The 57671-nt window shown below is 34.8% G+C and carries 58 protein-coding genes, 1 other RNA gene and 1 riboswitch (2 of these 60 cut by a window edge); of the genes, 31 read left to right on the forward strand and 28 right to left on the reverse strand.

The features are described from left to right. The 3 genes from zwf to ABD692_RS06805 form a co-directional block, all read left to right on the forward strand. Positions 1–244: the final stretch of a glucose-6-phosphate dehydrogenase gene (gene zwf, locus ABD692_RS06795; RefSeq protein WP_344765953.1), read on the forward strand. The gene continues 1271 nt to the left of window position 1, outside the view; 244 of the gene's 1515 nt are visible here — the last part of the coding sequence; its start codon lies beyond the left edge, outside the window; it ends in the stop codon at positions 242–244. Positions 245–350: 106 nt separating this feature from the next. Further along, positions 351–1076, forward strand: coding sequence for a 6-phosphogluconolactonase (gene pgl / locus ABD692_RS06800; protein ID WP_316760639.1), 726 nt, complete (start codon positions 351–353; stop codon positions 1074–1076). A 14-nt stretch (positions 1077–1090) separates the two neighbouring features. Continuing rightward, positions 1091–1447, forward strand: coding sequence for a DUF5655 domain-containing protein (locus tag ABD692_RS06805; protein WP_344765954.1), 357 nt, complete (start codon positions 1091–1093; stop codon positions 1445–1447). Between the two features lie 8 nt (positions 1448–1455). Here the strand turns inward: ABD692_RS06805 and ABD692_RS06810 are convergent, their stop codons facing one another. From ABD692_RS06810 to ABD692_RS06825, 4 genes are all read right to left on the reverse strand, one after another. Beyond that, positions 1456–2124: a hypothetical protein gene (locus ABD692_RS06810; protein WP_316760645.1), complete on the reverse strand. Its 669-nt coding sequence runs from the start codon at positions 2122–2124 to the stop codon at positions 1456–1458. 125 nt (positions 2125–2249) lie between these two features. Further along, the gene (locus ABD692_RS06815) at positions 2250–3131 is read right to left on the reverse strand and encodes a Ppx/GppA phosphatase family protein (RefSeq protein WP_344765955.1); all 882 of its coding nucleotides are present in this window, start codon (positions 3129–3131) and stop codon (positions 2250–2252) included. A gap of 1 nt (position 3132) precedes the next feature. Further along, entirely contained in the window at positions 3133–5190 is a 2058-nt protein-coding gene (gene ppk1, locus ABD692_RS06820; protein ID WP_316760649.1) for a polyphosphate kinase 1, read from the reverse strand. Positions 5191–5289: 99 nt separating this feature from the next. After that, positions 5290–5883, reverse strand: a complete 594-nt coding sequence (locus tag ABD692_RS06825) for a hypothetical protein (protein ID WP_344765956.1) — start codon at positions 5881–5883, stop codon at positions 5290–5292. Between the two features lie 75 nt (positions 5884–5958). Between ABD692_RS06825 and ABD692_RS06830 the strand changes: the two genes are divergently transcribed. Further along, positions 5959–6450: a YajQ family cyclic di-GMP-binding protein gene (locus ABD692_RS06830; protein WP_316760656.1), complete on the forward strand. Its 492-nt coding sequence runs from the start codon at positions 5959–5961 to the stop codon at positions 6448–6450. Positions 6451–6554: 104 nt separating this feature from the next. Here ABD692_RS06830 and ABD692_RS06835 read toward each other — a convergent pair whose 3' ends face one another. The 3 genes from ABD692_RS06835 to ABD692_RS06845 form a co-directional block, all read right to left on the reverse strand. Further along, positions 6555–8921, reverse strand: coding sequence for a TonB-dependent receptor (locus ABD692_RS06835; protein ID WP_344765957.1), 2367 nt, complete (start codon positions 8919–8921; stop codon positions 6555–6557). A 225-nt stretch (positions 8922–9146) separates the two neighbouring features. Next, positions 9147–9818: a ribulose-phosphate 3-epimerase gene (gene rpe, locus ABD692_RS06840; protein WP_344765958.1), complete on the reverse strand. Its 672-nt coding sequence runs from the start codon at positions 9816–9818 to the stop codon at positions 9147–9149. Between the two features lie 194 nt (positions 9819–10012). After that, a complete protein-coding gene (locus ABD692_RS06845) occupies positions 10013–10597 on the reverse strand; it encodes a hypothetical protein (RefSeq protein WP_344765959.1) in 585 nt (194 codons plus the stop codon). Positions 10598–10679: 82 nt separating this feature from the next. Here ABD692_RS06845 and ABD692_RS06850 point away from each other — a divergent pair, with 82 nt between their 5' ends. After that, complete coding sequence (locus ABD692_RS06850; RefSeq protein ID WP_344765960.1) at positions 10680–11342, forward strand: toxin-antitoxin system YwqK family antitoxin; 663 nt, start codon at positions 10680–10682, stop codon at positions 11340–11342. A 104-nt stretch (positions 11343–11446) separates the two neighbouring features. On the opposite strand, the gene pnp is transcribed toward ABD692_RS06850, so the two are convergent. Both pnp and rpsO read right to left on the reverse strand, forming a co-directional pair. Then, on the reverse strand, positions 11447–13582 hold the full coding sequence (gene pnp / locus ABD692_RS06855) for a polyribonucleotide nucleotidyltransferase (RefSeq protein ID WP_344765961.1): 2136 nt from the start codon (positions 13580–13582) through the stop codon (positions 11447–11449). Between the two features lie 175 nt (positions 13583–13757). Then, entirely contained in the window at positions 13758–14042 is a 285-nt protein-coding gene (gene rpsO / locus ABD692_RS06860) for a 30S ribosomal protein S15 (protein WP_025146265.1), read from the reverse strand. 389 nt (positions 14043–14431) lie between these two features. Here rpsO and ABD692_RS06865 point away from each other — a divergent pair, with 389 nt between their 5' ends. The 3 genes from ABD692_RS06865 (at position 14432) to ABD692_RS06875 (ending at position 17254) form a co-directional block, all read left to right on the forward strand. After that, entirely contained in the window at positions 14432–14851 is a 420-nt protein-coding gene (locus tag ABD692_RS06865; protein WP_344765962.1) for an acyl-CoA thioesterase, read from the forward strand. 512 nt (positions 14852–15363) lie between these two features. Continuing rightward, a complete protein-coding gene (locus ABD692_RS06870; protein ID WP_344765963.1) occupies positions 15364–16788 on the forward strand; it encodes an MATE family efflux transporter in 1425 nt (474 codons plus the stop codon). A gap of 151 nt (positions 16789–16939) precedes the next feature. After that, positions 16940–17254, forward strand: a complete 315-nt coding sequence (locus tag ABD692_RS06875; RefSeq protein WP_316760675.1) for an HPF/RaiA family ribosome-associated protein — start codon at positions 16940–16942, stop codon at positions 17252–17254. 92 nt (positions 17255–17346) lie between these two features. Here ABD692_RS06875 and ABD692_RS06880 read toward each other — a convergent pair whose 3' ends face one another. The 4 genes from ABD692_RS06880 to ABD692_RS06895 form a co-directional block, all read right to left on the reverse strand. Then, positions 17347–18087: a menaquinone biosynthetic enzyme MqnA/MqnD family protein gene (locus ABD692_RS06880; protein WP_344765964.1), complete on the reverse strand. Its 741-nt coding sequence runs from the start codon at positions 18085–18087 to the stop codon at positions 17347–17349. 68 nt (positions 18088–18155) lie between these two features. Next, positions 18156–18782, reverse strand: a complete 627-nt coding sequence (locus ABD692_RS06885; RefSeq protein WP_344765965.1) for a histidine phosphatase family protein — start codon at positions 18780–18782, stop codon at positions 18156–18158. A gap of 133 nt (positions 18783–18915) precedes the next feature. Next, positions 18916–20109, reverse strand: coding sequence for an aminofutalosine synthase MqnE (mqnE, locus tag ABD692_RS06890; protein WP_344765966.1), 1194 nt, complete (start codon positions 20107–20109; stop codon positions 18916–18918). A gap of 292 nt (positions 20110–20401) precedes the next feature. Continuing rightward, complete coding sequence (locus ABD692_RS06895) at positions 20402–20896, reverse strand: hypothetical protein (protein WP_316760681.1); 495 nt, start codon at positions 20894–20896, stop codon at positions 20402–20404. Between the two features lie 122 nt (positions 20897–21018). Here ABD692_RS06895 and ABD692_RS06900 point away from each other — a divergent pair, with 122 nt between their 5' ends. Then, positions 21019–22134: a trans-sulfuration enzyme family protein gene (locus ABD692_RS06900; RefSeq protein WP_344765967.1), complete on the forward strand. Its 1116-nt coding sequence runs from the start codon at positions 21019–21021 to the stop codon at positions 22132–22134. Positions 22135–22456: 322 nt separating this feature from the next. On the opposite strand, the gene ABD692_RS06905 is transcribed toward ABD692_RS06900, so the two are convergent. Further along, a complete protein-coding gene (locus ABD692_RS06905; RefSeq protein WP_344765968.1) occupies positions 22457–23464 on the reverse strand; it encodes a hypothetical protein in 1008 nt (335 codons plus the stop codon). Between the two features lie 215 nt (positions 23465–23679). Beyond that, a riboswitch (SAM riboswitch) is annotated at positions 23680–23790 on the forward strand. A gap of 286 nt (positions 23791–24076) precedes the next feature. Between ABD692_RS06905 and ABD692_RS06910 the strand changes: the two genes are divergently transcribed. The 3 genes from ABD692_RS06910 to ABD692_RS06920 all read left to right on the forward strand — a co-directional run bounded on the left by ABD692_RS06910 (position 24077) and on the right by ABD692_RS06920 (position 27945). Next, positions 24077–25408, forward strand: coding sequence for an O-acetylhomoserine aminocarboxypropyltransferase/cysteine synthase family protein (locus ABD692_RS06910; protein WP_316760688.1), 1332 nt, complete (start codon positions 24077–24079; stop codon positions 25406–25408). A 35-nt stretch (positions 25409–25443) separates the two neighbouring features. Beyond that, positions 25444–26502 (forward strand): homoserine O-acetyltransferase family protein, encoded by a 1059-nt coding sequence (locus ABD692_RS06915; protein ID WP_344765969.1) that lies wholly within the window; start codon positions 25444–25446, stop codon positions 26500–26502. Positions 26503–26700: 198 nt separating this feature from the next. Then, complete coding sequence (locus ABD692_RS06920) at positions 26701–27945, forward strand: homoserine dehydrogenase (RefSeq protein ID WP_316760694.1); 1245 nt, start codon at positions 26701–26703, stop codon at positions 27943–27945. Between the two features lie 122 nt (positions 27946–28067). Here ABD692_RS06920 and ABD692_RS06925 read toward each other — a convergent pair whose 3' ends face one another. Next, a complete protein-coding gene (locus tag ABD692_RS06925) occupies positions 28068–28838 on the reverse strand; it encodes a queuosine precursor transporter (protein ID WP_316760697.1) in 771 nt (256 codons plus the stop codon). A gap of 161 nt (positions 28839–28999) precedes the next feature. Here ABD692_RS06925 and ABD692_RS06930 point away from each other — a divergent pair, with 161 nt between their 5' ends. Continuing rightward, positions 29000–30226, forward strand: a complete 1227-nt coding sequence (locus tag ABD692_RS06930; RefSeq protein WP_316760700.1) for a multidrug effflux MFS transporter — start codon at positions 29000–29002, stop codon at positions 30224–30226. Between the two features lie 142 nt (positions 30227–30368). Here ABD692_RS06930 and ABD692_RS06935 read toward each other — a convergent pair whose 3' ends face one another. Together ABD692_RS06935 and ABD692_RS06940 are read right to left on the reverse strand one after the other, a co-directional pair. Beyond that, positions 30369–31685 (reverse strand): nicotinamide mononucleotide adenylyltransferase, encoded by a 1317-nt coding sequence (locus ABD692_RS06935; RefSeq protein WP_316760703.1) that lies wholly within the window; start codon positions 31683–31685, stop codon positions 30369–30371. 246 nt (positions 31686–31931) lie between these two features. Then, positions 31932–32366 (reverse strand): Hsp20/alpha crystallin family protein, encoded by a 435-nt coding sequence (locus ABD692_RS06940; RefSeq protein WP_344765970.1) that lies wholly within the window; start codon positions 32364–32366, stop codon positions 31932–31934. 68 nt (positions 32367–32434) lie between these two features. Between ABD692_RS06940 and ABD692_RS06945 the strand changes: the two genes are divergently transcribed. Next, positions 32435–32920: an acyl-CoA thioesterase gene (locus ABD692_RS06945; protein WP_344765971.1), complete on the forward strand. Its 486-nt coding sequence runs from the start codon at positions 32435–32437 to the stop codon at positions 32918–32920. A 339-nt stretch (positions 32921–33259) separates the two neighbouring features. On the opposite strand, the gene ABD692_RS06950 is transcribed toward ABD692_RS06945, so the two are convergent. Together ABD692_RS06950 and ABD692_RS06955 are read right to left on the reverse strand one after the other, a co-directional pair. Beyond that, the gene (locus tag ABD692_RS06950; protein WP_344765972.1) at positions 33260–34669 is read right to left on the reverse strand and encodes an FAD-binding oxidoreductase; all 1410 of its coding nucleotides are present in this window, start codon (positions 34667–34669) and stop codon (positions 33260–33262) included. Between the two features lies 1 nt (position 34670). After that, complete coding sequence (locus ABD692_RS06955; RefSeq protein ID WP_344765973.1) at positions 34671–35039, reverse strand: dihydroneopterin aldolase; 369 nt, start codon at positions 35037–35039, stop codon at positions 34671–34673. Between the two features lie 111 nt (positions 35040–35150). Here ABD692_RS06955 and ABD692_RS06960 point away from each other — a divergent pair, with 111 nt between their 5' ends. The 3 genes from ABD692_RS06960 to ABD692_RS06970 are packed head-to-tail and all read left to right on the forward strand — an operon-like array spanning position 35151 to position 37024. Continuing rightward, positions 35151–36341: an acyl-CoA dehydrogenase family protein gene (locus ABD692_RS06960; protein WP_344765974.1), complete on the forward strand. Its 1191-nt coding sequence runs from the start codon at positions 35151–35153 to the stop codon at positions 36339–36341. 41 nt (positions 36342–36382) lie between these two features. Beyond that, the gene (locus ABD692_RS06965) at positions 36383–36763 is read left to right on the forward strand and encodes an SRPBCC domain-containing protein (protein ID WP_316760719.1); all 381 of its coding nucleotides are present in this window, start codon (positions 36383–36385) and stop codon (positions 36761–36763) included. Positions 36764–36811: 48 nt separating this feature from the next. After that, entirely contained in the window at positions 36812–37024 is a 213-nt protein-coding gene (locus ABD692_RS06970; protein WP_316760722.1) for a hypothetical protein, read from the forward strand. Positions 37025–37091: 67 nt separating this feature from the next. On the opposite strand, the gene lysA is transcribed toward ABD692_RS06970, so the two are convergent. Then, positions 37092–38246: a diaminopimelate decarboxylase gene (gene lysA / locus ABD692_RS06975; protein WP_344765975.1), complete on the reverse strand. Its 1155-nt coding sequence runs from the start codon at positions 38244–38246 to the stop codon at positions 37092–37094. Between the two features lie 165 nt (positions 38247–38411). On the opposite strand from lysA, the gene ABD692_RS06980 reads away from it, so the two are divergent. After that, complete coding sequence (locus tag ABD692_RS06980; RefSeq protein ID WP_344765976.1) at positions 38412–38576, forward strand: hypothetical protein; 165 nt, start codon at positions 38412–38414, stop codon at positions 38574–38576. Here the strand turns inward: ABD692_RS06980 and ABD692_RS06985 are convergent. After that, positions 38565–39878 (reverse strand): aspartate kinase, encoded by a 1314-nt coding sequence (locus ABD692_RS06985; protein WP_344765977.1) that lies wholly within the window; start codon positions 39876–39878, stop codon positions 38565–38567. The two genes, ABD692_RS06980 and ABD692_RS06985, sit on opposite strands and share 12 nt — an antisense overlap. A gap of 264 nt (positions 39879–40142) precedes the next feature. Between ABD692_RS06985 and ABD692_RS06990 the strand changes: the two genes are divergently transcribed. From ABD692_RS06990 to ABD692_RS07040, 11 genes are all read left to right on the forward strand, one after another. After that, positions 40143–41879: a phospho-sugar mutase gene (locus ABD692_RS06990; RefSeq protein ID WP_344765978.1), complete on the forward strand. Its 1737-nt coding sequence runs from the start codon at positions 40143–40145 to the stop codon at positions 41877–41879. 211 nt (positions 41880–42090) lie between these two features. Continuing rightward, positions 42091–42462, forward strand: a complete 372-nt coding sequence (locus tag ABD692_RS06995) for a hypothetical protein (protein WP_344765979.1) — start codon at positions 42091–42093, stop codon at positions 42460–42462. A 200-nt stretch (positions 42463–42662) separates the two neighbouring features. After that, on the forward strand, positions 42663–43433 hold the full coding sequence (locus ABD692_RS07000) for an MbnP family protein (protein WP_344765980.1): 771 nt from the start codon (positions 42663–42665) through the stop codon (positions 43431–43433). 1 nt (position 43434) lies between these two features. Continuing rightward, positions 43435–44472, forward strand: coding sequence for a cytochrome-c peroxidase (locus ABD692_RS07005; RefSeq protein WP_344765981.1), 1038 nt, complete (start codon positions 43435–43437; stop codon positions 44470–44472). After that, positions 44435–45412 (forward strand): transporter family protein, encoded by a 978-nt coding sequence (locus ABD692_RS07010; protein WP_344765982.1) that lies wholly within the window; start codon positions 44435–44437, stop codon positions 45410–45412. Before ABD692_RS07005 ends, ABD692_RS07010 begins: the two co-directional genes overlap by 38 nt. Before the next feature lie 5 nt (positions 45413–45417). Next, positions 45418–45873 (forward strand): hypothetical protein, encoded by a 456-nt coding sequence (locus ABD692_RS07015; protein WP_344765983.1) that lies wholly within the window; start codon positions 45418–45420, stop codon positions 45871–45873. A 4-nt stretch (positions 45874–45877) separates the two neighbouring features. Continuing rightward, a complete protein-coding gene (locus ABD692_RS07020) occupies positions 45878–46141 on the forward strand; it encodes a YHS domain-containing protein (protein WP_344765984.1) in 264 nt (87 codons plus the stop codon). Positions 46142–46462: 321 nt separating this feature from the next. Next, positions 46463–47113, forward strand: coding sequence for an SCO family protein (locus tag ABD692_RS07025; RefSeq protein ID WP_344765985.1), 651 nt, complete (start codon positions 46463–46465; stop codon positions 47111–47113). A 93-nt stretch (positions 47114–47206) separates the two neighbouring features. Next, on the forward strand, positions 47207–47629 hold the full coding sequence (locus tag ABD692_RS07030) for a c-type cytochrome (RefSeq protein ID WP_344765986.1): 423 nt from the start codon (positions 47207–47209) through the stop codon (positions 47627–47629). A gap of 59 nt (positions 47630–47688) precedes the next feature. Then, positions 47689–48067: RNase P RNA component class A (gene rnpB, locus ABD692_RS07035), an RNA gene on the forward strand. Between the two features lie 361 nt (positions 48068–48428). Continuing rightward, positions 48429–49841, forward strand: a complete 1413-nt coding sequence (locus tag ABD692_RS07040) for a sigma-54-dependent transcriptional regulator (protein ID WP_316760759.1) — start codon at positions 48429–48431, stop codon at positions 49839–49841. Between the two features lie 153 nt (positions 49842–49994). Here the strand turns inward: ABD692_RS07040 and ABD692_RS07045 are convergent, their stop codons facing one another. The 7 genes from ABD692_RS07045 to gatB form a co-directional block, all read right to left on the reverse strand. Further along, positions 49995–51302 (reverse strand): chloride channel protein, encoded by a 1308-nt coding sequence (locus tag ABD692_RS07045; RefSeq protein WP_344765987.1) that lies wholly within the window; start codon positions 51300–51302, stop codon positions 49995–49997. Positions 51303–51325: 23 nt separating this feature from the next. Continuing rightward, entirely contained in the window at positions 51326–51784 is a 459-nt protein-coding gene (locus ABD692_RS07050) for a chloride channel protein (RefSeq protein ID WP_344765988.1), read from the reverse strand. 78 nt (positions 51785–51862) lie between these two features. Continuing rightward, positions 51863–52585, reverse strand: coding sequence for an RluA family pseudouridine synthase (locus ABD692_RS07055; protein WP_316760765.1), 723 nt, complete (start codon positions 52583–52585; stop codon positions 51863–51865). 195 nt (positions 52586–52780) lie between these two features. Beyond that, the gene (locus ABD692_RS07060; RefSeq protein ID WP_316760769.1) at positions 52781–53212 is read right to left on the reverse strand and encodes a phage tail protein; all 432 of its coding nucleotides are present in this window, start codon (positions 53210–53212) and stop codon (positions 52781–52783) included. 107 nt (positions 53213–53319) lie between these two features. After that, on the reverse strand, positions 53320–54009 hold the full coding sequence (locus ABD692_RS07065) for a response regulator transcription factor (protein ID WP_316760773.1): 690 nt from the start codon (positions 54007–54009) through the stop codon (positions 53320–53322). Between the two features lie 103 nt (positions 54010–54112). Next, positions 54113–55225 carry a redoxin domain-containing protein gene (locus tag ABD692_RS07070; protein ID WP_316760776.1) on the reverse strand — a complete coding sequence of 371 codons (1113 nt, stop codon included), beginning with the start codon at positions 55223–55225 and terminating at the stop codon, positions 54113–54115. Then, on the reverse strand, positions 55225–56682 hold the full coding sequence (gene gatB / locus ABD692_RS07075; RefSeq protein WP_344765989.1) for an Asp-tRNA(Asn)/Glu-tRNA(Gln) amidotransferase subunit GatB: 1458 nt from the start codon (positions 56680–56682) through the stop codon (positions 55225–55227). The genes ABD692_RS07070 and gatB overlap by 1 nt, the downstream gene beginning before the upstream one ends. A gap of 143 nt (positions 56683–56825) precedes the next feature. On the opposite strand from gatB, the gene ABD692_RS07080 reads away from it, so the two are divergent. Together ABD692_RS07080 and ABD692_RS07085 are read left to right on the forward strand one after the other, a co-directional pair. Next, positions 56826–57419: a hypothetical protein gene (locus ABD692_RS07080; RefSeq protein ID WP_344765990.1), complete on the forward strand. Its 594-nt coding sequence runs from the start codon at positions 56826–56828 to the stop codon at positions 57417–57419. A gap of 126 nt (positions 57420–57545) precedes the next feature. Beyond that, a protein-coding gene (locus ABD692_RS07085) for a hypothetical protein (RefSeq protein ID WP_316760785.1) crosses the window boundary here: on the forward strand, positions 57546–57671 show its start. It continues 357 nt past the right edge of the window; 126 of the gene's 483 nt are visible here — the first part of the coding sequence; it begins with the start codon at positions 57546–57548; its stop codon lies off the right edge, out of view.

The following is a 57671-nucleotide window of genomic DNA, read 5'->3' on the forward strand; positions in this document are numbered from 1 at the left end:
CCCTGAAGCTTACGAGACTTTATTGCTTGATGCTATGATGGGCGACCAAACTTTATTCATGCGTGGCGATCAGGTTGAAGCAGCTTGGGAATTGGTAATGCCAATTTTAAATACTTGGGAAAGCAAAAAATCAATTAATTTCCCTAATTACCCTGCTGATAGCTGGGGACCAGAAGAAGCCGAAGCACTTATCGCAAGAGATGGTTTCCATTGGTTTAATTTGCCGTTGAAGAATAAAGAATAATATTTAACACCCACCATTGCAAAGTAGGAAGCAATCTTTTAGCGTTAGTAAAATAGCGGCTGTCGTTAGATTGCTTCTTACCTTTCAGTGATGTTATCTTATAAACATGAATCTACTTATTTATAAAACGCTCGAAGAATTAAATCAGGATTTAGCCGATTACGTTATTAAAATTGCTGAAATGGCTATTGAGGATAATGATCGCTTCAACTTTGTTTTAACTGGCGGTAATTCGCCAAAAGAGCTGTACCGAATTTTATCGACAGATTGTAAAGACAGAATTGATTGGGAAAAAGTTTATTTCTTTTTTGGCGATGAACGTAATGTTCCTGCTGATGATGAAAATTATAATGGCTTAATGGCAAAGAAAAATTTCTTTGATAATTTAAACATTGAAACAGACCATATTTTCTATATCGATACAACATTAGCACCAGAAAAAGCCGCTATAGAATACAAAAAATCTATAGATAAACATTTTGATGGAAATGATATCGTTTTCGATTTAATCTTGTTAGGAATGGGCGATGACGCTCACACGGCTTCAATTTTCCCTCATACGACATTAGTTAAAAATCAAGAAGTTGATGTAGACTCTGTTTTTGTCGAAAAATTAAATACTTATCGCATTAGCTTAACAGCTCCGTTAATTAACAAAGCCGAAAATGTAGCATTTCTTGCTTTTGGCGAAAATAAGGCTGAAGCTTTAAAACATGTTATTGGCGATGAAGAAAAAAACTTTGATACTTATCCAGCGCAGTTAATTAATCCAACTGATGGAAAATTAACCTGGTTTGTAGATGAAGCAGCAGTAAAATTGCTTGAAGAATAAGTAATATGGCTGAAATGCAATTAGCAGGCTTTTTAAAAGGAAAAACGGAATATACGCTCGAGTTATTCCGTTTTTTTATTGAAGAATTTAGTAAGATTGGCTACATTGAATTACATCCTTTAAAATCGATGATTGCGATAGAAAGTAATCATAAAATAGCTTACATTACTCAATTGGGTAAAAACTTCATTCATGTGGTATTTCCCTTTAACCAAGCTTTTAATGATAATTTTTGCTTTATTAAAATTGCACAAGTTCCTGGCACAAATCAATATAACCATCATCTTCGCATATATTTTAAGAAAGATATAAATATCGAGGTTATGAGTTTTATGGAAATGGCTATGTTAAATAATAACATAACCATCTGAGAGCCATATTATTGATTCCCTAATCTTGTTGTAAAATCAGAAATTACATTTTGATACTTTCTCAAAACTCTATCCCAGTCATGAAATTGTTCATCGGCTTTCACACTAGTTAACGGCATTCCAGAATATTCGCTTACTAATTTAACTTTATAAGTTAGAGGGTCGCTTTTAGAAAGTTTAATAATTAATCTTGTACGAATCGTATTCTGAGCAAAGCTTTGAATCGACCACGCTGTACGAAGGTAAGAGGTTTCTTTGTCAGCAACTTCTATTGCATCAAAATAATCGGTTACAATTTGATTCGTACGTTTCCAAACATCAGTAATGTCTAATTTTTTATTTACCTCTATCGAAAAATCAATATTCGCTTGATCTGTTTTAATTGATGCTTCTTCAGCATCATCTTTTTTCATATCAAAGAATTGTTTTTTAGGAGGTTCAGTCATTCCCTTTTTATTGCAATAAGTTTGCTCGTATCTTAAAAAGCCTGCTTTCTGAATTTTAACATTTACACAAGAATTTTTAGGAACTTTAATTTTCAAACTACCTGTACCAAGGCTTTGACCATCAACAATAATTTTTGCATCAGACTCCGATGCGGAAACTTCTACAGTTTGGGCTTTCACTGAGAGCGCACACAGCACTCCTATTGAGAACATAATTAATTTAGCTTTCATAATTTTTAGTTAACGGGTTTATCGTTGGCTAAAATACTTTAATGAACAGGCCAAAAAAATACCTAGTGTTAGGTATTTTTTTGGCCTGTGTAGAAAGACTAAAAAATATTTTTTATTAATGAAATTTAACTTAATTTTTCCTCTATTAGCAATTTAATAATACCATCGGCCATGCCAACTTTTGGTACATAAATTTGTTTAATTCCCGTCCATTTCATTAGTGTTAAATAAATTTCTGAAGCAGGAATAATTACGTCAGCTCGATCTGGATTTAGACCCAAAACATGAATACGTTCTTTAAGCGAATAACTGGTTAACTTGTTATATAAAGAATTTAATTTCTGTAAAGACATTGGTGCGCCATCCTTTTCATCCGCCATTCTAAAAAGTTTGTTAATGTTACCACCAGTTCCAATCCCTGCAAGTTGTTTATAAGCTTTTGTATGCTCCTTTACCCAGCTTTTCATTTCTTCCCAGGTTTCTTCCTTATCCTGGTTATCAAGTATCCTAATTGTACCAATATTAAATGACTTTGAAGCAATAGGCGCACCCTTAAAAAAAACACTCAACTCCGTACTACCTCCACCTACATCAATATATAAGTAAGTTTTACTTTGATCTAAATCCTGTTCAATGTGGTTTGCATAAATAATATTTGCCTCACGTTGACCTTCAATAATTTCGAGTCTTAGATCCGTTTCTTCTTTTATCAACTTCACAATATTCTCTCCGTTTTTAGCCTCACGCATGGCAGATGTTGCACAAGCCAAATATTCGGTTACGTGGTACACGTCCATTAAGTTTTTAAATGCGAGCATCGTTTTAACCAAATCTCCTGCCTTTTTTGGAGATATATTTTGATCTAAAAATGCATCATCGCCCAAACGCAAGGGCACTCGGATTAAAGTATTCTTCTTGTATTTGTATAAACCATCTTGTTTGCTGATATCTGCAATAAGCAATCTTACTGCATTCGAACCGATATCGATAGCTGCGTATCTTAACATATTATTGGTGCTTGTTTTTTAAGTAGTTGTAAATATCTACTTGCGCCCTTGTTTTTTTGGTTAATCTGTTTTTATGGTATTTATTATTATTCAAAGCATTAATTTGTCTTGCCTTGGTGTTATCCTGTAATTGTAAATCGATAATATCCTGAATCTCTTGTTTTACATCAGGATCTAAAACCGGGAAACCAACTTCTACCCTATGCTCAAAATTTCGGCTCATTAAATCTGCCGATGATAAATACATGTCGTTTTTTCCGTTATTACTAAAGATGTAAATTCGGGCGTGCTCTAAAAATTTATCAATTATGCTAATTGCTGTAATATTTTCACTAAAGCCTTTAACGCCAGGCACCAAACAGCATATACCTCTTATAATAAGTTGTATTTTTACGCCAGCGTTACTTGCTTCATACAGTTTGGCAATAATACCTTCATCAGCTAAACTATTCACTTTAAGTAATATGTAAGCTATTTTACCAGCCTTTGCATTTCTAATTTCGCGATTAATAAAATTAACCAGTTTAGATCTGCTTTCTAACGGAGAAACAATAAGATGTTTAAATCCTTTTGTTACCGTTCGTTTACTTAATGCGTCAAAAAGTTTAACCAAATCATTCGTAATCTCTTTTTTTGCCGTAAAAATACTGTGATCGCAGTATAAGCCTGCCGTTTTCTCGTTAAAGTTACCCGTTGCTAAATTTGCATAATAAACAGGTTTATCTTTTTCGATTCGCTTTACAAGGCAAATTTTAGAGTGAACTTTGTAATCGGTTAAACCATAGTTTACCTTTACGCCTTCCTCCATTAATTTACTAGTCCAGAATATATTGGCTTGCTCATCAAATCTTGCCTTAAGCTCTAATAAAACCGATACATTTTTACCATTTTTAGCCGCATTTATCAAAGCGTTTATAACCTTCGAATTTTCTGCCAATCGGTATAAAGTAATTTGAATATCTGTAACTTTTGGATCTATCGCTGCCTCACGTAAGAAAAGAATGATATAATCGTACGATTGATAAGGTAAATTAACCAGGTAATCTTTCTGTGCAATTTTCGCAAACACACTTTGTGTTCTATGTAAATCATGAACCTTTAGCGGTACATTTGGCGCATATTCTAACTCCTTTCCGCCAACGTTAGGAAAAGATATAAAATCTCCAAATTTGTGGTATCGGTTACCAGGAATTAAACTTTCTGCTTCTAGCTTTAACTTATTTACTAAAACAGTAAGCATATTTAAAGGCATTGCCGAATCATAAAGTAAACGCATTGGCTTACCTTTTTTACGTTTTTCCAGACTACTTTTTAAATCTTCTATAAATTTTTCGTTTATATTTTTGTCAATATCAAGCTCTGCATCACGAGTTAACTGAATAGAATAAGCCTCTAAATTATCATAGGTAAAAACATAAAAAATGTCATCAAGACAGTAGCGAATAATATCTTCTGCAAGAATGATAAATTTTAAATCGTTCGTTTCAGGAAGAACAAGGAAACGAGGTAAATTTGGCGGCATCTCAATCAAAGCATATTTTTCTTTAACTTTTGTATCCTTACGGGATAACTTAACAAAAAAGTAAAGAAATCTATCTTTAAGTTCTGGAAATGGCTTATCCATATCCAACATGATTGGCACCAGGTTAGATAAAATTTTATCTCTAAAATGATTTTTAACAAACTCACCCCTGCTTACATTCAGCTGGGTATCATTTAAAATAAATATTCTATTTTGAGCAAGTTCATTGATTAGTGTAGCTTGAAAAAGCTGATCGAATTTACGCTCTTGTTTTACAACAATGTTTTTAATCTCATTGAGTATCTTTTTCGGATTAAAACCTAAAAGCGCTTTTGCTTTTTCATTCAGATTCGTCAATCTGGTCATAGTGGCAACGCGAACCCGATAAAACTCCTCCAGATTTGAGGAGAAAATTGATAGAAATTTTATTCGTTCAATCAGTGGAACAGATTCGTCAGCTGCCTCTTGTAGTACACGTTCGTTAAAATATAACCAGCTAATTTCTCGATTAAAAAAGGGTAACTTCTTCTTGCTCATTTAAAAAAATAAAAATCCCTGCAAAAACAGGGATGTTCAAAACTGCAAATTATTTTGTTAAGTAGATGTTAATTCACACCCATATTAATGTTAACAAAATTATTTTTTAGGAGTAGTTTTGGTAGCCTTAGTTACTGTTTTTTTTACGGCAGTTACAGCTTTAGTTGCAGTAGCTTTAACTGGTGCTTTTTTAACTGTAGTGGTTGCTGGTTTTTTAGGAGCAACATTACTTTCAACTGCCTTTTTCACTGCTGGAATAGCTTTTTTTACTTCTTCTACAACTTTAGTTACAGGTTTTGATATCGCTTTTTCAGCCTTTTCTTCCGAAGCAATTGCGGCAACTTTAACACTTTGAACAACAGGCTTAGCTTTTGCAACTGCTTTTTTAACCACTTTTTCTGCTTTTGTAGTTGCTTTGGCCACAGGTTTTTTATCCTCTTTTTTTACTGATTTTGACGAATGCAAAATGTCATCGATTTTTTGACCTACATCAGCTTTAATAACAGTAAACTTTTTAGCCAGTTTTTTGGCAACACGTTTACTCGCCTTCGCAACTTCGGTACTTATTTCTGATGCATCATGACCTAAACTTGTGATAACTTCTAAAAACTTATCAGAAATAGATTGTTCTAATTGCTTTTTAGCTTCTTTTTTAGTTGTCTTTTTTTGAGTCTTCGTCTTAGTGGTTTTCATAAAATTTTTCGTTTTTTTGTAGTATCAGTAATAATCTATTAAATCTACTTATTTTTTTACTTTAAAGCTAAAACTATGCCTTCTTTTGATATTGTAAGTAAAGTTGATTCGCAAACGCTTGATAATGCGATTAACAATGCTAAAAAAGAAATTTTAAACCGTTTCGATTTTAACGGTTCTAAAAGCACCATCGATTTGGATAAAAAAACAAATGTTGTAACTATCGTAACTGAAGATGATATGCGTTTAGCAGCAATTGAAGGGTCTATAATTTCTAGAATGATGAAACAAAATTTAGATCCAAAAAGTTTGGATTTTGGCGATGAGCATCAAGCATCAGGCAATATGATTCGCAAAGAAATTTCTATAAAAGAAGGTTTGGATAAAGAAGCCGCTAAAAAAGTAGTTGCAAAAATTAAAGCCAGCGGTTTAAAAGTTCAGCCATCTATTATGGATGACCAGGTTCGTGTAACTGCTAAGAAAATTGATGATTTACAAGCGGTAATTAATCTTTGTCGCAATGAGGATTTTGGCCAACCTTTGCAGTATATTAATATGCGCAATTAATCAATTTTGTAAATAATTTTATTGGAGTTCTTAAAAAGTCCTTCAATGAAATTGTTTGATTATTAAAAGTCTATAATTGATTTAATTGCTTAAATATTATTCTGTCAATTCTTTAATTTCACTATCAATTTCAAATTAAACTGTCTCCCCGTTAAATAATTTGGAATCGCATATTGCACATTATCAACGTCTTTAAGCCACAAATAAGAAACGGTATTATCGATATTTAACATATTAAACACTTCGAAAAATAGAATAACAGAGTTAAAGTTTCTGTCTAAAAATTTAGGTTTATGCAAAGCGGCATCGTCTAAAAAATCTTTAGAAAAACCAATATCTACTCGTTTGTACGATGGAACAGAGAACTTATCTAAATACCTTGGCGTTTGAGATGGCCCTATTGGTAAACGTGATCCATACAGCATATTTAAATGCACTTTGTAAGTGGGGCTATTCAACAATCTATCCTGAAAAAAAATAGAAAAATTAAGCCTTTGGTCGGTCGGGCGCTTTAAATAACCAGGATAAATTATTTCGCCATTTTGAACATAACTATCGCCAATAATATCTTCATTAGCATGCATTACCGACATTCTGAAATAGGAAACTAAATCCTTTACAAATTCACCACCAATACTAAAATCAGCTCCATAAGCATAACCTTTAGATACTTCATTTGCTAAATATTTAATTCTGAGGTTATCTATTTTATAAGGAATTAACCGATCTGAATATTTAAAATAAGCCTCAGAAGTAAATTTTAACCTGGTTCCAAAAGCATCGAAAGCATAATCGTAACCAACTGAAGTGTTGTAAGAACTTTGCGCTTTCTGATTAATATTTAATTTTCCTGTAAAATCGCGAATGGTTCTATACGATGGCGGTTGCTTGTAAACACCTGCAGTAAACCTCAAAATTTTATTATTAGAATTTGGTCTGTAGGCTATTAACATCCGCGGACTAATTAGCAATTGCTTGCTTAAAGAACTATAAGTTGCACGGGCACCGAGCTGAAGTTCTGCATAATTTGAGAGCGAGTAACTATCTTGAATATAAGCACTATAGTTTTTTATATCTATATAATTATCCACATTAATTACATTTTGAAGTACAATGTTTTTTCCGCTATTCGGCAAAATAAATCCTGCCGAATCCGTATAATTATATTCATTTAAACGGTCGTCATACTTAGATTTATCAAACTTTAATCCCCAAGAAAAAACATGATTGTTAAAGTTTTGATCTACTTTAACCTCAGTAGCAAAAATCTGCGTATTTAAGCTATTTCTGCCATAATTATAGTAGCTACCGATCCCTCTATTTTTTGTTATCGGGCCAAAATTTTCTAATGGAAAACTATTATCAACTTCATCAAAAATATAACGGCCGTCAATATCAAACCGCTCTCTTTCAATCGTGTTAAAATAGCTATTAATAAATTTAATTACTAGGTTCGGTTTTGGTGCATAAGTTGCAGTTATAGCGGTCCCAAATGTTTGGTAATCATCAATTTCTTGGCCTGTATAATCTACATTTAATCGTAAAGTAGTATTAAGGGTTCCAAATTGTGTTTCGCGATTAGTAGGCACTAGTTTAAACTGCCCCAAATTTAAGTTTCCTAAAAAGCTAACATTAAATTTTGGAGAAATATCATATTGATATAATACCTGCACATCACCAAAATTTGGACTATAACTGCCCTTTTCGTCCTGCTTTATTAAAACATTAGCATTATTTTTATAGCGCAAGCCAGCAAGCAAAAAGCTATGTTTAAAAATCTGTTTCGTGGTTAACGAAGTATTTAAAAGACTTGTGCTTAATATGGTTTGATTACTATCAGGTTTATCATAACGTATATCTAAAACTGACGAAAGTTTATCTCCATATTTTGCTTCAAAACCTCCTGCCGAAAACTTTGCTTTACTAACCAATTCCGCATTTATAAAACTTAACCCCTCCTGTTGTCCGTTACGGATTAAAACTGGTCTGTTGATTTCTATATCGTTGATGTATATTAAGTTTTCATCAAAATTACCTCCACGAACGCTGTATTGTGCACTCAACTCGTTATTGGTAGATACGCCTGGCAATGTTTTGAGCATGGTTTCGAAATTTCCAGAAACCAATGGCATAGATGCCACATCGGCTATATTAATGGTGGTGGTATTACTCAGCTGATTTTGTTTATCAGTAATATCTACCTGTTCTAACTCATTAATATTGGCAACTAAACTTATTTGTTGTGTTATTCTTGCTCCAGAATGTTCGTTAAATTTTAAAATTTTTGGCTGATAACCAAGCAAGGTGTACTTTATACTAAAGGTTTTGGATTTTGAATAAATCGTATAAACACCAAACTCATCGGTTACAGTAGATTGCGCCTGACCTAATACAATCACGGTAACTTGCGATAACGGCAACTTTTCTTGGTTGTAAACTATTCCTGAAATCCTAACTAATGGTTGAGCCACAGCAAAACTGCAACTAGCAATTAAAAGGAAAAGGATTAGGATTAGCCGAAATTTGAGCATTGGTTAGCGTAAGGATTATATTTTTTTTCACAGATGCATACAAATTTTTCAGGGAAATATGGAGTAATATGTTTTTAGCTTCCGTGATTTCTGTATTTTCGCGGCTAATTATTTACTCCCAATATTTCAATGAGTTTACTCTTTTATATCCCGAAAAATTCGAGATTAAATGCTAATACTTGTGGTTACTAAATTTTTCATTTCGATAATGGTTTGGCTTGGGTTATCCGTCGCAAATATTGCACTTCCAGCAACGAAAGCATTAGCACCTGCCGAAACTAATTTAGTAATATTTAGCAAACTTACGCCACCATCAACTTGAATAATTAAATCTTCATTAACGCCTTGAATCAAGCGTTTTAAATCCTGAATTTTTTTATAGGTGTTATGAATAAATGCTTGTCCGCCAAAGCCAGGATTTACCGACATAATCAACACCAAATCTAAATCTTCAATTACATCTTGTAATAATGTAACTGGAGTATGAGGATTCAATGCAACACCCGCTTTACAACCAGAAGCTTTAATTAATTGAATAGTTCTATGTAAATGCGTACAGGCTTCGTAATGAACTGTAATCCGATCTGCTCCTGCTTTAGCAAATTCTGGAATAAACTTATCGGGGTCAACAATCATCAAATGAACATCCAAAGATTTGGTAGCATGTTTTTTAACCGCCGCCATTACAGGGAAACCAAAAGAAATATTTGGGACAAAAACTCCATCCATCACATCAACATGAAACCAATCTGCCTCACTCTGATTAATCATTTCGATATCGCGTTGTAAATTGCCAAAATCGGCAGCAAGTATGGATGGGGCAATAATGTATTTCATTTATTTTATTTTGTCGTCATTGCGAGGTACGAAGCAATCTTAATATACTGCTAAAGAGTAAAAAGGATTGCTTGGTACCTCACAATAACGAATTGGTTAAAAATTATCCGTAACAATGCAAGTTACAAAATCATTGTTAAACTAAATAGATTCAAACAAAAAACCCTTCCAGTAAAACTGAAAGGGTTTAACAATTATTTTTTCAATTTAATTTCAATTGCTTGTCCATCTCGAGCAATCTCTACAAATTCCTCTATCCTGTCGGTGTAATTGTTTGTATAGTTTTGATACTCATAATAATCAGTTCTGCCCCCATAATTATTGTAACCACTACTACGATAAACTGGTGTAGTACCTGACTTTGAATAGCTGGCAAAAGACTGTATAAAATATTTACCAGGTTTCATTTTAACAAACTTAAATCGACCATAATCATCAGTTTGCACTGTAATACGATATTTAAAAGCTTGTTCTGACATGTAAACACTCGTTTTCTTGTTCTCTTCATTTTTTCTTAACCGATACCAATCACTGAAATAGGTAGTTACTGGAAATAAGGTTACCACCACATTTTTGGCGTAAATTTTTTCAGGGCCCCACTTACCTGGTACTTTTGCGTACGCCAAGCCCTCTATACTTGATGTACCCAATCCAAGCATATTTATAGCCTGTAAGGAATCAAATGGAACTTGCGGGTAATAAGCGGCCTTTTGAGCATTTGCATTAAAAAAAAATAATGTAATGATTAGAGATAAAATAATGATTTGAAGTTTTTTCATAATTTAGATGTCGAATTTATTTATTAAAATTGTATTTATAATATTACATAAATAAACTATTTTGTGATAAAAACCAATAAACATGATAAAATATTTAACCATAATCGCCCTCGTTTTTGTTTCTAGTCTAGCCCTTGCACAAAAGGAAAAGCCATGCGGCGTGAAAGATGGATTGCAAGAGGGAACTTGTAAAGAATTTTTCTCGAATGGAAAACTGAAGTCTGTAGCAAACTTTAAAAAAGAAAAAAGAGAAGGAATATGTACTGAGTATTTTGAAAATGGTCAAGTAAAAGTTAGTGTTAACTATACAAAAGATAAAAGAAACGGACCGTGCAAATATTTTCATGATAATGGACAAGTAGATTCTGAAGAAAGTTATGTATATCGTGATTTTGCAGAAGTGAAGGAAGGTGTTTTCAGAAAATTCTTTCCCAGTGGAAAGCAAAAAGAGAATTACAAGTATATTGATGGTAAATTAGACGGTGATTACATCGCATATTATGAAAATGGCAACCTTAAAGAAACTAGAAAAACTTACATTAAAGATTTAATACAAGGCGAATTGAAACTTTATTACGAAACAGGAAAAATAAAAATGGAGGAGCAATACAAAGATGACTTGCGTAATGGCCAGTCAATTAGCTATCATCCAAATGGTGCGATAAATTGTACAGTTTTATTTGTAAATGGTAAAGAGGGAGTGAAAATTTGTAAAGATGATAAAGGAAAGATTATTGGCAAATAGGCCAACAAAAAACCCTTCCAGTAAAACTGAAAGGGTTAATTTCGGTTAGTGGAGACACCACCAACTGATAGAACTTTATAAGTTCCCTTTAGGGGAATTAAGAGTTACGCCTGTGGCGCAGCTGGCTTTTCTGGTCTTGGTAATAAAACCTTACGAGAAAGTTTCATTTTACCTTGTTTGTCGATGTCTAATAATTTAACTTCGATTTTGTCACCTTCTTTCAATACACCGTCCATAGTTTCTAAACGTTCCCATGAAATTTCAGAGATGTGCAATAAACCATCTTTACCTGGCATAACCTCAACAAATGCACCGAATGGCATAATTGATTTTACTTTACCTTGGTAAACTTCACCAATTTCTGGTTTAGCTACGATGTTACGAATACGGGTAACAGCAGCATCAATTGCAGCTTTGTTATCAGCAAAAATTTCAACGATTCCTTTACCATCAACTTCTTCGATAGAGATTGAAGCACCAGTTTCGCGTTGCATTTCTTGGATAATTTTACCTCCAGGGCCGATAATTGCACCGATGAATTCTTTCTCAATAGTGATAGAAACAATACGTGGAGCATGTGGCTTCATGTCTTCATTAGGCTGAGCAATGGTTTTCTTCATCTCGTTTAAGATGTGTAAACGACCATCCTTAGCTTGTAATAAAGCTTTAGTTAATACTTCGTACGATAAACCATTGATTTTTAAGTCCATTTGACAAGCAACGATACCATTTTCAGTACCCGTTACTTTAAAGTCCATATCACCTAAGTGATCTTCATCACCTAAAATATCAGAAAGGATTGCATATTTACCAGTTTTCTCATCAGTAATTAAACCCATTGCGATACCAGAAACTGGAGATTTAATTTTGATACCAGCATCCATTAATGCTAATGTACCAGCACAAACAGTTGCCATTGATGATGAACCGTTTGATTCTAAAATATCAGAAACGATACGGATTGTATATGGATTCGCTTCACCTTGAGGTAAAACTTTTTTCAACGAACGTTGCGCTAAAGCACCGTGACCAATTTCGCGGCGACCGGCACCTCTGTTAGGTCTAACCTCTCCAGTTGAGAAACCAGGGAAATTATAGTGCAATAAGAATTTTTGGTAACCGTTAAAGAAAGCACCATCAATCATTTGCTCATCATCTTTGCTACCTAAAGTAACTGATGTTAAAGATTGAGTTTCACCACGTGTAAATACAGCTGAACCGTGTGCAGCAGGTAAATAACCAACTTCACTCCAGATCGGACGAATTTCAGTAGTCTTACGGCCATCTAAACGAATACCCTCATCTAACAATAGATTTCTAATTGCATCGTACTGAACATCATGGTAATAATGTTTAGCCATTGCTTTAGTTAAATCTGCAGTATCTTCTGGCATTGCCTCGAAAAACTCATTGATGATGGCAGTGAAACCAACTTTACGCTCATCTTTGTTCGAACCAGATTTCGCAACTGCGTAAACTTTATCGTAAGTATCAGCATAAACCTTAGCTTTTAAATCAGCATCATGGTCTTCATGGCTATATTCACGTTTTATTGTTTTACCAGTAGCCTCAGTTAATTCAACCTGAATCGCACATTGAACTTTAATTGCAGCATGTGCAAATTTCAAAGCCTCAACCATTTCATCTTCTTGAATTTCATCACACTCGCCTTCAACCATGCCGATATCGTTAGCCGAACCAGCAACCATAAATTCTAAAGTTGCACGCTCTAAATCGCTAGCGTATGGATTGATTACCAATTTACCATCAATTTTCGCAACACGTACTTCAGAAATTGGACCGTTGAAAGGAATATCAGAAACTGATAATGCAGCCGATGCTGCTAAACCTGCCAAACAATCTGGCATTATATTTTTATCAGCAGAAATTAATGAAATCATCACTTGAGTATCAGAGTGATAATCACTTGGGAACATTGGGCGTAAAGCTCTATCAACCAAACGAGAAATTAAAACCTCGTAATCAGATAATCTTGCCTCACGACGTAAAAAACCTCCTGGAATACGACCAGTAGCCGCATATTTCTCTTGATAATCAACCGATAAAGGTAAAAAATCAGTACCTGGTTTGGCACCCACAGTTGATACTACAGTTGCTAACAACATGGTATCGCCCATTTTAACTACAACCGAACCATCAGCTTGTTTAGCCAATTTACCAGTTTCAATTTCTACAATTCTGCCATCGCCCAAATCGAACGATTTTTTTATTACATTCATTTAAATAGAATTATGGCGTGTTTTCCTCTTTCTACACACCTTGTTTATATATGTTTTTGTTTTTGCAAACGAAGATAAGATTAAAAAAGCCTATCCATAACAAATCCCGTTAATTATTTAACAGGAAATGTAAAAAGCCATTCTCTAAAGAATGGCTTTCGCTGATAAAATTCGCTTATTTTTGTTTAATGATATCACGAAGCGATAAAGCTTTGATGATAGCACGGTAGCGCTCAATATCTTTTTTGTATAAGTAAGCCAAAATACCGCGGCGTTTACCTACCAATTTTTGAAGTGATAACTGTGTAGAGAAATCTTTACGATTTTTCTTTAAGTGTTCTGTTAAGTGCGCAATACGGTATGTAAATAACGCTACTTGACCTTCTGCAGAACCAGTGTTGGTTTCTACTTCGCCGTGTTGTTTAAAGATTTCGGCTTTCTTTTCTGGACTTAAATACATTCTTGAATAATATTAAAGTGTAAAAATTAATTAATTATGCCGCAAAGATAAAGTTTTTTAGCTGATAAACAAAGAGCCGCTAATTGTTTAATTAATAAACTATTAAAACTTTTTTTTCGAAAAGCAAGGTTCTGTTTTAATCGGTTGCAACCCTCCCGCCCTCGCTGCAATCTTTTAAAAACCTCTGGATTGCTGAGGAACGAAGAATCTGCAAGTGATGGAACAGATTCTTCGTTCCTCAGAATGACAGTATATTCAAGGTTGCTACAATTTTTAAAAGGATTTCCACTAAGTCGGGTTTAGAGAAATAAGATTGTGCATGAACTTAGTTTTTCCTTGCAATCGTTCAAACAAAACAAATATCGTATTTTTGTATAAAACATTTACCCTTGGAAAAGAATCAATTTAGCATTTTCGAAAGCGAATTACGTGTCCGTCCTGATGATATAGACATGTTTAACCATGTGCATAATAGCAAATACTTAGATTATGTACTCGCTGCCCGTTACGAGCAAATGGAAAAATTCTACAATATGCCTTGGGAACATTTCACTAAGCAAGGTTTGGGTTGGGTAGTTAGTCATGTTGATATCAATTTTAAACGTCCGCTTTTGATGAACGACCTGATGTTAATACGGACTGGTATTTTAACCATGCATGATAAAGGTTGTTCTGTTCAGTTTGAAATCATCAATAAGAAAACAGGAAAAGTAGTATCAGATGGGATTTTCGATTATGTACTAATAGACTTAAACACCAGCCGCGGTACAAAAGTTACTGAGGAAATGATAAAAGCCTATAGTATATAAAGTGATTTTCAGTTTTTATGTGATTCCATAGATTTTAGCCACCTCGGTTCGTGTTATCACAAAATGGAAACGGCAACCTTTAAAACTGCTGTCATTCTGAGGCACGAAGAATCCGCAACCTAGTGGTTCTGTCCTAAAATATTGCACTCACATTTTTCGTAGGTAAATTGGCGGTTGTATTTCATCGCTTAGAGATTCTTCACTGCGTTCAGAATGACAAACCTGTAGTCATGTTGCATTTATACAGCATATGAATAAATGTTGAAATAAAATTCCGTGCCTTCTGTGCATCCGTGGCCAACAAATCAATCAACACCTTAAAAATCAGTCATCAAAATTTGACAATCAGAAAATTTATTTATATTTGCCACATCAAAAAGAACAGAACCATGATAGTATCTGCAATCCGTTTTAGGTTTTAACAACCGAGGATTCCCTCCATTCAATTTCAGATATTTGCAGTCAGGCTGCATATCATTTGGTTTATTCATCACATTTTACAATATTAATATATGTCACAGTCAGTAAAGACGCAGGGCAAATTATCATCTTTTTTTGATGTACTTGTACAATCATTAAAAGGCCACGAAGTTGATTTAACTTCAATCAGTATAAAACGGGCCATAATTCTATTAGCCATTCCAATGATGCTGGAAATGGCCATGGAATCGGTTTTTGCTTTAGTCGATTTGTATTTCGTAGGGCACTTAGAAAACAGTAGCCATGCAATCCAAACGGTTGGTTTAACCGAGTCGGTTTTAACCATTATTTATTCATTAGCGATTGGCCTAAGTATGGCTGCGACAGCTGTTGTTGCCAGAAGAATTGGCGAGAAAAACCCAGAAGCCGCATCAAAAGCAGGTATGCAAACCATTGTGATTGCTGTCGCAATTAACATTTTAATCAGTATTGCAGGCTTAATTTACGCCAGAGAGATCCTTTTGTTAATGGGCGCTTCAGCAGAAACGGCTAATCATGGTACAACATTCATGAGAATTATGATGGGTGGAAGTATTATTATCGTACTCTTATTCTTAATCAATGGGATTTTTCGAGGCGCAGGTAATGCAGCAATTGCAATGCGAAGTTTATGGATTGCCAACATCGCTAATATAATCCTCTGCCCTATTTTTATCAATGGTTTCGGACCAATACCAGCATTCGGTTTAACAGGCGCTGCCATTGCAACAACTATTGGTCGAGGACTAGGGGTAACATATCAGATTTACAATTTATTTAATGGTAAAAATGCCTTAAAAATTCGCATCAGTCATTTCCTACCTGATCTTGAACAAATAAAGGCAATTGTGAAGATTGCTGCTCCTGCTATTTTTCAATTTGTAATTGCAAGTTGTAGTTGGGTTTTCTTAGCAGAATTAGTAGCTACAACAGGTGGCGATGAGGGTTCAGCAGGTTATCAAACGGCATTACGTTTGATGATGTTTTTCTTGTTGCCAGCTTGGGGATTAAGCAATGCAGCAGCAACTTTAGTGGGACAAAACTTAGGTGCAGGCCACATTGATCGAGCGGAGCAATCTGTTTTTCAAACCTTAAAATACATTATTGTTTTTATGGCGGTGGTTAGCGTTGTGTTTCTAACCTGCGGTCATTTGTTTGCATCTTTCTTTACTTCAGATGTGAAAGTAATTGAGATTGCTAGTAGGGCTTTAAAAATTTTAAGTATTGGCTTTATTATATATGGAGCCGCAATGGTGTTTAGCAGTGCTTTTAACGGCGCAGGCGATACCTGGACACCAACCAAAATAAACATTTTTGCATTTTGGTTGTTCCAGATTCCGTTGGCTTACTTCCTGGCAAAATACTTAGAAATGGGTCCTACTGGTGTTTTCATTGCCATACCAAGTGCAGAAGCAGGAATTGCCGTTGCAGCATTCATCTTATTCAAAAAAGGCAAGTGGAAGAAAACAATGGTTTAGAATTTTGTCAATTCTTAAGTAACAGACTTAAAAAACATGCGCTTTAGAAATTATGCAAAATCTGTATTTATAGTAAAATAAATATTTTAAAAGCTACATTTCAAAACGATTTATTACTTATGTTGTTGTAAATGTACTTAAACTTAAATATATGACGATTCAGCTGAACACCGACAAAAACTTGACTATCCATCAGGAATACGAAGACAAAATTAAAAATGCAATTAACGAAGGTTTAAGCAGATTTGATGATTTAATTACTCGTTTAGAAGTTCATCTATCAGATGAAAACGGAAGCAAAGAAGGCTTAGAAGATAAGCGATGCTTATTAGAAGCCAGAATATCAGGAAAAGAACCAATTGCGGTCACCAATTTAGGAAGCAACTACGATTTAGCCCTACATGGTGCAATAAACAAATTGAAAAGCAAACTCGAAACAATAGCAGGAAAGCTTAAAACGCATTAAAACAAAAACGCCATCATATTTGATGGCGTTTTTTGTTTTTAAATTAATTTATCTTTCAAAACTGATTAAGGTACTGCTTTTCTAAAGTTTAATTATACACTAACTTTTTCAAGCTGTTCAATATAGGCTAAAAACAAGTTCATTGCTTTTTTTCGATCATCTGTAACATCAAATTGAAGTTTGTGGTATAAATAATCTTCTAAATCGAAATTTGGTATTTGAGGCAAATCTTTTAAAACTTCGCTTCTGTGCGCCAAACCAAACTTTAAAGCTGCATTAAATTCTGTTTTAAATTCTTGCGAAATTTCTTTATTTGCTACCCAGGCAGCGTACATAAAAGGTAAACCTGTAAAGTTTTTCCACTCCTCGCCCATGTCATAAACGAAAGTAAAGTCTTCCTTTTTACCGAAAGTTCTATCTCCAATTAAAACAATAGCATCTGTTTTAACAGTTGGATCAGTTGTAAATTCAACTTCTAGCTTCCAATGAAATTTCAGCAAAACTTTGGCAAGATTATTTGACGTCCTGGAGTGTGCATCCAATCTTAAAGTTTTAATCTCAGCAACAGGAACATCACTAAAAATAAATACCGAATTTACAGCGCCATCGCTGCCAATACAGTAATCAGCTACAATATTTGCATTAGGTACAAAAGGAATCGCAGCAACTGGCATTAATCCTAAATCGACTTCGCCACTAATTACTTTGGCAGCGCATTCTGATGGAATATCTAAACTTAAATCGATTTTATTGATGATATCTGAATGCTCTAATCCGTAAATAAAAGCTTTAGTATTGGTATAGGCAACAGCCGATATTTTAATATTATTCAAGGTGTTATATAAATATTTTATTATAAAATTACAGTTATTGAAATAAAATCCAAAGTATGTAATGATTCTTAATCAATAACCAAACCATCCAAATGAACGGCACTATTAAATTCAAGCACAGTAAACTTTCCATCTTCAAAACCCATTTTATATAAAACTGTATTCTGATGTGGAAACTCAGTCATCTCGCTTAACGGTTTCTCTAAAAGTAAACAAAGAAAAACACGCATTGCTCTACCATGCATACAAAGCAAAACGGTTTGTTCTTCGGGTTTGTTAGATAAAACTTCCATTGGTTGTTTTAAACGTTCATATACATCCTGAACACTTTCTCCGCCTTCAAAATGAGCCGTATAATTACCATCTTCCCAGGCTTTCAGCATTTCACGAAAAGCATCTCTGGCATCCTCTGTATTTGCTTTACCTTCCCAAACACCCCAAGCTAGCTCATCCAATCCAGAAAGTTTTTCCCAAGGCAAATCAGAATCAATAAATTTCTGAACGGTTTGCCAGGTACGCTTTAAATCTGAGGTATAAATTTTATCAAATGGAATGTTTTTATAAGTCTGATAAAAAGCCTCGGCTTGTGCTCTTCCCGTGTCATTTAAATCAGAATTTATACCTCTTCCCTGTACGATTCCTCGTTTGTTTAATTCTGTTTCTCCGTGACGGATGATATAAATTTGTTTAGCCAAGATCTTTATAATTTAAGGATAATCGTTATGATTTAGCAAATGCCAAATCTTGAATATTAATGTAAAACTATGCTGTAAGTTAATTCTTTAGGTAAAAAGATTATGAATTATGAAAATCCTATAATCTTAAAACTTAATTAACTACAGGCAATTTATAGTAAGCTGGTTTCTTTTCTTCTTCAAAAACCACGTTTTCAAAATCGGTGACTACATTATATAAAGTATCTCGTTCGATTGCCTTTCTGCCGACTTGCTTAATCAAGTTTACCAGTTCTTTGGTACTCATTGCAGGCGTTTGTTCTTCCGCACCAGCCATCGAATAGATTTTAGTCGTATCATCTAAAGTTCCATCAATATCATCAACACCATAGTTTAAAGATAATTGAGCAGTTTCCCGACTAATCATAGCCCAATAAGCCTTAATGTGATCGAAGTTATCCATATAAATACGGGCAATGGCATAGTTTCTTAAATCTTCGATAACGGATGATTCAGAAACGTTACTCATTTGATTATGCTGATTTCTAAATTTTAAAGGAATAAAAGTTTGGAAACCGCCAGTTCTATCTTGCAACTTACGTAGTTTTTCCATGTGATCTACCCTATGTTCAAATTTTTCGATATGACCATAAAGCATAGTCGCATTACTTCTCATGCCAAGATTGTGCCATTCTTCGTGAATAGCCAACCATTGCTCGCCTGTACATTTATCTTTTGCAATCTGCTCCCGTATTTCTGGATGAAAAATTTCTGCACCACCACCAGGCATAGATTGTAAACCAGCCTCTTTCATCAATTTCATACCAGTAGCGTAATCAATTTTCGCTTTCTTAAAAATATAATGATATTCTACTGGTGTTAATGCTTTCACATGCAGCTCAGGACGATGTTCTCTGATAGCGGTAAACAAAGCAGAATAGAAAGCCATATCATACTGTGGCAAAACTCCGCCAACAATATGAACTTCAGTTACAGGCTCACCATCATATTTTTTAACGATATCGAGCATTTGCTCCATAGTTAAAGCCCAGCCTTCTTCTTTTTGCTTAATTAGTCGAGAGTAAGAACAAAATTTACAATCGTAAACACAAAGGTTTGTTGGCTCTAAATGGAAATTCCGATTAAAATACGTGATATCGCCATGCTTTTTCTCTCTGATAAAATTAGCCAATATTCCTAAATAACCTAATTCGGCATGTTCGTAAAGATGCACTCCCTCTTCAAAAGTAATTCGCTCTCCGTTGAGAACCTTTTGTGCTATGTTTTGTAGTTCAGTTGATAAGTTAGTATCAGCTAATATTTTTTCAACTTGTGAAGTTGTAGTCATTTCTGATTTTATTTTGAACAAAAATACAATATTGAGGCGATTTGAAAATCATTTTCTTGTAACAAACGGCAAGTTAGCCGCAGATTAACTGTTTTTAAATTTCGGAAAACTTAAAAAAAATTATTTAAAATAAAAGTTGTTACGGAAGCATAGAAATATTTCCCCTTGAAATTAAGTGTCAATCTGTGTTTGCGTGGCAAAAAACATCATCATAATCAATTCGGGAATCTGTGGCAAAAAAAAAGCACCTCTATTTAGAAGTACTTTTTAATTATGTTTTTTTAGGTAGATTTTATCTTGCAGCTGGAACAAATGTTAATACAATATTTGCTGTTTTTCCTCCAAACTCAATTGGCGATTTTACAACCATCTGCGTACTTGAAAGTTCTGTTAATACTAAGCGGTAACCTTCAGCAACATTTTTAGCTTTATCACCTTCGTAGATTTTTTTAAACTGGAAAGTTTGATCTTTAGGTGCAGCCGACCAGAAAATAGTTTGCATTACTGCTCCACAAGTGCTTGAAGCTGGTAATGTATAAGAACCATTTCCGCTGTTAGTTAATTTCCAGGTACTACCTTGAAAACATTTGTAAGATTTTTCTCCAAATAAACCTTGAACAGCACCATCAGGTAATCCTTCTAAAGCCACATTGCTTACAACCCAATCACGTACAACCGTGCCTCTGCTCCCTGTTACACCTGCAGTTACTCTTTTTGCAGTGTTACAACTTTGCATCATAATTAAGGTAGAACATGCTATCGCGATAGCTATAAATAATCTTCTCATTTTTTGTTTAATTAATTTTCGTCAGAACAAACACATAAATCTTGCCAAAACAAATTGAATCTAAAAATTAGTATCAAATTGTTAAATTGCGCATAAAAATATCCTCAATAACAAAAATCATAATGAAACCCGAAACCCTTGCTATTCACGCTTCTAATCTTGTTAAGAATACAACTGGAGATGTTACGCCACCTATAAATTTATCGACAACTTTTTTTCGTGATGAAAACGGAGCTTATCCAGGTGGGCATATGTATAGTCGTGTGAGCAATCCAAATCGTTCTGCTTTAGAAAACACTGTAGCCAAATTAGAATACGGTGAAGATGCAGCGGCTTTTGCATCTGGCAATAATTGCGGCATGAGCTTGTTTCAGGCTTTAAAACCAGGCAGCCATATTATAGCACCAGATGATATGTATTGGGGAATTAAAAAGCAATTACTAACGATTTTTAATGAAACATTAGAATTCGATTTTGTTGATCAAACAGACTTAGAGCTAATAAAAGATTGTGTAAAGCCAAACACTAAATTAATTTGGATTGAAACACCCTCAAATCCATTATTAAAAGTTACAGATATTGAAGAAATCTCTAAAATTGCAAAAAGCTACAACATTACTTTAGCTTGCGATAGTACTTTTGCATCGCCTATCCTACAAAACCCAATTTTATTAGGCGCCGATATTGTAATGCATAGCAGTACCAAATACCTTGGTGGCCACAGCGATATTCTTGGAGGAATTTTGGTAACAGCCAAAAAGGATGAATTGTGGGAGAAAATCAAAAATATTCAACAAACTGGTGGCGCAGTACCATCGCCATTTGATTGCTTTTTACTTTGCAGAAGTATTAAAACTTTGGCCTATCGCATGAAAGGTCATTGCGAAAACGGGAAAAAAGTTGCTCATTACCTAGCGAACCACCCAAAAGTTGAGGCTGTTTTTTACCCAGGTTTAGAAAGTCATCCTCAACACGAAATTGCAAAAAAACAAATGAAAGATTTCGGCGGAATGATGTCGTTTTTAGTTAAAGGCGATGCAGAGGAAACCAGTATGGTAGTTAATAAAGTACAGTTATTTGCACAAGCTACGAGTTTAGGCGGTGTTGAAAGTTTAATTGAGCATAGATATTCTGTAGAGGGACCTGATAGCAAAACGCCTAAAAATTTATTAAGAATTTCGGTCGGATTAGAACACGTTGATGATATTATCGCAGATTTGGAACAGGCTTTAGGATAGAACTTTTGTCATCCTGAGCTTGTTGAAGGAAATACTCATTTAGATCGAACTAGAGCGTTTTTTTGACTAAATGGGCTAAAGTTTCTAATTACCAAAAACTAGAAATCCCATTCAGTAAGTACAAAGCAATCTTAAAATTTTTAGGTCTAGCTCATTAATATTGCTTCTTTCCTCGCTATGACGAACGCTTAATAACAGGTGGTAAACTAACCCTTTGTTTATAAACCCGATTGCAGCGGCAGCCCCCGATTTTTTATCGGGGCTACAGCGAAAAGCGGGACTGTATATTCCGAAGAATTACAATCCCGCTCATTTTCAAATTTTATTTCGGATTACAAGCGGTGACTAACTTAGCCGAATAGTTTGGGTTTAATGGCTCGTTTGTTTGCGCTAAACGCTGAGAACCAGTATTTGCAGGACAAGCGATGTCGCCAGCAGCATCATAAACGATTCTATTTCCTGCAGCGATTAACTCTTTTGGTACATAAACCTGAACTTTTGTTATGGAGTAACCTGAAGGATAATAACGTACATAATACCCATCAGGATGTTTGGTCCAGATGCCGCTTGGCACATCAGCACGAGGTGGAGCCATACCAGCGATTATTGCATACTTTTCCATGTCGGCATAAGTATAATTACCTGAAGAAACCAGTTGGCGAATGTTATTTTCGGCTTCAAAAACTGCTTTTATACCAGATGGCAATTGGTCTTTAGCTTTCTCCATCACATCGAAAGGTAGAACGCCTAATGCGCCTCCTTCTAATTGAGTAAGCTGTTTTGGAGTTAAGAGTTTTATGGCAGTTAACTTGACCTGACCAGCATAATCGGCAAATTTTGTACGGGCAATAATTGTCCACAGCAAAACCTGAATATCGTGTTGATCTACATCCTGGTGTTTTTCTGCACTTTTTAATATAGAAACTACAATTTCCTCTTTCGGGCCTAAAACTGGTGCAAACATATAACCATCGCCTTTTGATGGCGCAAATGTGCCTGCTTTTAAACAATAACTTTTATTGGTCATTTCATAAAGTCCTTCGCAAAGCACAAAACCGCCATCTGGATTTTTAGGCAATAAGTATAAAGGCTGGGCTTTTAGCGTGGCTTTAAAGTCGGGCATCATTTCGCCTTCGCGATTTACATCTTCGAAAGCTGTTGTTATTGCTGCAGGTTGTTTTAAAAATTTATCTACTCCTAAAGCTTTGGCGCCTTGTGCAGTTCCAACTTTTAATAATTTATCTTTTAATCCGCCGAATTGAGCATTGGCATGATTGATACTTGCAATGGCTAATAACACTGCGAAGCAAAGGTTTTTTGCGTTTTTCATTAATGATTAGATTTTAATAGGTAAGACAAACTTAGAGTTTTAAGCGTAAATTTTATATTAAATATTGCGTTTTATCATTTCAATATAAAATTAGGTAGTTCATTTTCAATATATTATTTAATTTTCAGAATTTTATTTTGTGAATTAAAATTAAATTCTCACCTTTGAAATATTATTTGGCAAACAGCTAAATAGAAGTCAATCTTAATCGGGTTGATTTATAAAGAAGTGGCGAGAGACTGGCTCCGTGACCCACTGGCAACCCTCAGAAAGAGAAGGTGCCAATTCCTGACCGAATAACATGGTGTTATTTGGAGATATAAATTAGAACTGATGAAAACATTAAATCTTCTATCGCAAAGCGAGCCCAGTGTAAACCTTAAAAAGGTAGAAAACATTTCTATTTCTTTTATCTGTTGTGATATGCAGGCGATTACTTGTATGTGCTGTTGCATACAGTAATTTAAAAAACTTCCTTTTTTGTTTCTATTTCAAACTGGAAGGTCCCGATAAATCGGGATACGCCTAACGCCTACCAGAATTTTCATGATTTTAAGATTCATGATTTCGGGTAAACTTATCAAACAATCACACATTTAATTATTAGAAATTATGTCAACATCATATAAATTTGAAACCTTACAAATTCACGCAGGTCAGGAAATAGACCCAACAACTGGTTCAAGAGCTGTTCCTATATATCAAACCACTTCTTACGGCTTCAAAAATGCAGAACATGGAGCAAACCTATTTGCGTTAAAAGAATTCGGAAACATTTACACCAGGATTATGAATCCAACGAACGATGTTTTTGAAAAACGTATCGCAGCTTTAGAAGGTGGTGTTGCAGCTTTAGCAGTAGCATCGGGACAAGCGGCACAGTTTATTGCACTAAATAACATTTTAGAAGTGGGCGATAGTATCGTTTCTTCATCACACATTTATGGCGGAACTTATAACCAGTTTAAAGTTTCTTTTAAACGTTTAGGCATTCATGTAGATTTTGCTAACCCAGATGTTCCCGAAGAATTTGAGGCGAAAATTACAGAGAAAACAAAAGCTATTTATTTGGAAACTATAGGCAACCCTGCATTTAGTATTCCTGATTTTGAGAAAATAGCCGCAATTGCAAAGAAATATGATATTCCTTTAGTAGTTGATAATACTTTTGGTGCGGCTGGATATTTATTTAAACCATTAGAACACGGTGCAAATGTTGTTGTAGAATCGGCAACTAAATGGATTGGCGGACATGGAACCAGCATTGGCGGCGTTATTGTTGATGGCGGAAACTACAACTGGGGTAACGGAAAATTTAAACAATTTAGTGAACCATCTGAAGGTTATCATGGTTTGGTTTTCAGCGATGTTTTTGGCGTTAATGGTCCTTTTGGTAATATTCAATTTATTATTCGTGCCCGTGTAGAGGGTTTAAGAGATTTAGGCCCAGCCCTTTCTCCATTTAATTCTTTCCTTTTGCTACAAGGTTTAGAAACATTATCACTTCGTGTGCAACGCCATGTTGATAACGCTTTGGAATTAGCAACCTGGCTAGAAAATCACCCAGCAGTTAAAGAAGTTTCGTACCCAGGATTAGCAAGCAGCAAATACAATAGTTTAGCTAAAAAATATTTAAGCAATGGATTTGGTGCGGTTTTATCTTTTGAGTTAGACGGCAGTAAGGAAAGCGCAACTCAATTAATTGATAATTTAAAACTGATTTCTCATTTAGCTAATGTGGGTGATGCCAAAACACTGATCATTCAGCCTTCGGCAACTACACATCAACAATTAAGCGAAAGCGAACAACTGGCTGCTGGAGTTAAGCCAAATTCACTTCGTGTTTCGGTAGGAATTGAGCACATCGATGATATTAAAGCCGATTTCGAACACGCATTTTCGGCAATCAGTTCGCAATTAAACGTAAAAAGTTTACAGGCCTAATCACTTTCGTTACCAAATCAGAATATCTTTTAAGAATGAGCACATTATCAACATATAATTACAACAAACAATTCAAATTAGAAAGCGGCAAGAAACTTCGCAACCTGCAAATTGCTTATCAAACTTATGGCAAATTAAATGCTAAAAAAGATAATGTAATTTGGGTTTGTCACGCATTAACTGCTAATGCAGATGTTTTTGAATGGTGGGAAGGTTTATTTGGGCAAAATGCTTTGTTTAATCCAAACGATCATTATATAATTTGTGCAAACGTTTTGGGTTCTAACTACGGAACCACAAGCCCTTTAAGTACTAATCCAGTTAATGGATTACCTTATTATTTATCGTTTCCACAATTTACTGTTCGCGATTTTGTTTCGGCACACCAACTTTTAGCTACGCATTTAGGAATTGATTCAATTAAACTTTTAATCGGCGGTTCTTTAGGTGGCCAGCAGGCTGTAGAATGGAGTATTATCGAACCCAATAAAATTGAAAACTTAATACTTGTAGCTACAAATGCGGCACATTCTCCATGGGGAATTGCTTTTAACGAGAGTCAACGTTTAGCCATTACTACCGATAGAACCTTTTACGCAAACCAACCTGATGGTGGCAGCAAAGGTTTAAAAGCAGCACGCAGTATTGCGCTTTTGAGTTATCGTACGTATAATGCTTACGGAAGTACACAAGTAGAAAGTGTAAACGACAAAACAGATAATTTCAGAGCTTCATCTTACCAAAATTACCAGGGAGAAAAATTGATAAACCGCTTTAATGCTTACAGTTATTATTATTTAACTAAAGCGATGGATAGCCATAATGTGGGTAGAAATCGTAAAAGCATTGCGGAAGCCTTGAAATTGATCAAGGCAAATACCTTGGTAATTGGAATTGAAAATGATTTCTTATTTCCAATTGCAGAACAGAAATTCTTAGCAGATAACATTAGCGATGCACAGTTCGCAGCTATACATTCTGAATATGGCCATGATGGGTTCTTGATTGAAACCAACGCCTTAACGAACATCATCGGTACTTTTATTAAAGAAAGCCGAGACAAAAAGATAATTAAGCTACAGCACACAGCTTGATAAGATGGCGGAAGGTTTAAGGAAAAAACCTAGGCTAAAGAAGTAAAATAATTAATCAGCCACGGAAGCACTAAAATAAAGAAAATATGGAATTTAATTCCGTGTAAATCTGTACTTCCGTGGCAAAACATAATAAAATTTGATGGTGAGTATCAAACGTCCAATCTTGATACTCGCTACTTGATACACTAAAACACCATGAGTAAGAATTTAAAAATCGGTTTATTTGGTTTCGGAGTTGTAGGGCAAGGATTATTAGACATAATCCAAAGCCAGAACCTTAATTTAGAAATTATTAAAATCGCAATAAAAGATCCAAAAAAGAAGCGTACGCTTAATAAAGATTTATTTACAACCGATAAAAATGAAATCCTGAATAATTCGGAAATCAATACGATTGTAGAATTAATTAATGATGCTGATGCGGCCTATGAAATTGTAACTACAGCATTAAAAAACGGTAAAAATGTAGTCTCTGCAAATAAAAAAATGATTGCTACTCACTTAAAAGAGTTGGTAGATTTACAACAAAAACATGGCACTTCTTTATTGTATGAAGGTGCGGTTTGCGGGAGTATTCCAATTATAAGAAATTTAGAAGAATATTATGATAATGAGCTTTTTCATGCTTTAAGTGGTATTTTCAATGGTTCATCAAATTATATTTTATCAAAAATTTTTAACGAAAACCAAAGTTACAATGCAGCTTTAAAAGAAGCTCAGGATTTAGGTTTCGCAGAAACAGATCCGATTTTAGATGTTGGTGGTTACGACCCGAAATATAAATTGGCTATTGCAACAGCTCACGCTTATGGTTTATTTGTGAATCCTGATGCAATATTAAATATCGGAATCCAGAATCTTTCTGCTCATGACATTAAATATGCTCGTGAGAAAAATTTCAAAATTAAATTAGTACCCACTGCTCGTAAAGTAAATACAAAAGATATTGTTACCTATGTTTTACCTAAACTTGTTGCAAAGGATGATTTTCTATATAACGTTGAAAATGAATACAATGCAGTAACCGTTCAGGCAGCTTTTGCTGATAAGCAGTTTTTCTTTGGTAAAGGTGCAGGTGGTCATCCAACTGGTGCTGCCGTACTTTCGGATATCGCTGCTTTACGTTATGATTATCGTTATGAGTATAAAAAATATCACTCAGAAAATGGAGCGAAACATACCGAGGATATTTTACTTGAAGTTTATCTGCGTTATGCAGATGAAGATTTAATTAAGTTATTAGAGTTTGACGATATCAGCGAGCGCTATGCTGCAAGCAGTTTCAAATATGTAATTGGGACAGTTAAATTAGAAAACCTGATTAAAAATCGTGATTTACTTTTAGATACTAATGTTTTTATAGCCTACACTGGTAGACAAATTTATAAGCAAGACAAAGTTGCTGATAATGTTTTTGCAGAGGAATTGGCTGCCCTTTAATTTTTTTTAAGGTTAATTTTTTATTTGTTTTGTTGTTAAGCACAAAGGTCGGAGCGAGTCCGACCTTTTGCGTTATTCATTTTTCAAAACAATTTGACCTTAAATTTCCTAAATATTCTGAACTAGTTTCTTCCAGCCATATGCATTAACTTATGTGCTAAATCTTTGCCTAAATATCCATCGATAATTCCATGGACAACATATAAAATTGGAGTCATTAAGATTGCAACAACAAATTTATAGGTGTAACCAACTAAACCAATTGCAAATACCATCTGCCAACTATAGTTATAATTAGGATTAATGTAAAATGCAATAAATATCACAACAAAGCTATCAATAAATTGAGATACCAATGTCGAACCTGTTGCCCTTAACCATAAAGCCTTTTCTCCAGTGATTCTTTTTATGCGATGAAAAATATAGGCATCTAAGACTTGTCCTACAATAAAAGCGGTAATAGAACCGACGATAATCCACATTCCTTGCCCAAAAATACTATCAAAAGCATCAACCATATTTAATGGTCTGCCGTTAACCTTATTCATTACCCAAAAGTCTGATGCTGTTAGGTGAATTGCTCCCCATACAACCAAAAATGCAAATGCAATTAAAATAGCGGTTAATATGGAAAGAAAACGAACTTGTTTTAAGCCAAAATATTCATTAATGATATCTGTCATAACGAAAATTATTGGCCAAGTTAAAACGCCCGCCGACATGTTAAAAGATAAATGCGGAACGCCAAACAAATTCATATCAAACTTTTTAAAGCCCAAAGTCTCCTCAACACTAAACAATTTAACCCCAATAAACTCTGATAATATTGCATTTGCCACAAAAAAACTACCCAGAATGAGTAGTAAACGGCTTTCTTTAGTTTTAAAAGTCATAGAGGATAAATCTAAAAATAAATTGCATCAGATTTATTGTTTCGAATGTTAAATTTAAAATTTAAGTTAATTCTCATTACATTTTACAATCGTTCGACCTTAAAAATAGGTTAAGAAATTAAATCTACCAATCTTTGCGCCTCGGAAAAAACTAACAGAACATGGCTAAGAAAAAAAACTTTTATCTCATTTTAATTTTGGGCTCATTAGCAGCACTTGGGCCTTTCTCAATTGACATGTATCTACCTGGTTTTTTAGACATTGCCAAAGATTTGAAAAGTACAGAATCTACTGTAGCATTATCTCTATCGAGTTTCTTTATAGGTATTTCTGCAGGGCAATTACTTTATGGGCCCCTGTTAGATAAATTTGGAAGAAAAAAGCCATTGTATTTTGGATTGGCGCTGTATATTCTTTCTTCGTTTTTGTGTTTAGCGGTAACAGATGTTAACCAATTAATTGTCCTTCGGTTTGTTCAGGCAATCGGAAGTTGTGCAACAGCAGTTGCATCGATGGCAATGGTTAGAGATTTATTCACGGTAGAAGAAAGTCCCAAAGTTTTTGCTTCTTTAATGCTTGTTATTGCAGTTTCGCCAATGCTCGCCCCTACTGCAGGCGGTTATTTAATTTCGGCTTTGGGTTGGAAATATGTATTTGTATTCTTAGGTTTTATGGCAATATTAATGTTATTGGCATCGATATTTAAATTACCAGAAAGCTATAAACCCGATCCAAGTTATTCTTTAAAACCAAAACCTATTCTTACCAATTTCTTACTTGTTTTAAAAGAACCACAGTTTTATACGTATGCCTTAATCAGTTCGATTACATTTTCGGGCCTATTCGCATACGTGTCTTCTTCACCACAGGTGTTTATGAAAATTTACGAAGTAAGTAAAACTGGTTACGGTTGGATTTTCGCATTGCTATCTGTTGCATTTATAGGATCAAGCCAGTTAAACAGTTTAATTTTGAAATGGTTTACAAGCAAGAAAATAGTAACCTGGGCTTTGGTTGCTCAATGTACTTTTAGTTTATTATTCTTAATCTTCGCTTTAAACGATTGGTTAAATTTGTATTTAACAATTGGCTTTATCGCATTATTTCTTTCTTGTTTAGGGTTTATAAACCCGAATGCAGCAGCCTTATCTTTAGCACCATTTACTAAAAACGCAGGAAGCGCATCGGCTTTAATGGGTGCTTTACAGATGGGATTAGGTGCATTAGCATCGGTAATGGTGAGTTTATTTAGCGAACATTCGGTTGTACCTATGCCCTTAGTGATGACTTCCGCTGCCTTTATTGCCATGTTTTGCCTACTAATTGGCCGAAGATTTATAGTAACCGAAATTGAGGCAAGTGCAGATACAGCAGTTGTTGCACATTAGTTTTCTTCTGAAAATACTTCCTTGAAAACTGTAATGATAAAAAGACTCGTTTTGTTAGAAAAACCCAAGCTATTTCAAATACCTTATCTGCATTAACCTATTTTTAGTTTCAGATTTTAGCAAATAATAGATTGAAATAAAGTTAAACTGTCTTTACATCATTTTCAGCGTAATCCTCAATATCGGTGATATAATGATTAATCAAAAGGAAATCGAATAGTGGTTTGGCTTCTGGTGTAACAGGCATATTAGCAGTAGTAATAACCTGGTTGGTTTTTTTATCTAAAAAAGGATAAGCAAATAATCGAACATTGGTATTAAACATATCGTTTACATAACTCAATAACTGGCCCGAATAGTTTTCGCCTTTAAAGTTTGAAGAATTAAACACAAACTTCAGGTTATTAATATTTGTAGCTAAACCAACACTTTTAGGCTTACAACGGGCTAAATATTTAGCCAATCGATTATGGCGGGTAAAGTTCGATACGATTACAATGTTACCTGTATCGCACATTTCCTGAGCTCGTTTGGCAACAGACTCTAAATCGATATCATCAGGCGTTTCGTTGTCATCTGATAAAACATTGGTTAATAAAACCTCAATCATAACAGCAATATTGCCATCCTCTACTTTATTGGTACGCTTAAATTGTTCTGTTGCTTTATTAAATAAGCTAAAATTTGGTAACGACTTCTGACCATACTTGGTTCTTAAAATCATTATATCTTTTTTGTACAATAAATCTTTTGCCTGACGAGGATGTGCATCAGCATCGAAAATTGCAGCGGCAGAAAAATCTTTCATAATCATATAAAGATTAAGCAAGATGTTATTCACCTCTGGAAATGCTGGACCTTTTACTGAAATTAAATCGATTTCTACTGATCCAATAGTTAAGTTATCAGCCAAAGATTCTACCATTAATTTAGGATCTTGATAGAGATAAAAAGCCGCATAAACCAAATTAACCCCAATAATACCTAAAACACGCTGCTGCATGTTTACGTCTGTATCAAGCAATCGAACGTGAAAGAATATTTCGTTTGGTAAACCCCCAGGTTCATTTTGAAAACGAAGGCCAACCCAACCGTGAGGTTCGTTAGTACGTTTATAATTTAAAGTGGTAACAGTATCTGCGAAAGCAAAAAAAGTACGACTTTCATACTTCTCGCCAGATAAACGTTCATTTAACAACCCAAATTCATGGTCGAGCATTTGCAAAAGCCTATTCTGACTAACATAGCGCCCGTTAGCTTCTGCTCCGTAAATAGCATCACTAAAAGTCATATCATAAGCTGACATGGTTTTAGCAACTGTTCCAGATGCTGCGCCAGCATTAAAAAAGTTTCTAGAAACTTCCTGACCTGCACCAATTTCGGCAAATGTGCCGTAAATTCTTGGGTCGAGGTTTATTTTTAATGCTTTACGTTTAGTATCCAGAATTTCTCTTTCCATGCCGCAAAAGTACAAAAAATGATATTAAGCTGATTTTAAGAATGCAAAATAAAATCAATCTAAATACAATGCAAAAAATAAGGTTAGCATCATCCAAAGCTAACCTTATAAAACCTAAACTTAAACTATTATGAAACCTGCATCAGTTACTCAACATACCAAACTCACTCATCTTCTGATGCAAGATTCATAACCTTTTACCTAAACTAAACTATTATGAAAAACCCTCTCTCGAGAATATCTTTATTACGATACTACAATTTCTTTGTGTTGTAATTTAGCATCGTCTTTTTTGCTGATATTGATATTTAAAATACCGTCTTTATATTCCGCAGTAATTTTATCTCCATCAGCTGTATCTGGTAAATTAAACGATCTGGCAAATGAGCTGAAATCGAATTCTTTACGAGTAAAATCTTTAGCCACCTGGGTTTCGTCTTTTTTAACTTCTGCCCAAACAGAAAGTGTGTCTTTTTTTAAATTAATTTGAAAATCTTCTTTCTTTAAACCTGGCGCAGCCAACTCAATAATATAAGCAGTTTCGTTTTCGTAAATATTTACGTTTGGCGATTTATCAACCATTTTATTTTTAGTTACTGCATCGCTAAACAATGAATCGAAAACATTGTTAAAGTAAGGAGCTGTGTTGCGGGTTCTGTTGTTAAAATTTACAAGTGTCATATCTCTAATTTTTATTTTTTTTAATTGATACAAACCATTATTCAACTTACATACCAAACCAAATATTTATGATTTTTAAGACATTTTGGCAAAATAAATCCAAATCAAAAGACAAATTGACAGAAATACATCGTTTTTCAGACAAATTCAATTATAAAACGAATATTCATCTGCGCTTTGTTGATTTTGATATGATGGGACATGTAAACAATTCTGTTTACTTTACTTACCTTGAAATTGCCAGGACCAAGTATTGGGAAGAAATTGTAAAATGGGATTGGAAGCAAACAGGAATTGTAATCGCTCATGCGGAGTTAGATTATATTCAGCCGATTTTAATGAACGATAAAATTGCCATCCATGTTAAAACGTCAAGAATTGGGGAAACCAGTTTTGATTTAGATTATCAAATCGTAAAAATAAAGGGCAACGAGGAAGTGATTTGCAGCAAAGGCAAAACCGTTTGCATTGCTATAGATTATGCAACTAAAAGACCAACGGCTATTCCAACTGCTGAAAAGCAAAAAATGGTTGGATTTGAACAATTATCGTAAATTGTAAATATAAAATTCTATCGTTAAATTTTTGGTGATTTTGAAAAGCAAATTGTCACTAAAAATTAATGTTAGTCGGCTTTACACTAAATCTTTTTACCCTTATTCTTCGACTACGCTCAGAATGACAGGCTAAAAAGGATATCGTTTCAATCCCGTTTAGGGTAGCTTGGCAACTACAATTATTTACAGTTGCCAAGCGGCCTGGTAAAATCCGTTAACTTTAAACCCGACAGGAGCGGCAGCCCCGAATTTTTTTACGAGGGCTAGAGCAAATGGCGGGACTACAATTGCCACAAAGATTGAAACTTACATTTCCAAAATTTTTCAAACAAAAAACTACAATTTATCAGGCATAATCTTTCCTGGGTTTAAAATTCCGTTCGGATCGAAAACCTGTTTAATTCCTCTCATTAAACTCAAGTGAATTTCGGAATATTTAATAGGCATAAATTCCTTTTGAACGAGGCCAATTCCGTGCTCACCAGATAAAGTACCGCCTAAAGCAGTGGTTAATTCGAAAATTTCTTTGATGCCAAATTTCAACTTATTCGTCCAGTCCTCATCACTCATTCCAGCTTTGATGATGTTTACGTGTAGATTTCCATCGCCAGCGTGACCGTAACAAACACTTTCGAAACCATATTTAGCACCAATTTCTTTTATGCCATTTACCAGCTTAGGTAAAGCGGCACGAGGCACAACAGTATCTTCTTCTTTATAAACCGAATTAGACTTTACAGATTCGGCCATTGTTCTACGCATCCGCCAAAGTTCTTCCTTTTGTTGGGCACTATCTGCGAATAATACTTCAGAGCAGTTATGTTCTTCTAAAACGATGTTGGTTTTTTCGCAATTTTTAAAAATGTCGTCCAAATCATCACCATCAAATTCGATCATTAATAAGGCAGCAACATCATCCTTTAAATCGAATTTAATATCATCAAATTTAATTACCCACTCCACTCCTTTTCGCTCCATAAATTCTAAAGCTGATGGTGTTACACCTGCTCTAAAAATGGCAGAAACTGCAGCACAGGCATCTTCATTAGTTGCGAATGAACCCATCATTAAAACCGATTGGCTAGGTTTTGGCAAAAGCTTGGTTACAATTTTCGTTACTACGCCTAATGTCCCCTCCGAACCAATCATCAATTGGGTTAAGTTATAACCCGATGCATATTTCAAGGTATTGGCGCCCGTCCAAATGATATCGCCATTAGGCAAAACAACTTCAAGATTTAAAATATATTCTCGAATTGTACCATATTTTACCACCCTTGGTCCACCAGAACCATGAGCAACATTACCACCAATAAAACAAGAACCTTTGCTGCTTGGATCTACAGGATATAGTAAGCCTTTTTCGGCAACAGCATTAATAAACTCTTCGGTAATTACGCCAGGCTCAACCGTAGCTTGCAAGTTTTCTGTATCAATATCGATAATAGCTTTAAACTTTTCCATTGATAAAGAAACACCTCCATAAATTGGCAAGGCTGCGCCACTTAAACCTGTTCCACCACCACGAGGCGTTACTGGGATATTCTTTTCATTACAAATTTTCAGTAATGCAGAAATATCTGCAGCGGTAGCGGGTTTAACCACAACTTCGGGTTGGTAGCGTAAATCTTCCGTTTCATCGTGACTGTAATTATCCAGGCTCTCTGCATCAGTAAATACTTTTTCTGCACCAATTGCTTGTTTAATTTCTGTTAAGATTTCGGCATTTATTTTGGTAAAGTTCATTTTAGTTAGTTGGTGTGTAGGTTAGTTTAACAAAAGAATGGCCGATTTGGCCTGGCATTGGCGGATTGAGTTTTTTAATACTCACATCAATTTTTTCTACAAAAGGGTAAAGCCTAATCACTTTGGAAATAATATTTTTCAAAACCGTTTCTAAAAGTTTTTGAGTGATTTTCATTTCCTCCAGAATGATGGAATTTAAATCCTCATAATTAACCGTTTGGCCTAATTCATCATCAAAACCAATTGGCGAAAATTCGGTTTCCAAATCAACAATAAAATGATTTCCTGTTAATTGCTCTTCTGGATAGTATCCGTGCAGGGCAAAGCATTTCACATCTTTTAAGGCTACAGTTTGTTTAAAGTGGTTCATCTATGTTTTGTATGCTGCAAAATTAAATTTTTATTCATGAATATAATACCCATTGCCGTAAATTGTTACCTTTGAAATGAACGCTTTATCATAACCAAATTAGAATAAATAATGAGCAAATCAGTAAAAAAAGACTTATACGAGGCCCCAGACTATTATTTGTTAGATGAATTGCTAACAGATGAGCATAAATTAATTCGTGCAACAGCAAGAGATTGGGTAAAAAAAGAAGTTAGTCCAATTATCGAAGATTATGCTCAAATAGCCGAATTTCCGAAACATTTAATAAAAGGTTTGGCAGATATTGGCGCTTTTGGGCCAACAATTCCAGTAGAATATGGTGGTGCTGGTTTGGATTATACTGCTTACGGAATTTTAATGCAAGAAATTGAGCGTGGCGATTCAGGCATTCGTTCTACTGCATCTGTTCAGGGTTCGTTAGTAATGTACCCAATTTACGCCTATGGAACTGAAGAACAACGTAAAAAGTATTTACCCAAATTAGCCAGTGGCGAAATGATGGGTTGTTTTGGGTTAACAGAGCCAGATCATGGTTCAAATCCTAGTGGAATGGTGACCAACATAAAAGATGCAGGTTCTCATTACATTTTAAATGGTGCAAAAATGTGGATTAGTAATGCGCCATTTGCAGATATTGCTGTAGTTTGGGCTAAAGATGAAGCAGGAAAAATACGTGGAATGGTTGTAGAACGTGGAATGGACGGTTTTTCTACACCAGAAACACATAATAAATGGAGTTTAAGGGCATCTGCAACTGGCGAGCTGGTTTTTGATAATGTTCAAATTCCAAAAGAGAATGTTTTTCCAGAGATTAGTGGATTGAAAGGCCCTTTAGGTTGTTTAAACCAAGCTCGTTATGGTATTGCCTGGGGCGCTTTAGGTGCTGCAATGGATTGTTACGATACCGCATTGCGCTACTCAAAGGAAAGAATACAGTTTGGAAAACCAATCGGCGGATTCCAGTTACAGCAAAAAAAATTGGCCGAAATGGTTACAGAAATCACTAAAGGTCAGCTATTGGTTTGGCGCTTGGGAACACTTAAAAGTGAAAACCGTGCAACTGCTGAACAGATATCTATGGCCAAAAGAAATAGCGTCGAAATCGCTCTAGATATTGCCCGAAATGCACGCCAAATGTTGGGCGGAATGGGAATTACCGGAGAATACTCTATTATGCGCCACATGATGAACCTGGAATCGGTAGTTACTTACGAAGGTACACATGATATACATTTACTAATCACAGGTATGGATGTTACAGGATTAAACGCCTTTAAATAAGGAGCAGAATTTTAATAGAATAAAAATTAGATTAATAGTTGATGAGAGATTACAAAAAATACACCTACATACCTGCCACACCTGAAGAGGTTTATTTAGCACTAACAAAAGATATTAGCATAAAACTTTGGACTGGTGCCGAAGTTGAATTCGAAGAAAAGCCAGATACTGAATTTTCTTTTTGGGATGGAGATATCGTTGGTAAAAACCTAGAGTTCGAAACCAATAAAAAAATTGTACAGCAATGGTATTTTGGCGAAGATGGAGAACCATCGATTGTTACTATAAAGCTTCATGCAGAAAAATCTGGAACATCCTTAGAATTTAAACAAACCAATATTCCTGACGAAGATTTTACTGATTTTACCGAAGGAATTGAAGAATATTTTATCGGTGGATTAGTAGATTTCTTCGACGAATAAAACATAAAGCCAGTCTTGCTGTTTTGATTTTAACCAATTTATAAAATCATGAATAAAACCGTAGGACTTATATTAATTATTGTTGGAATAGCCATGCTGGTTTGGACTGGCTTTTCTTACACTCGAAAAGAGAAAATTGTGGATGCTGGTCCGATACAAATTTCAGCAGATAAAGAAAAATCGGTTAACTGGCCTCCTTATGTTGGCGGGATAATTCTGGTTGCAGGCGTGTTTGTATTCGTAGCCTCTAAAAGAAAATAGAAAAATTGCCATTCTGAACTTGTCGAAACGCATTATTGCTGTTCGACAAGCTCAATGTGGCAAAGCACTATATATCGTTACTATAAACAGATCTTATTGCATCTCTTAAGTTATATTTTGATGCCATAACTTCTCCGTAAGCACCAGCACTGCGAATGGCAAAAACATCTCCCCTAAAAGATTCTGGTTGCTCAACTTCCTTACCGAAACAATCAGTACTTTCGCAAATTGGGCCAACTATATCGTACTTGATTTCATTTCCATTACCACGGGTTAAGTTCTCAATTTTATGATAAGCTTGGTACAACGCTGGGCGCATTAACTCAGTCATACCTGCATCTAAAACCACAAAGTTTTTCTTTTTCCCTTTTTTGATGTATAAAGCTTTGGTAATTAACGAAGCCGATTGACCAACTAAAGCTCTTCCTAACTCAAAATGAACTTCCTGATTAGGTTTAACCTCTAAAAATTCGTTAAAGATTTTAAAGTAAGATTCAAAATCAGGCACTTGATGATCAGGGTTATGGTAATCAATACCTAATCCACCGCCCACATTTAAAACTTCGATACTAAAACCTTTATCCTCAAACCAGGTTGCAAATTCGTTTACACGAACGCAAAGATTCTTGTAAACATCGAGGTTTGTAATTTGAGAACCGATATGGAAGTGAATTCCTAAAAACTTAAGGCTTGCAGATGCTTTTAAAGTTTCAGCACATTCGGGTAAATCCCAAGAATTAATACCAAATTTATTTTCATCTAAACCTGTTGTAATGTTGTGGTGTGTATGCGCATCAACATTTGGGTTAATACGAATAGCCACTTGTGCCACTTTTCCTTTCGCTGCAGCAAGTTCATTTAAAACTTCCAGTTCCTGAATAGATTCCACGTTAAAACAGAAAATATCCAAATCCAAAGCCTCATTTATTTCTTTATCAGATTTACCTACACCAGCAAAAACGATTTTTTTGTTGTCAAAACCAACTTCAACAGCTCTTCTCACCTCTCCTGCACTCACGCAATCTGCACCAAATCCAATGGTTTTAATTTGCTCTAGCAAAACCGAATTAAAGTTTGCCTTAAGTGCATAATGGATGTGAAACTGATAAGGAGCTGCTGCATCTGCGCAAGTACGCAATGTTTTTTGCAATAACTCTGTATCGTAATAGTAAAAAGGTGTTTCTATATTGTTAAACTTTGATATATCTTTATCCGCGAACATGTTCAAATTCCTTATTATAATTTTAATTTTATTCTTTGGGCTTATCTATTTGGGTAATTACCTCGATTTAAAGCATGGAAGAATTACCCAAAAGCAATACAACGGAAAAATCCGATTTTTTATCGTGTTACTCCTAATTGCATTGTTCCTTTTATTTATCAAAAAATGAAGATAGCAGCAGCCATATTTGTCTTTCTAATTATTTCAGCTGGATTATTTAACTCCTACAAGAAATATAAAAACGGAATGTTACCCGCAAACTTTTTAGCCTTTCATTGCTTAATGGGCTTGCTTTTTATTATTGCTGCATTCTTCTTATTATTCGAATAATCTGTTGTGAAGACTTCTCAAGGCTTCAGTTTTATACTCACTTAAAATCAGTAACGAAACGTTATAATTACTTCCTCCGTAAGAAATCATCCGAATTGGAATGTGTTTTAAACCTTCTAAAACTCTGCTGGCAAAACCATGTTTTTCTGAGCCGAAATCGCCAACAACACAAACAATACTGTGGTTGGTATCTACTTCTACAGTCCCGAAACGCTCTAACTCCTCAATAATTTTCGAAAGATTTCCAGTTTCATCAATCGTTAACGAAACGGCAACTTCCGAAGTCGTAATCATATCAATTGGTGTTTTATAACGCTCAAAAACTTCGAAAACACGGCGTAAAAAGCCGTACGCCAATAACATTCTGCTCGATTGAATACGAATTGCTGTAATTCCATCCTTAGCGGCAATCGATTTAATTTTTCCTTTTTCGCTATCGTGCGTAATTAAAGTACCTGCAGCTGTTGGCTCCATAGTATTTAATAAACGAACTGGAATTTTGTATTTCTGCGCTGGAAAAACCGATTGTGGGTGCAGAATTTTTGCTCCAAAATAAGCTAACTCCGCTGCTTCATCGAAAGATAATTGAGCAATTGGCTTGGTTCCTTTAACAATACGAGGGTCGTTATTGTGCATTCCGTCGATATCTGTCCATATTTGAACTTCCTCTGCAAGAATTGCAGCACCTAATAAAGAAGCAGTATAATCACTTCCTCCACGACGTAAATTATCTACCTCGCCAAAACTATTACGACAGATAAAGCCTTGTGTAATAAATAATTTATTGCCTTTATGTTGTTCTAATAATGGTGTTAAGTGTTTAGTTGTAAATGGAATATCTGGCTCATTATCTTCATCCGTTTTCATAAAATCCAATGCAGGCAATAAAACAGATTCTACACCAATTGATTTTAAATAGATATGATATAAGGTTGTAGACAATAATTCGCCTTGCGCTAAAACAACTTTCTCTTCAATCGAAGTGAAAATATCGTTGGTTAAAACAGCTAAAAAACTGAAATGATAATCGATCACCTCATTTCCCATCTCCTGAAAATCGGAAGCTGGTAAAAGCTCAATTACAAAATCCTTATATTTTTGATATAAATTTTCGACGCACTCGCTTCCCTTCTTCTTATCTCCAGCTAAAAAATAATTTGAAATTTCCACTAAGCTATTTGTGGTACCAGACACGGCTGATAACACTACAATTTGCTCTTCATTTGGATTAATGATATCCAACAACTTCGTCATGCGCTCGGGACTACCTACTGAAGTACCCCCAAATTTTAAAATTTTCATCTAATTAGTTATTATTTTTAGCTGTAATAAAAAGAACACAATTTTACATCGTGCCTACCAGACAATAAAAAAATGTGGTTGTCTCATTTTTAATACTGGATTTTCTTTATTATTGTATCGGGGCGTGAAAATAAGCAAAACAAGCTTAAAAGCAACAACCTCAACAAAATAAAATTTGGGAAAGTTTAATTTATTTTGATCACAACCAAACTTCCAGGCATACATTTTTGTTCAACACCAGATATTAAATTAAAATAAAGCTCAATGCAATCAATTGATCAATCAACACAAGCGACCATTAATCAATGGTTAGGCGGCAATTACGACGAAAAAACAAAGGCTGAAATACAAGCCCTTGTCGACCAAAATGCAACAACAGAACTTACCGATTCATTTTATAAAAGTTTAGAGTTTGGTACTGGTGGTTTACGCGGAATAATGGGTGCTGGCTCTAATCGCATCAACAAATATACTATTGGAACAGCTACACAGGGTTTGGCGAATTATTTAAACAACAAATACCCAGGCGAAAAAATTAGTGTAGCCATTGCTCACGATAGTAGAAACAATTCTGATTATTTTGCTGGAATTACTGCTGATGTTTTTTCTGCTAACGGAATTCACGTTTATTTCTTTGAAGCCTTAAGACCAACGCCAGAATTATCTTTTGCTGTTCGTCACTTCAATTGCAAGAGTGGTGTAATGTTAACAGCATCGCACAATCCGAAAGAATACAACGGCTATAAAGCTTATGGCGCAGATGGTGGTCAGTTTACTGCTCCTGATGATAAATTGGTTATTGATGAGGTAAATAAAATTCAAAGCATAGACGAAGTTAAATTCGATAGAGTTGATACAAACGTTGAATTAATTGGCGAGGCAGTAGATAAATTGTATTTAGATGGCATTACTGCGCTTTCAATTTCTCCTGATGCCATTAAAAGACAACATGATTTAAAAATTGTTTTCTCCCCTATTCATGGAACAGGAATTACTTTAGTTCCAAAAGCGCTTGAACAATTTGGTTTCACTAACGTAACAGTTGTTGAAGAGCAAAGTAAACCAGATGGTAATTTCCCAACGGTTGTTTACCCAAATCCAGAGGAAAAAGATGCTTTAACTTTGGCAATGAATAAAGCTAAAGAAATCGATGCTGATTTAGTTTTAGCAACAGACCCTGATGCTGACCGCGTTGGTATTGCTGTTAAAGATAATAACGACGAATGGGTATTACTAAACGGAAACCAAACAGGCAGTTTATTAATCAATTATATTGTTTCGGCATGGGAAGAAAAAGGTAAGTTAACTGGTAAAGAATATGTAGTTTCTACAATTGTAACCACCAGTTTAATTAAAGCTATTTGCGATGCTAAAAACGTGGAGTACTTTAATACTTTAACTGGTTTTAAATGGATTGGACAAATCATTACTAAACTACAAGGCGAAAAAACCTTTATTGCAGGCGGTGAAGAAAGTTATGGTTATTTGGTGGGCGAATTAGTTCGCGATAAAGATGCTGTTGTTTCTGCTGCATTTATTTCTGAAATGACTGCTTATTACAAAGATAAAGGTGCTAGTTTATACAATGCGCTTTTAGATATGTATGTTGAGTACGGCCTGTACAAAGAGGATTTAGTTTCATTAACCAAAAAAGGTAAAACTGGTGCTGAAGAAATTAAGGCAATGATGGAGAAATTCAGAAATAATCCACCTGTATCGTTAGGTGGCTCTAAAGTTTCTGTTTTAAAAGACTACGAATTAGGTCAGGAAACTGATTTGGCTACAGGAAAAGTAACTAAATTAGATTATCCAGCTTCAGATGTTTTACAGTTTATTACAGAAGATGGAAGTATTGTTTCTGCTCGCCCAAGTGGTACAGAACCAAAAATTAAATTCTACTGCAGTGTAAATGCACCTTTAGCTGATAAAAAAGATTTCGAAAAAGTAAACGGAGAATTAGGCGATAAGATTAAAGCTGTAATGGCAGATTTGCAGGCTTAAGGCTCGTTAAACCACAGATAAAAAAGAATGAACACAGATGGATAATTTCATCTGTGTTTTTTTTTATAATAGTAAATTTGATAATTGAAACATCTGGTCCTGTCTTTCCAGATTTGTACGTATTTATTGCCGTTGATTTCAATCAACGGTCAAAGTAATTCTCTATTTTCTTTGCTGCAATCAATTTCTTTAATACTTTTGCTGCAATAAAATGTTAAAAAAAGTCCTAATATTTTTTCTGGTAATCTGTACAATTTCAAATTGCTACATGCAATTGGTTGTGTACTCAGGTTATCAAATGAATAAGGAGTATATCATATCCGTATTTTGTATCAATAAAGCACACCCAGAGTTACATTGCGATGGACAGTGCTTTCTAGCCAAAAAGTTGAAAGATTTAGATGGCAAGAACAAACAAACACAAGATAATTTAAAAAGAGTAATTGAGGCCGAACCAGAATTCCAGGTTGTAGGTATTAATCATAATATCCATTATTTCATTATCAAATCAGAAAGTGGTTATCTCGAAAAACCAATTAAAGACCTTTCTATTTCTATTTTTCATCCGCCGAAAATCGTTTAAAGTATTTTTATTTATTCATTGCGTGGGTCTTGCTCTCGCATGTTTGGCTATTTGTCATACTGAGCACAGCGAAGAATCTCAAAGCCAATAGCTATTAATTTGTTTTCTGCTGTAACGTTAATTTCTACTAAAGTGTTAGAGATTTTTCATTGCATTCAGAATAACAAAAGACTATAAATTCACTTATTCAATTTTCAGAAATGAAATTATCTCAATACTTATTGGCATTATTATGCCCTATTATACTTTTATCGTCATGCAAAAAAAGCGATGATGAAATCTCTACAGATACAAAATCAAGTTTTACTTTAGAGTTCGAACATCAGGTAAATGGTGCTTCTTTAGCTTTAAATACAGCAACTTACAAAAACGCCAAAGGCGAAGATTTCAAAATCAATGTTTTCAAATATTATGTAAGTAATGTTAAGTTAAGCAAAGCTGATGGTACAACTTATCTTATTCCAGAAAGTTACTTTTTAGTTGATGAATCTAAAGCAGCATCTAAATTAATCACCGTAAATAATGTACCTACAGGCGATTATACCAAGATCGAATACACTATTGGTGTAGATAATGCCCGTAATTTTGCAGGCGCACAAACTGGTGCCTTAGATCCTATTAATGGCATGTTCTGGACCTGGAACAGCGGCTACATTTTTGTAAAATTAGAAGGCACTTCCCCACAATCAACGGCTGCTGGCAATGCCTTAACTTTTCATATTGGTGGCGTAATTGATCCAAATAATACGATTAGAACATATTCTACGGAAATTAACTCAGCCAATCCGTTAAGAATTAGAGTAGATTCAAAACCAGATATGCACTTTATCGTAAATGCAGCATCGCTATTTACAGGTACAACCGATGTAAGTTTTGCTACATTAAACTTTACCATGGGTGGTGCCAATTCGGTAATTGTGGCTAATAATTACACAAAGGGTTTATTCCGCTTGGATCACATTCACAATTAATATGTGGAGGAAATCAATCGTCTTCGCAGTGCTTTTTTTAAGCATTGCGTTGATGTATGCTTGCAGCAAAAATGAAGCTGAAATTAAGCCAGAAGAAAAGAATATATCTTTTATCATTCCGTCTAATTTCCCTGCTCCAGCATACAATTTCGAAGAAAATAAGTTAACCAATGCAGGTTTTGAGTTAGGGAAGAAACTTTTTTATGATGCCCGTTTATCAGCCGATAAAAGCGTTTCATGTGGAAGTTGTCACCAGCAATTTGCGGCGTTTGCAAATCTCGACCATAAAGTGAGCCATGGTGTAAATAATTGCCAGGGAAAGAGAAATGCTCCACCCCTTTTCAATTTGGCGTGGCAAAAAGCATTCTTTTGGGATGGCGGTGTAAAAAACCTCGAAACATCGCCTTTAAATGCTATTACAGATGCTTGCGAAATGGGAACTGATATTCAAACGATCATTACGTTTTTGAAAGGTACAGCGCCCTACCCTGAAATGTTTAAGCAGGCTTTTGGTTCAACAGAAATCAATTCACAATTGGTATTAAAATCATTTACACAGTTTATGGGCATTTTGGTTTCTGGAAATTCAAAGTACGATAAAGTGATGCGTAAAGAAAGTGGTGTTTCATTTACTGCCGAAGAACAAACTGGTTATACGCTTTTCAAAGCCAAATGTACTTCCTGCCATGCGGAACCTTTTTTTACTGATTTTTCTTATCGCAGTAACGGATTGGATTTAGTGAGTACCGATGAAGGCAGATCGCACATTACAGGCCTGCAGAGCGACTTCGGAACGTTTCGTGTTCCAAGTTTACGAAACATCGAATATACAGGTCCGTATATGCACGATGGCCGTTTTTACAGTTTAGATGAAGTTTTAGAGCATTACAATTCTGGAGTACAAGCAGCTCAAAATTTAGATCCTTCGTTAAAAAATGGCATCCAGTTAAATAGCTCAGAAAGGGCACAAATCAAAGCATTTTTAAAAACACTAACCGACAATGAGTTTATCAAAAATACATTATATAGCGAATTGTAAATTACTAATAATTGCGTTTCTTTTAATCAGCAGCAATATTTTTGCCTGTGATATTTGCGGTTGTTTTATGGGGATTACGCCTTACTACAATCGAAACAGTATCAGTTTGCTGTATCGCTACCGTTCATTTAATGGTTACGATGGTCAATCGCATTCCTTGTTCCCCAATGGAGGCAAATTTTTTATTCCCGCTAGAAATCAGGATTCGCCAATAACTGGTCATGCTGGAAATCCAGATGACTACGAATTATACCGTTCAATGGAAATTAGAGGTAAATATTTCATCAACAGCAAACTAGAAATTAACGCAATTCTGCCTTATGTTTCAAACAGCGAACGTTACAATGGTTATACTTCTACCGTTGGTGGAATTGGCGATGTAAATTTATACGCAGGTTATCACCTTGTGCAAGAACTAGAGGATAATTTTAAGCAGCAACTTATTGCAGGTGCGGGTATTAAACTTCCAACAGGTAAAAACAATTTCAAAAACACTTCAGGCATTCGTTATTCATCCTTGCAACAAGCTGGAACAGGGAGTACTGATGGTTTTGTTTACTTAAACTACATGGTTGGTTTGGGAAAATTTGGAGCGAGTTTAAATACGTCGTACAAAGTAAATGGAACTAATAATCGCGATGAGGGAATTGCAAACAGTACAACGAGTTTTTTGAATATTTTTTATACACAAAGAATCGGAAAAGATATTCAGGTAATGCCATCAGCTCAGTTTTTCTATGAATATTCTGCCGGAGAAAAGTACAACGGCGTTAAAACTGGTGAACATGTAATGAATAATTTAATGGGTGGCATCGGTGCTGATATTTTTTATAAAAACGTTGCCCTTAATGCAGGAGTACAAAAAAATATTTGGGAAGCAGAAACTGACCACCCGATGAGTGCAGGAAAAGTTTATGTAGGAATTACTTATAATTTTTAAAAACAATGAAAAAGAAAATAACAATAGTTGCTTCGGCATTAATCTTACTATTTAGTGCGTGTAAAACGGAGCCTAAAGCAAATGATATTAAGAAAGAAGTTTTAAATATCCACGATAAATTAATGATTGATGGCGAAAAAGTAATCAAGAATCGAATGAAATTAGATTCGGTTTTAAAATCTAATCAAATTAAGTCTACTCAAGATTCGGTAAATGTTGCAGATTTAATTATCCGTTTAAACAAAGCGGATGAAAATATGATGGATTGGATGCATTTCTTTAATGATGATTTTAAAGGAAAAAATGAGCAGGAAGATTTGGAATATTACAAATCGCAAATGATAAAAATTCGTGCAGTTGAAGATGCATACATTAAAGTTACCCGAGAATCAGATTCTTTATTGAACATTTTCAATTTAAATCCAGCTAATAAGATGGAAATTTCTAACCATAAGCATTAAAAAAATGAAAGCAATAACATCGTTAATAATTCTGGTCACGCTGACTACATTAGGCTTAAAATCAAATGCCGACCCAAAAATTGAATACAGAGAAATATCGTTTACTGATTCCGTACAGAAAAAAGTTGTCGACCCAGTTTGTAAAATGAAAATAAAGCCAAATGTTGCGAAAAGTTCAGTTTACAATAAGACTACTTACTATTTTTGTTCTGAAGGTTGTAAACAGAAATTTATGGCTACACCTTCTAAGTACATACCTGCTAAATAACAAGAAAAACATTGGTAGTGAACAGGCCGCTAATCAGGCTACTTCAGGCGGATAACAAGATCGTTTTTTGTATCTGTAATGGTCGTCTTTCAATCGTGTTTGCGTTGAGTTTAGTCGAACGAGAGACGAACAAGAGAAGAACAATACACGAACAAGGTAGGTTTTAGCTACCTGCCGATTATAGCGCAAGTTACTACCAGTTACCGCGTTGATTAATTACATCACCATCACTTATTAAAATGGAGATTAGGGACAAATCACGCATCAATTAATTGCCATCTGCAAAACAGAGGTGTATATTTACATTTTTAAAATCAAATCATGAATAAAATTATTTCTTCCATTGCCATAGGCTTGGTTTCAGCAGTTGCACTCTCATCATGTCAACAAGATAAAAAACTTCCGTTTTATGGCGAGCGCCATGCAGAAACCATTAAAGATGCCGCTGGTGTAGAAAAAATTGATACTGTTTATCAAACCATTCCAAATTGGGCTTTTTTAAACCAGGATGGTGTTTTAACTACTAATAAAATAACTGATGGTAAAATTTATGTAGCCGATTTCTTTTTTACTTCTTGCACAACCATTTGCCCAACCATGCATCGCAACTTAATGACGGTTTATAAGGATTTCAAAACTAATCCTGATGTTATGTTTGTATCGCATACTATTGATTTCAAATACGACAAACCATCAGTTTTGAAAAAATACGCTCAAAAATTAGGCGTTGATGGTGCGAAGTGGCAATTTCTTTATGGCAGTAAAGACAGCGTTTATACCTTAGCCGAGAAAAATTATTTAGTTGCTGTTGGCGAAGATAGTACCGCTAAAGATGGCTATATTCATCAGGGTTATTTAATTTTAGTGGATAAAAACCGACGTATTCGTGGTGCTTACGATGGTACGAAAGAAGATCAGGTTGAACAACTGAAAAAAGATATTCCAGTTCTATTGGCTGAGTATAAAAAATAAATTTTAGCCACAGATGAAAAGGATAAAACACAGATAAAAATCAAAATCTGTGTTGATCATTGCTTATCTGTGGTTAATTCTAATAAAACATAAATGCGCAAATACATCATCAATTCTATTTTTCTGCTATCTGTTATAGCTATAATCATTTCTTGCCAAAACCAAAAAGACATTGATTTACAGAACTATATGTCGAACGGAAAAGATATTTATAAGGCTAAATGCCAAAACTGCCATGGTGTAAATGGTGAAGGATTAGGTCAGTTAGCACCACCCCTAACCGATTCTATATTTCTAAAAACCAACAAAACACGTTTGGCTTGTTTTATTAAAAATGGTGCCAACGAAACCATGGTAATTCATGGTAAAGAATACAAGGAAAAAATGCCTGCTTTCCCCGAACTGGCCGATATAGATATTGCTCAGGTAATGGTTTTCGTAACCAATTCTTTTGGAAATAATCAAGGTTTTGTTCCATACACAGAAGTTTCTATGCAATTACAAAATTGTAAATAGCAGAAAAAATCTCTCTGTTTTTGCTGTCTTTTTGGTTAAAAAAATCCATCTTTGCCCAAAATGCAGGTTGTTCTATCGCTGTTTCGATATTATCGAGAGAGAGGAAAGTCCGGGCAACATAGGGCATCTCGCTTTCTAACGGAAAGGGATTTAGGAATGAAAACCTGAATTACGGATTAGTGCAACAGAAAATATACCACCCAGCGCAAGTTGGGAAAGGGTGAAAACGTGCGGTAAGAGCGCACGAGCATTGCAGGCGACTGCAGTGGTTTGTAAACCCCGAGCGTTGAAAGACCAAATAGGCTAACGCATGTAGGGCTGCCCGTCCGATGTTAGTGGGTAGGTCGTTAGAGGTAAACGGCAACGTTTACAGTGGATTAATGATAGAAATTCTGAGTAATCAGAAAACAGAACCCGGCTTATAGACCTGCATTTTTTATTTTTTCGGAAAGCTAAAACGGTACTTCTTCGTCTGCTTCAGCCCTGTTGCTTACTATATCTTTTTTGCGATTGCTGTCATGCTGAGGTACCAAGCATCTGCAGCTATGAAACAGATTCTTCGTGCCTCAGAATGACAGTCTATTCAAGGTTGCTGCAAACAAAAAAGTATACCGTTCACATCAGGTTTATTAAATAAAAACCTGTATAAATAAACTTACAGCCAAACTCAGATATTATTTCAAATCTGATAAAACCTTTTCATTGATTTCTCGTTTATAGCCTAAATCATTGTATAAAAAACTATACATTAATTAAAAAATAATATATTCGTAACTCAATTAGCATAAACAAATATTAAATGGCCAAACTATTAATTATTGACGATGAGCGGGCAATAAGAAGTACCTTACGCGAAATCTTAGAGTACGAAAATTACGACGTTGAAGACATAGATAATGGCATCGACGGGCTTGAAATGATTAAAAAAGGTAATTTCGACCTCGTTCTTTGTGATATCAAGATGAATAAAATGGACGGTTTGGAAGTGCTTGAACAGGCACAAATTATCAAGCCAGATTTGCCGTTCATTATGATTTCTGGTCACGGTACGGTTGAAACCGCCATTGAGGCCAGCAAAAAAGGCGCATTTGATTTTATTTCGAAACCACCTGATTTAAATCGTTTATTAATCACTGTTCGTAATGGTTTAGACCGTGGAACTTTAGTTACAGAAACCAAAGTTTTAAAGCGTAAAGCCAGTAAAACCCGTGAAATTTTAGGCGAATCCGAAAGTATTTCTAAAATAAAAGAAACCATTGAACGTGTTGCTCCAACGGAGGCTCGTGTTTTAATAACTGGGGCCAATGGTAGTGGTAAAGAACTGGTTGCAAGATGGTTACACGAAAAGTCAAACCGTGCTGATAGTCCTTTAATCGAGGTTAACTGTGCGGCAATTCCATCAGAATTAATTGAAAGTGAATTATTTGGTCACGAAAAAGGCTCCTTTACATCAGCTGTAAAGCAACGTATCGGAAAATTCGAACTGGCTAACGGCGGAACTTTATTCCTGGATGAAATTGGCGATATGAGCCTTTCTGCGCAGGCAAAAGTGCTTAGGGCTTTACAAGAGCATAAAATATCTCGTGTAGGTGGCGAAAAAGAAATTGACGTAAATGTTCGTGTTTTGGCGGCGACCAACAAAGATTTGTTAAAAGAAATTGAAGATGGTAATTTCCGTATGGATTTGTACCACCGATTAAATGTAATTAATATCCATGTTCCGCATTTAACAGAGCGTACAGATGATATCCCCGTTATTGCACAAAACTTTTTAGATAGCATTTGTAATGATTACGGAATGCCTGTTAAAAAAATTAACGACGGCGGTATGGCAGCTTTGCAGGCTTTACCCTGGACAGGAAACGTACGTGAACTGCACAATATGATTGAACGTTTAATTATTTTAAGTGATAAAGTAATCACGGAAAATGATGTACGTGCTTTTGCTAACCCAGGTGGTGGAACCAATATTGGTGCCGCAACAAGTGCACAAATTGCAAATAATAACAACGGTTCAGGTATGTCATCATCTTTTGATAGTTTTAATAATTTCCAGGATTATAAAGATCACGCAGAAAAGGAATTTATTAAATTTAAGTTGGAGAAAAATAACTGGAATGTATCAAAAACTGCCGATGAAATTGATATTCAAAGAAGTCATTTATATAGTAAGATCGAAAAATTTGGATTGAAAAGAGCTGATACTCCCTAGCCCTCTAAAAGGAGGAATTATTAGCGAGATTTAAAATAAAGGAAGTTGAAATATTGAGATTTATCTTAATTTATTTCAACTTTTTTTATTATAATAATTGTTGACCTACATGAACAGAGGAAAGTCAAAAGTCCGCTTTAGAGGCTTGAGGTTTTACCCCATGTAATCGTTCTGCCGCATTAGTAAAGCTCTGTATTTATTAAAAATTGCAGTTTTAGATACAAATCCTCTGTATCGATTAGCCTCATCAACAACAGGTAAAAGCCATGCATTTTCTTGCTCCATTTTTTTTAATACAGTTTTTAAATCTTCATTTTCCAATATTGTAATTGGAGCTGGCTGTACTAAATCTGTAGCTAACAAAGTTTCCTTATCAGGATTGTTTACCATTTCGCTAAACAATTCCTCCATATAGATAATACCTTTAAAATCGTCTAAATCGTCGGTTACAGCACAAATATTTTTATGCGATTGCACTATTTCATTCATTTTTAATGAAATCAAATCATTCATATTTAATTGGGGATAAGTTTTCTCAATCAAATATTTCAATTTCATCTGATTTAAAACCGTTGTATCTTTATCTTCATGAGAAAGCAATTCTCCTTTATCGGCAAGAACCTTAGTATAAATAGAGTGTTTTTGTGAGCTACGATTAATGGCGTAAGAAATCGCAGTAGTAATCATCAAAGGAACCATTAATATATAACCGCCCGTAATTTCGGCAATCAGAAAAATACCTGTTAATGGGGCGTGCATAATCGATCCTAATGCAGCAGCCATGCCAGCGACAATAAAATTAGAAACATTTAACTGTGCAATTCCAGAAAGATTTACGGTATAAGCGAAAATAAATCCAATTAAACCGCCCATAATTAAACTTGGTGCAAAGGTACCACCATTACCACCCGCACCCAATGTAATTAGAGTAGCAATCGATTTCATAAAAATTGTTACCACCGTAAACAATACAACCAATGCTGGAATAGTATTATAATCTTGAAAAATACTGTTGTTAATTACAGCCAGGTAATCTCCTCTTAATAAATTTTTCATCGTAATATAACCTTCTCCATAAAGTGTAGGAAAAAGGAATACTAAAAAGCCAAGCATTAAACCGCCAACCACAACTTTTGTATATGGATGTTTGATTTTATAGAACAACCCTTTTACAGCATAGTTAGCTTTAGTAAAATAGATAGAAAATAAGCCTATTAAACCTGCCAAAAGAACATAGTAAAATAACGCATTGATTTGCCAGCCTTCTGTTACGAGAAAAAATAGTTGCTGTGTATAAAATATTCTTGCTACAACGGCAGCTGTTGCAGCTGATAATAATAATGGGATAAACGCTGGAATCGTAAATTCTGGTAAGAGAATTTCGATTGCAAAAACAATACCTGCGACAGGACTATTAAAAGCGCCTGCAATGCCCGCTGCTGCACCACAAGCTACAAGCATGGTAATTTCTCGGTAAGACAGTCCTAAAATCGACCTAAATTAGAACCAATAGCCGAACCGCTTGTTACAATTGGCGCCTCCAATCCTGTTGAGCCACCAAAACCAACGGTAATTGCAGCCGTTATTATTTGAGAATAAATATTGTGTGCTTCTACTCTACTCGATTTTTTTGAAATGGCATAAAGTAATGGTGTTAGCCCAGTTTCAAATTTACTTTTTCTGATAAAATACTTAATGTATAAAACCGTTAGCAAAATACCAATCATTGGAAATATGAAATACAGATAATATTTGTATTTCCAATGCCAGTCTGATTGCAGAAATTCTTCTATGTGATGCGTTAAACTTTTTAAAGCCGCGGCAGCTAATCCAGCTAAAACACCAACAATTACAGCTAGGATGACTAAGAAATTACGGTTTGATATTTTCGATTTTCTGTATTGATTAATCTTATCAAGGTAATTTACAAAACGGATATACATTCTCTTGTTTTTTAATATAGAGCGAATGTTCCAAATGTAGCTAAAAGTGAACGCCGAGGCAATATTTAACTTAATTATTTATGCATCAAACTTATCTAAAAGTTTAATTAGGGTTGCGTAATCTTTCGGATATGGTGCATCAATTACAATATCTTTATCATCCAAACCTTTAAAAACCAAGTGCCTTGCATGCAAAGCAAAACGCTTCATAATTGGTTGTTCTTCTTCGCCTTTGGTTAATTTATAGCCTCTTTTAATTGATGAAAGAAAAACAGGTTTACCCTTATACATATCATCACCAACAATTGCCGCTCTTTGAGTAGCCAGGTGAATACGAATCTGGTGCATTCTACCCGTAATTGGTTTACACTCTACCAAAGTGTAGTGCTTGTAATATTTTAAAGAATTGAAAATAGTTTCTGCTCTTTTACCTTCTGCTCTATCGATGGTTACATTTTTATTTCCGTCGTTTAAAATTGGCAAATCGACAGTTAGATCGTCGAAAATTACGTGGCCATCTACAACAGCGTGATAAGTTTTATCAACTTTTCTTCTTTCAAACTGCATCGATGCATGGCGGTAACCTTCTGGATTTTTTGCAATAATTAAAGCTCCTGAAGTTTCCTTATCTAAACGGTGACAAACCTGTGCATCATCGCTATATTGCTTGGCTAAACGCAAAACATTGGTTTCACCAGATCCACCTCTTTCATCAAGCGATGCTAAGAATGGTGGTTTATTGATTACGATAAAATCGTTGTCTTCGAAAAGAATAAGGTCTTTAAAATTTGGGTACTTCAAACTGTGCTGTTATTAATGAACCGCAAAAATACGGATTTATTTTAATTGCACTAAGGATTAGCCACAGATAAAGCAGCTGACCATCGATAAGAAGCTTTGAAAACATCAATTATTTAAAGGGTGCTGAAATTTTTCGGATAATATGAATAAAGTTTTAGCAAAACCCTTTAGATTATTTCAAAACTTGTATATCAATTATGGAGTGGTTACGGTTAAGCCTTCATGCGTTAACTCAAGTGTTTCTAATGCTATTTCACTATCATTTGAAATTAGAATAGGACCGCTATATTTAACTGGAAAAGCATTTTTTACCATCCATATAAAAATGGGCTCATGATCTTCATTAAGTAATTTAATGGTGATGTTTCTTCGTTCTATATTTCCAATACTTTTTGTGTTAATCCAATTAAAGAAATCATTGTCGTTTTTGGCAATGCCTCTTTTTAAAATAATATTTGAAAATTTTCGAATACCAGGAATCTTTCTACCACTATCTACAGGACTTGAGCCATCCCTCGTAATAACAGCCTCTATTTCAATATCCAATCCTGATATTTCGGTAAAACCAATTCTACTCCCTCCCCAATCTGCTGTAAAATTATATCGATTAATTGCATTCTCAGACATAGTATTTTATTTTAATTACTTGAAATACAATATAATAACAAAATTTAAACAAACAAAAAAAGCCGAAGATTAATTAATCTTCGGCCTTAATATTTTGATTTTAATATTTAAGATAACTCGAACTTATAACCAACACCTTTTACTGTTGACACATAAGTTTCGCCTAATTTTTCGCGTAGTTTACGAATGTGAACATCAATTGTTCTATTGGTTACCACAACCGAATCTTCCCAAATGTTTTTAAGAATAGATTCTCGGGTATAAACTTTTCCTGGCTTAGATGCTAATAGATACAATAATTCGAATTCTTTTTTAGCTAAAACCACTTTATTACCACCTTGAAAAACCAAATAGGCTTCTCGATCTATAACCAAATCGCCTATTTCTAATTTATTTTCTGATAACTCTTCAGTGCCAGAGTTTCTTCTTAATATAGCATTTATACGGCTAACTAAAGCTCTTGGTTTAATTGGTTTAGCAATATAATCATCAGCTCCAACGTTAAAACCTGCAATTTCTGAGTACTCTTCGCTCCTCGCGGTTAAGAAAACCATAAATGTATTTTTGAATTCAGGGATTGCACGCATTAAACGACAAGCCTCAATTCCATCCATCTTTGGCATCATAATATCCAGAATAATTAAATCAGGATGAACTTTTTTGGCAACTGTAATTCCCTCTTGACCATTCGACGCTGTAAAAACCTGATAACCTTCTTTCTTAAGGTTATATTCAATTAATTCCAGAATGTCTGGTTCATCATCAACAATTAATATTTTCTGACCTGCGTTGTTCATAGTTAAATATTTGTTACGAAAGTAGTGTCTCTGATGTAATTTTCAGTTAAGCCTAAGTTAAGAAATTGTTAATAACTTAAATTAGTTTAACATTGATTTTCTTTTAACGTAACGTTTTTGCTAAAAACGCTTCAAGCTCTTCGCCACGAAGGTTTTTTGCTGCAATTTTCCCAGCTGGATCAATTATATAAGAAGTTGGAATTGCTTGAACTTGATATTTTTTAACTGTTTCTCCATTAAAATCTTTCAATTCAGAAACATGTGTCCAAGTTAAACCATCTGCCGCGATAGCGCTTAACCAAGCTGCTTTATCGGTATCTAGCGAAATACCTATAATATCAAAATTCTTAGTTTTGTACTTATTGTAAACCTTAACTACATTAGGATTTTCTTGTCGGCAAGGCTGACACCATGACGCCCAGAAATCTACCAAAACGTATTTTCCTTTATAATCAGATAAACTAACTGGTTTTCCATCCGCAGTATTAACTGTAAAAGCTGGGGCAACCTGGCCAACCTGAACTGTTTTCAGCAACGCCATTTGTTTAACGAAAGCATCAACAGTTGCATTCCCTTTTATTTCTTCTTTAACCTCATCTGCAAACTTCACTAATTCTGCCTCAAATTCTTGTGGGCTTAAAGTATTCATTGCATAAAAACTAGCTAAAGTACCTTTGTTATCCTTTGCAAATTTAATGATGGCCGAATTTAACTGATTAGTATATGATTCGTAACGTGGCTTTAATTCTTCCAAAACTGCCGCTCTATTTTGAGGTTGTGTAGATACTTTATTCTCAAAATCGGCTTGCAATTGTTCAACTTGCTTAGCATAAGTGTTTCTAATTGCATTTAATTCTGATAGTTTCTCAACTTCATTAGCGCCAGAAATTTTATAAGCCATTGTTTTATCAGCTAAATCTGCTTCTAGCTTAATTTCATCGCCGTTTTTAGCAATAAGCATAAATTCGTGGTTGCCAACAGAAACACGGAAAAAATCGACAGACGGAGTTTTACGAATAAATTTGAATTCGCCTTTTTCTGATAAATTGGTTGAATCAATAGCAACCATCTGGCTGCTTTGCATTCCATATAAAAATACTTTCTTTTCCGTTCCTGGATTTTTAAAAGTACCATCAATTGTAAAACTATCTTTTGGTTTACAAGCTGTGAAAGCAATCGCAATTAGTACGATCAGGCTAAAGTTTTTTAATCTCATTATTTAAGTTTTTCAAGTATTAATTCATTTATTTTTTTTGCATCAGCTTTGCCCTTGGCCAACTTCATAACATCGCCAACAAACAATCCTAAAACGCCTTTTTTGCCTTTTTTATACGCATCTACCTGTTGTGGGTATTTATTTAACACTTCATCAATAAAGCTACCTAGCTCATCACTGTTTTCAGAAATTAAAAGGTTTAGCGATTGTGCTAAATCAGCAACGTTTACATTTTCTTTTTGTTCTATTACAGGTAATAATTCTTGTATGGCAATTTGTTGTGTTAGCTTTTTATCATCAACTAAATTTATAGCAGCAGCCAATTGTTCAGGTGTTACTTTATAATTAACTATAGTAATTCCTTTATCGCTTAAAACGGCTCTTATTGGTCCAATTAACCAATTTATAAGCGTTTTTTTAGTATTTACAACTGGTAGAGCCTGATTAAAGTAATTTAGTAAATCTAAATCTTCGGCAAATAATGTTGCATCAGCCTTGCTGATTCCGAATTCGCTAACCATTTTCTTCGATATTTCATTTGGCAAAGCTGGCATAGCAGATTTTAGTTCCGCCAGCCAATCATCCGAAATGTAAATGGGTTGCAAATCTGGGTCAGAGAAATAACGATAATCATTTGCCTCTTCTTTGGTTCGCATTGGCGAGGTTGTTCCTTTATCAGCATCGAAATTTAAGGTGCTTTGTATAATGGCTCCTCCACTAGAAATTACCTCAACCTGTCTCTTAAATTCAAATTCCATAGCTCTACGTACGTTACGCATTGAGTTTAAGTTTTTAACTTCGCAACGTGTTCCAAATTCAGTACTACCATTTTCACGGATAGAAATATTTGCATCACAACGTAAGCTGCCCTCTTCCATGTTTCCATCGCTCACATTTAAATGGCGAACGAGTTTTCTAATTTCGCTTAGCAAAGCTGAGGCTTCTTCTGCACTGCGAATATCTGGTTCGGTAACAATCTCAATTAGTGGTACCCCTGCACGATTTAAATCAACTAAAGAATAGTGATCATCCTGATCATGAATACTTTTTCCTGCGTCCTCCTCTAAGTGAATACGGTTAATGCCGATTTTTTTTAACGAACCATCTGCAAGTTCTACCTCCAAATATCCGTTTACACAAATAGGCTGATTATCTTGTGTAATTTGATATCCCTTTGGCAAATCGGCATAGAAATAATTTTTTCTATCGAAATGGTTAATTTGATTGATTGTACAATTTAAAGCCAGACCAATTCGAATAGCTTTTGCTACAACTTCTTTATTCAGCTTCGGTAAAGCACCTGGTAAAGCCAAAGAAACTGCAGATATATTTTGATTGGGCAAAGCACCAAAAGATGCACTATCAGCAGAAAATATTTTAGTGTTTGTATTTAACTGAACATGAATTTCCAGTCCTGAAACGAGTTCGTAATTGTTTTCGGTTGTCCCTAAACTCATATTAAAATGATGCCTTTAAGTGTATTGTGCTGGCAAATATAGTTAAAGAATGTTAAAACGGATTGCCACACTTAAACTAGTATGTAATGCTTGTGTCTATTTCAATAATTAACACACACAAGAAACCTTTAAATTAAAAGATTATGAAAAAGTTAGTATTATTTGCTGCAGTTCTGATGGTTTCATTATTCAGCATAAACAATGCAAAAGCTCAGGTTAGCTTAAATGTAAATATTGGCTCACAACCAGTTTGGGGCCCAACTGGATATAATCATGTAGACTATTATTATTTCCCAGATATTAATGCTTACTATTATGTTCCATCAGGTCAATACATTTTCTTAAATGGAAGCCGTTGGATTTGGGCGAATAGTTTACCTGCACAATTTGGCAATTTCGATTTGTACCGCTCTTATAAAGTTGTTATAAACGAGCCAAAGCCGTATTTAAGAAACAATGTATATGTTGCCAGATATAGCAAATTCAAAAACTATGGCGGTCGTCAAACAATTATAAGAGATAGTAGAGATACTAAATATTACGTAGTAAAAGGACATCCGAACTATAGTGTTAATAAAACTGTAGGTGTAAATAACAACCGACCAAACCGTAATCAAAAAACTGTTACAAGAGTGAATCAACCAACTCGCCAGCAACAAAGCAATGGCCGTGGAAATAACAAAGACAACAACAGGCCAGAACGAAATGGCGGTCAACGTGGTAAGGACCGTCACTAATTAATATAGTTGGTTATCTAAAAGGAGTTTCTGTCGAAACTCCTTTTTTTATAAATCTGTTACAATAGAAATTTTGGCACAGCGTTTGAATTTGTATTAATACACACAAATTAAATTTAGATTACTATGAAAAAGTTATTAATCATCTCGGCGATTGTAGGTATCGTTGCTTTAACATCAAATCAATCTAACGCTCAAGTAAGTTTAAATGTAAACATTGGTACACAACCTGCATGGGTTCCTGCTGGTTAC

Source organism: Pedobacter ginsengiterrae (assembly GCF_039537385.1).
GTDB classification, from domain to species: Bacteria; Bacteroidota; Bacteroidia; order Sphingobacteriales; family Sphingobacteriaceae; genus Pedobacter; species Pedobacter ginsengiterrae.

What these genes read in the sequence shown, in the direction of transcription:
- pgl (WP_316760639.1), top strand. Translation starts at nt 351, where the DNA reads ATGAATCTACTTATTTATAAAACGCTCGAAGAATTAAATCAGGATTTA.
- ABD692_RS06805 (WP_344765954.1), top strand. Translation starts at nt 1,091, where the DNA reads ATGCAATTAGCAGGCTTTTTAAAAGGAAAAACGGAATATACGCTCGAG.
- ABD692_RS06810 (WP_316760645.1), bottom strand. Translation starts at nt 2,124, where the DNA reads ATGAAAGCTAAATTAATTATGTTCTCAATAGGAGTGCTGTGTGCGCTC.
- ABD692_RS06815 (WP_344765955.1), bottom strand. Translation starts at nt 3,131, where the DNA reads ATGTTAAGATACGCAGCTATCGATATCGGTTCGAATGCAGTAAGATTG.
- ppk1 (WP_316760649.1), bottom strand. Translation starts at nt 5,190, where the DNA reads ATGAGCAAGAAGAAGTTACCCTTTTTTAATCGAGAAATTAGCTGGTTA.
- ABD692_RS06825 (WP_344765956.1), bottom strand. Translation starts at nt 5,883, where the DNA reads ATGAAAACCACTAAGACGAAGACTCAAAAAAAGACAACTAAAAAAGAA.
- ABD692_RS06830 (WP_316760656.1), top strand. Translation starts at nt 5,959, where the DNA reads ATGCCTTCTTTTGATATTGTAAGTAAAGTTGATTCGCAAACGCTTGAT.
- rpe (WP_344765958.1), bottom strand. Translation starts at nt 9,818, where the DNA reads ATGAAATACATTATTGCCCCATCCATACTTGCTGCCGATTTTGGCAAT.
- ABD692_RS06845 (WP_344765959.1), bottom strand. Translation starts at nt 10,597, where the DNA reads ATGAAAAAACTTCAAATCATTATTTTATCTCTAATCATTACATTATTT.
- ABD692_RS06850 (WP_344765960.1), top strand. Translation starts at nt 10,680, where the DNA reads ATGATAAAATATTTAACCATAATCGCCCTCGTTTTTGTTTCTAGTCTA.
- pnp (WP_344765961.1), bottom strand. Translation starts at nt 13,582, where the DNA reads ATGAATGTAATAAAAAAATCGTTCGATTTGGGCGATGGCAGAATTGTA.
- rpsO (WP_025146265.1), bottom strand. Translation starts at nt 14,042, where the DNA reads ATGTATTTAAGTCCAGAAAAGAAAGCCGAAATCTTTAAACAACACGGC.
- ABD692_RS06870 (WP_344765963.1), top strand. Translation starts at nt 15,364, where the DNA reads ATGTCACAGTCAGTAAAGACGCAGGGCAAATTATCATCTTTTTTTGAT.
- ABD692_RS06875 (WP_316760675.1), top strand. Translation starts at nt 16,940, where the DNA reads ATGACGATTCAGCTGAACACCGACAAAAACTTGACTATCCATCAGGAA.
- mqnE (WP_344765966.1), bottom strand. Translation starts at nt 20,109, where the DNA reads ATGACTACAACTTCACAAGTTGAAAAAATATTAGCTGATACTAACTTA.
- ABD692_RS06895 (WP_316760681.1), bottom strand. Translation starts at nt 20,896, where the DNA reads ATGAGAAGATTATTTATAGCTATCGCGATAGCATGTTCTACCTTAATT.
- ABD692_RS06900 (WP_344765967.1), top strand. Translation starts at nt 21,019, where the DNA reads ATGAAACCCGAAACCCTTGCTATTCACGCTTCTAATCTTGTTAAGAAT.
- ABD692_RS06905 (WP_344765968.1), bottom strand. Translation starts at nt 23,464, where the DNA reads ATGAAAAACGCAAAAAACCTTTGCTTCGCAGTGTTATTAGCCATTGCA.
- ABD692_RS06910 (WP_316760688.1), top strand. Translation starts at nt 24,077, where the DNA reads ATGTCAACATCATATAAATTTGAAACCTTACAAATTCACGCAGGTCAG.
- ABD692_RS06915 (WP_344765969.1), top strand. Translation starts at nt 25,444, where the DNA reads ATGAGCACATTATCAACATATAATTACAACAAACAATTCAAATTAGAA.
- ABD692_RS06920 (WP_316760694.1), top strand. Translation starts at nt 26,701, where the DNA reads ATGAGTAAGAATTTAAAAATCGGTTTATTTGGTTTCGGAGTTGTAGGG.
- ABD692_RS06925 (WP_316760697.1), bottom strand. Translation starts at nt 28,838, where the DNA reads ATGACTTTTAAAACTAAAGAAAGCCGTTTACTACTCATTCTGGGTAGT.
- ABD692_RS06930 (WP_316760700.1), top strand. Translation starts at nt 29,000, where the DNA reads ATGGCTAAGAAAAAAAACTTTTATCTCATTTTAATTTTGGGCTCATTA.
- ABD692_RS06935 (WP_316760703.1), bottom strand. Translation starts at nt 31,685, where the DNA reads ATGGAAAGAGAAATTCTGGATACTAAACGTAAAGCATTAAAAATAAAC.
- ABD692_RS06940 (WP_344765970.1), bottom strand. Translation starts at nt 32,366, where the DNA reads ATGACACTTGTAAATTTTAACAACAGAACCCGCAACACAGCTCCTTAC.
- ABD692_RS06945 (WP_344765971.1), top strand. Translation starts at nt 32,435, where the DNA reads ATGATTTTTAAGACATTTTGGCAAAATAAATCCAAATCAAAAGACAAA.
- ABD692_RS06950 (WP_344765972.1), bottom strand. Translation starts at nt 34,669, where the DNA reads ATGAACTTTACCAAAATAAATGCCGAAATCTTAACAGAAATTAAACAA.
- ABD692_RS06955 (WP_344765973.1), bottom strand. Translation starts at nt 35,039, where the DNA reads ATGAACCACTTTAAACAAACTGTAGCCTTAAAAGATGTGAAATGCTTT.
- ABD692_RS06960 (WP_344765974.1), top strand. Translation starts at nt 35,151, where the DNA reads ATGAGCAAATCAGTAAAAAAAGACTTATACGAGGCCCCAGACTATTAT.
- ABD692_RS06965 (WP_316760719.1), top strand. Translation starts at nt 36,383, where the DNA reads ATGAGAGATTACAAAAAATACACCTACATACCTGCCACACCTGAAGAG.
- ABD692_RS06970 (WP_316760722.1), top strand. Translation starts at nt 36,812, where the DNA reads ATGAATAAAACCGTAGGACTTATATTAATTATTGTTGGAATAGCCATG.
- lysA (WP_344765975.1), bottom strand. Translation starts at nt 38,246, where the DNA reads ATGTTCGCGGATAAAGATATATCAAAGTTTAACAATATAGAAACACCT.
- ABD692_RS06980 (WP_344765976.1), top strand. Translation starts at nt 38,412, where the DNA reads ATGAAGATAGCAGCAGCCATATTTGTCTTTCTAATTATTTCAGCTGGA.
- ABD692_RS06985 (WP_344765977.1), bottom strand. Translation starts at nt 39,878, where the DNA reads ATGAAAATTTTAAAATTTGGGGGTACTTCAGTAGGTAGTCCCGAGCGC.
- ABD692_RS06990 (WP_344765978.1), top strand. Translation starts at nt 40,143, where the DNA reads ATGCAATCAATTGATCAATCAACACAAGCGACCATTAATCAATGGTTA.
- ABD692_RS06995 (WP_344765979.1), top strand. Translation starts at nt 42,091, where the DNA reads ATGTTAAAAAAAGTCCTAATATTTTTTCTGGTAATCTGTACAATTTCA.
- ABD692_RS07000 (WP_344765980.1), top strand. Translation starts at nt 42,663, where the DNA reads ATGAAATTATCTCAATACTTATTGGCATTATTATGCCCTATTATACTT.
- ABD692_RS07005 (WP_344765981.1), top strand. Translation starts at nt 43,435, where the DNA reads ATGTGGAGGAAATCAATCGTCTTCGCAGTGCTTTTTTTAAGCATTGCG.
- ABD692_RS07010 (WP_344765982.1), top strand. Translation starts at nt 44,435, where the DNA reads ATGAGTTTATCAAAAATACATTATATAGCGAATTGTAAATTACTAATA.
- ABD692_RS07015 (WP_344765983.1), top strand. Translation starts at nt 45,418, where the DNA reads ATGAAAAAGAAAATAACAATAGTTGCTTCGGCATTAATCTTACTATTT.
- ABD692_RS07020 (WP_344765984.1), top strand. Translation starts at nt 45,878, where the DNA reads ATGAAAGCAATAACATCGTTAATAATTCTGGTCACGCTGACTACATTA.
- ABD692_RS07025 (WP_344765985.1), top strand. Translation starts at nt 46,463, where the DNA reads ATGAATAAAATTATTTCTTCCATTGCCATAGGCTTGGTTTCAGCAGTT.
- ABD692_RS07030 (WP_344765986.1), top strand. Translation starts at nt 47,207, where the DNA reads ATGCGCAAATACATCATCAATTCTATTTTTCTGCTATCTGTTATAGCT.
- ABD692_RS07040 (WP_316760759.1), top strand. Translation starts at nt 48,429, where the DNA reads ATGGCCAAACTATTAATTATTGACGATGAGCGGGCAATAAGAAGTACC.
- ABD692_RS07045 (WP_344765987.1), bottom strand. Translation starts at nt 51,302, where the DNA reads ATGCTTGTAGCTTGTGGTGCAGCAGCGGGCATTGCAGGCGCTTTTAAT.
- ABD692_RS07050 (WP_344765988.1), bottom strand. Translation starts at nt 51,784, where the DNA reads ATGTATATCCGTTTTGTAAATTACCTTGATAAGATTAATCAATACAGA.
- ABD692_RS07060 (WP_316760769.1), bottom strand. Translation starts at nt 53,212, where the DNA reads ATGTCTGAGAATGCAATTAATCGATATAATTTTACAGCAGATTGGGGA.
- ABD692_RS07065 (WP_316760773.1), bottom strand. Translation starts at nt 54,009, where the DNA reads ATGAACAACGCAGGTCAGAAAATATTAATTGTTGATGATGAACCAGAC.
- ABD692_RS07070 (WP_316760776.1), bottom strand. Translation starts at nt 55,225, where the DNA reads ATGAGATTAAAAAACTTTAGCCTGATCGTACTAATTGCGATTGCTTTC.
- gatB (WP_344765989.1), bottom strand. Translation starts at nt 56,682, where the DNA reads ATGAGTTTAGGGACAACCGAAAACAATTACGAACTCGTTTCAGGACTG.
- ABD692_RS07080 (WP_344765990.1), top strand. Translation starts at nt 56,826, where the DNA reads ATGAAAAAGTTAGTATTATTTGCTGCAGTTCTGATGGTTTCATTATTC.